This is a genomic window from Streptomyces xylophagus, assembly GCF_000716435.1.
Lineage (GTDB): Bacteria > Actinomycetota > Actinomycetes > Streptomycetales > Streptomycetaceae > Streptomyces > Streptomyces xylophagus.
Genome location: NZ_JNWO01000011.1, coordinates 226,793 through 277,476, shown reverse-complemented (window position 1 = coordinate 277,476; position 50,684 = coordinate 226,793). Strand labels below are relative to the sequence as shown.

At 69.9% G+C, this 50,684-nt stretch carries 43 protein-coding genes and 2 tRNA genes (1 of these 45 cut by a window edge); 22 read left to right on the top strand and 23 right to left on the bottom strand.

What is annotated here, in order from left to right:
- Positions 1-305 precede the first annotated feature (305 nt).
- The 7 genes from OO70_RS26060 to OO70_RS26030 form a co-directional block, all read right to left on the bottom strand.
- Positions 306-392 (bottom strand) — tRNA-Ser (locus tag OO70_RS26060).
- 109 nt (positions 393-501) lie between these two features.
- Positions 502-1,974, bottom strand: coding sequence for a DUF2971 domain-containing protein (locus OO70_RS26055; RefSeq protein ID WP_043676255.1), 1,473 nt, complete (start codon positions 1,972-1,974; stop codon positions 502-504).
- 1,511 nt (positions 1,975-3,485) lie between these two features.
- Complete coding sequence (locus tag OO70_RS26050; RefSeq protein ID WP_158711515.1) at positions 3,486-4,166, bottom strand: DUF6082 family protein; 681 nt, start codon at positions 4,164-4,166, stop codon at positions 3,486-3,488.
- A 967-nt stretch (positions 4,167-5,133) separates the two neighbouring features.
- Positions 5,134-6,018, bottom strand: a complete 885-nt coding sequence (locus OO70_RS26045) for a GNAT family N-acetyltransferase (RefSeq protein ID WP_043676251.1) — start codon at positions 6,016-6,018, stop codon at positions 5,134-5,136.
- A gap of 113 nt (positions 6,019-6,131) precedes the next feature.
- Entirely contained in the window at positions 6,132-7,079 is a 948-nt protein-coding gene (locus OO70_RS26040; RefSeq protein ID WP_043676248.1) for a CU044_5270 family protein, read from the bottom strand.
- On the bottom strand, positions 7,072-7,704 hold the full coding sequence (locus OO70_RS26035; RefSeq protein WP_043676244.1) for an RNA polymerase sigma factor: 633 nt from the start codon (positions 7,702-7,704) through the stop codon (positions 7,072-7,074). The genes OO70_RS26040 and OO70_RS26035 overlap by 8 nt, the downstream gene beginning before the upstream one ends.
- A gap of 180 nt (positions 7,705-7,884) precedes the next feature.
- Positions 7,885-9,417, bottom strand: a complete 1,533-nt coding sequence (locus tag OO70_RS26030; RefSeq protein WP_043676241.1) for a S1C family serine protease — start codon at positions 9,415-9,417, stop codon at positions 7,885-7,887.
- 258 nt (positions 9,418-9,675) lie between these two features.
- Here OO70_RS26030 and OO70_RS26025 point away from each other — a divergent pair, with 258 nt between their 5' ends.
- The 3 genes from OO70_RS26025 (at position 9,676) to OO70_RS26015 (ending at position 12,485) form a co-directional block, all read left to right on the top strand.
- A complete protein-coding gene (locus OO70_RS26025; RefSeq protein ID WP_043676238.1) occupies positions 9,676-10,521 on the top strand; it encodes a glycerophosphodiester phosphodiesterase in 846 nt (281 codons plus the stop codon).
- Positions 10,522-10,751: 230 nt separating this feature from the next.
- A complete protein-coding gene (locus OO70_RS26020) occupies positions 10,752-11,303 on the top strand; it encodes an ATP-binding protein (RefSeq protein WP_043676235.1) in 552 nt (183 codons plus the stop codon).
- A gap of 216 nt (positions 11,304-11,519) precedes the next feature.
- Positions 11,520-12,485, top strand: a complete 966-nt coding sequence (locus OO70_RS26015; protein WP_043676232.1) for a DUF5926 family protein — start codon at positions 11,520-11,522, stop codon at positions 12,483-12,485.
- A gap of 244 nt (positions 12,486-12,729) precedes the next feature.
- Here OO70_RS26015 and OO70_RS26010 read toward each other — a convergent pair whose 3' ends face one another.
- Both OO70_RS26010 and OO70_RS26005 read right to left on the bottom strand, forming a co-directional pair.
- The gene (locus OO70_RS26010) at positions 12,730-13,296 is read right to left on the bottom strand and encodes a hypothetical protein (RefSeq protein WP_043676229.1); all 567 of its coding nucleotides are present in this window, start codon (positions 13,294-13,296) and stop codon (positions 12,730-12,732) included.
- Between the two features lie 56 nt (positions 13,297-13,352).
- The gene (locus OO70_RS26005; protein WP_026150092.1) at positions 13,353-14,018 is read right to left on the bottom strand and encodes a bifunctional DNA primase/polymerase; all 666 of its coding nucleotides are present in this window, start codon (positions 14,016-14,018) and stop codon (positions 13,353-13,355) included.
- A gap of 460 nt (positions 14,019-14,478) precedes the next feature.
- Here OO70_RS26005 and OO70_RS26000 point away from each other — a divergent pair, with 460 nt between their 5' ends.
- The 4 genes from OO70_RS26000 (at position 14,479) to OO70_RS25985 (ending at position 20,445) form a co-directional block, all read left to right on the top strand.
- Positions 14,479-16,032, top strand: coding sequence for a PP2C family protein-serine/threonine phosphatase (locus OO70_RS26000; protein WP_078651552.1), 1,554 nt, complete (start codon positions 14,479-14,481; stop codon positions 16,030-16,032).
- Positions 16,033-16,125: 93 nt separating this feature from the next.
- The gene (locus OO70_RS25995; RefSeq protein WP_043676225.1) at positions 16,126-17,601 is read left to right on the top strand and encodes an aminopeptidase P family protein; all 1,476 of its coding nucleotides are present in this window, start codon (positions 16,126-16,128) and stop codon (positions 17,599-17,601) included.
- 129 nt (positions 17,602-17,730) lie between these two features.
- A complete protein-coding gene (pdxR, locus tag OO70_RS25990; RefSeq protein ID WP_043676222.1) occupies positions 17,731-19,104 on the top strand; it encodes a MocR-like pyridoxine biosynthesis transcription factor PdxR in 1,374 nt (457 codons plus the stop codon).
- A gap of 87 nt (positions 19,105-19,191) precedes the next feature.
- Positions 19,192-20,445: an MFS transporter gene (locus OO70_RS25985; protein ID WP_043676219.1), complete on the top strand. Its 1,254-nt coding sequence runs from the start codon at positions 19,192-19,194 to the stop codon at positions 20,443-20,445.
- Positions 20,446-20,460: 15 nt separating this feature from the next.
- On the opposite strand, the gene OO70_RS25980 is transcribed toward OO70_RS25985, so the two are convergent.
- The 3 genes from OO70_RS25980 to OO70_RS25970 form a co-directional block, all read right to left on the bottom strand.
- On the bottom strand, positions 20,461-21,294 hold the full coding sequence (locus OO70_RS25980) for a triphosphoribosyl-dephospho-CoA synthase (protein WP_043676215.1): 834 nt from the start codon (positions 21,292-21,294) through the stop codon (positions 20,461-20,463).
- A gap of 9 nt (positions 21,295-21,303) precedes the next feature.
- Positions 21,304-22,236, bottom strand: a complete 933-nt coding sequence (locus OO70_RS25975) for an intradiol ring-cleavage dioxygenase (RefSeq protein ID WP_199827400.1) — start codon at positions 22,234-22,236, stop codon at positions 21,304-21,306.
- A gap of 116 nt (positions 22,237-22,352) precedes the next feature.
- The gene (locus tag OO70_RS25970) at positions 22,353-22,799 is read right to left on the bottom strand and encodes an ATP-binding protein (RefSeq protein WP_043676213.1); all 447 of its coding nucleotides are present in this window, start codon (positions 22,797-22,799) and stop codon (positions 22,353-22,355) included.
- 236 nt (positions 22,800-23,035) lie between these two features.
- On the opposite strand from OO70_RS25970, the gene OO70_RS25965 reads away from it, so the two are divergent.
- The 9 genes from OO70_RS25965 to OO70_RS25925 all read left to right on the top strand — a co-directional run bounded on the left by OO70_RS25965 (position 23,036) and on the right by OO70_RS25925 (position 32,873).
- Positions 23,036-23,884, top strand: a complete 849-nt coding sequence (locus OO70_RS25965) for a hypothetical protein (RefSeq protein WP_043676209.1) — start codon at positions 23,036-23,038, stop codon at positions 23,882-23,884.
- Positions 23,885-24,026: 142 nt separating this feature from the next.
- Positions 24,027-24,743, top strand: coding sequence for a YcnI family copper-binding membrane protein (locus OO70_RS25960; protein WP_043676206.1), 717 nt, complete (start codon positions 24,027-24,029; stop codon positions 24,741-24,743).
- Between the two features lie 93 nt (positions 24,744-24,836).
- Positions 24,837-25,487, top strand: coding sequence for an SCO family protein (locus OO70_RS25955; RefSeq protein ID WP_043676204.1), 651 nt, complete (start codon positions 24,837-24,839; stop codon positions 25,485-25,487).
- Positions 25,484-25,930 (top strand): copper chaperone PCu(A)C, encoded by a 447-nt coding sequence (locus OO70_RS25950; protein WP_043676202.1) that lies wholly within the window; start codon positions 25,484-25,486, stop codon positions 25,928-25,930. Before OO70_RS25955 ends, OO70_RS25950 begins: the two co-directional genes overlap by 4 nt.
- Positions 25,931-25,946: 16 nt before the next feature.
- Positions 25,947-27,911 carry a copper resistance CopC/CopD family protein gene (locus OO70_RS25945; RefSeq protein ID WP_043676200.1) on the top strand — a complete coding sequence of 655 codons (1,965 nt, stop codon included), beginning with the start codon at positions 25,947-25,949 and terminating at the stop codon, positions 27,909-27,911.
- Between the two features lie 8 nt (positions 27,912-27,919).
- Positions 27,920-29,218 (top strand): iron uptake transporter deferrochelatase/peroxidase subunit, encoded by a 1,299-nt coding sequence (efeB, locus tag OO70_RS25940; RefSeq protein WP_043676198.1) that lies wholly within the window; start codon positions 27,920-27,922, stop codon positions 29,216-29,218.
- A 71-nt stretch (positions 29,219-29,289) separates the two neighbouring features.
- Complete coding sequence (gene pheA / locus OO70_RS25935; RefSeq protein WP_043676196.1) at positions 29,290-30,222, top strand: prephenate dehydratase; 933 nt, start codon at positions 29,290-29,292, stop codon at positions 30,220-30,222.
- A 573-nt stretch (positions 30,223-30,795) separates the two neighbouring features.
- Positions 30,796-32,073, top strand: a complete 1,278-nt coding sequence (gene serS, locus OO70_RS25930) for a serine--tRNA ligase (protein WP_043676311.1) — start codon at positions 30,796-30,798, stop codon at positions 32,071-32,073.
- The gene (locus tag OO70_RS25925) at positions 32,070-32,873 is read left to right on the top strand and encodes an HAD family hydrolase (RefSeq protein ID WP_043676194.1); all 804 of its coding nucleotides are present in this window, start codon (positions 32,070-32,072) and stop codon (positions 32,871-32,873) included. The genes serS and OO70_RS25925 overlap by 4 nt, the downstream gene beginning before the upstream one ends.
- 125 nt (positions 32,874-32,998) lie before the next feature.
- Here OO70_RS25925 and OO70_RS25920 read toward each other — a convergent pair.
- From OO70_RS25920 to OO70_RS25895, 6 genes are all read right to left on the bottom strand, one after another.
- Positions 32,999-33,086: transfer RNA gene (locus tag OO70_RS25920), tRNA-Ser, on the bottom strand.
- A 262-nt stretch (positions 33,087-33,348) separates the two neighbouring features.
- A complete protein-coding gene (locus OO70_RS25915; RefSeq protein ID WP_043676192.1) occupies positions 33,349-33,588 on the bottom strand; it encodes an SGM_3592 family protein in 240 nt (79 codons plus the stop codon).
- A gap of 100 nt (positions 33,589-33,688) precedes the next feature.
- Entirely contained in the window at positions 33,689-34,408 is a 720-nt protein-coding gene (locus OO70_RS25910; RefSeq protein WP_043676188.1) for an ABC transporter permease, read from the bottom strand.
- An 11-nt stretch (positions 34,409-34,419) separates the two neighbouring features.
- Positions 34,420-35,331 carry an ABC transporter ATP-binding protein gene (locus OO70_RS25905; RefSeq protein WP_043676185.1) on the bottom strand — a complete coding sequence of 304 codons (912 nt, stop codon included), beginning with the start codon at positions 35,329-35,331 and terminating at the stop codon, positions 34,420-34,422.
- A complete protein-coding gene (locus OO70_RS25900; protein WP_043676182.1) occupies positions 35,328-36,236 on the bottom strand; it encodes a membrane protein in 909 nt (302 codons plus the stop codon). Before OO70_RS25900 ends, OO70_RS25905 begins: the two co-directional genes overlap by 4 nt.
- Positions 36,226-37,212, bottom strand: coding sequence for an ABC transporter ATP-binding protein (locus OO70_RS25895; protein WP_043676308.1), 987 nt, complete (start codon positions 37,210-37,212; stop codon positions 36,226-36,228). The genes OO70_RS25900 and OO70_RS25895 overlap by 11 nt, the downstream gene beginning before the upstream one ends.
- Positions 37,213-37,458: 246 nt before the next feature.
- On the opposite strand from OO70_RS25895, the gene OO70_RS25890 reads away from it, so the two are divergent.
- The 5 genes from OO70_RS25890 to OO70_RS25870 all read left to right on the top strand — a co-directional run bounded on the left by OO70_RS25890 (position 37,459) and on the right by OO70_RS25870 (position 42,614).
- On the top strand, positions 37,459-38,301 hold the full coding sequence (locus OO70_RS25890; RefSeq protein ID WP_043676175.1) for a M24 family metallopeptidase: 843 nt from the start codon (positions 37,459-37,461) through the stop codon (positions 38,299-38,301).
- The gene (locus tag OO70_RS25885; protein ID WP_043676174.1) at positions 38,298-40,076 is read left to right on the top strand and encodes an SDR family oxidoreductase; all 1,779 of its coding nucleotides are present in this window, start codon (positions 38,298-38,300) and stop codon (positions 40,074-40,076) included. Before OO70_RS25890 ends, OO70_RS25885 begins: the two co-directional genes overlap by 4 nt.
- Positions 40,073-40,975 carry a metal-dependent hydrolase gene (locus OO70_RS25880; protein WP_043676173.1) on the top strand — a complete coding sequence of 301 codons (903 nt, stop codon included), beginning with the start codon at positions 40,073-40,075 and terminating at the stop codon, positions 40,973-40,975. The genes OO70_RS25885 and OO70_RS25880 overlap by 4 nt, the downstream gene beginning before the upstream one ends.
- Entirely contained in the window at positions 40,972-41,943 is a 972-nt protein-coding gene (locus tag OO70_RS25875; protein WP_051741601.1) for a MerR family transcriptional regulator, read from the top strand. The genes OO70_RS25880 and OO70_RS25875 overlap by 4 nt, the downstream gene beginning before the upstream one ends.
- Positions 41,944-42,065: 122 nt before the next feature.
- The gene (locus tag OO70_RS25870; protein WP_106971764.1) at positions 42,066-42,614 is read left to right on the top strand and encodes an RNA 2'-phosphotransferase; all 549 of its coding nucleotides are present in this window, start codon (positions 42,066-42,068) and stop codon (positions 42,612-42,614) included.
- A 91-nt stretch (positions 42,615-42,705) separates the two neighbouring features.
- Here OO70_RS25870 and OO70_RS25865 read toward each other — a convergent pair whose 3' ends face one another.
- Positions 42,706-43,608, bottom strand: a complete 903-nt coding sequence (locus OO70_RS25865) for an LLM class flavin-dependent oxidoreductase (RefSeq protein ID WP_043676169.1) — start codon at positions 43,606-43,608, stop codon at positions 42,706-42,708.
- 10 nt (positions 43,609-43,618) lie between these two features.
- Positions 43,619-43,942 carry a hypothetical protein gene (locus tag OO70_RS25860; RefSeq protein ID WP_043676167.1) on the bottom strand — a complete coding sequence of 108 codons (324 nt, stop codon included), beginning with the start codon at positions 43,940-43,942 and terminating at the stop codon, positions 43,619-43,621.
- A gap of 134 nt (positions 43,943-44,076) precedes the next feature.
- Here OO70_RS25860 and OO70_RS25855 point away from each other — a divergent pair, with 134 nt between their 5' ends.
- On the top strand, positions 44,077-44,967 hold the full coding sequence (locus tag OO70_RS25855) for a Cof-type HAD-IIB family hydrolase (protein ID WP_199827404.1): 891 nt from the start codon (positions 44,077-44,079) through the stop codon (positions 44,965-44,967).
- Between the two features lie 38 nt (positions 44,968-45,005).
- Here the strand turns inward: OO70_RS25855 and OO70_RS25850 are convergent, their stop codons facing one another.
- From OO70_RS25850 to cydD, 3 genes are all read right to left on the bottom strand, one after another.
- Positions 45,006-46,046 (bottom strand): M23 family metallopeptidase, encoded by a 1,041-nt coding sequence (locus OO70_RS25850; protein WP_043676163.1) that lies wholly within the window; start codon positions 46,044-46,046, stop codon positions 45,006-45,008.
- A gap of 127 nt (positions 46,047-46,173) precedes the next feature.
- Positions 46,174-47,862: a sensor histidine kinase gene (locus OO70_RS25845; protein WP_043676160.1), complete on the bottom strand. Its 1,689-nt coding sequence runs from the start codon at positions 47,860-47,862 to the stop codon at positions 46,174-46,176.
- A gap of 60 nt (positions 47,863-47,922) precedes the next feature.
- A protein-coding gene (cydD, locus tag OO70_RS25840; RefSeq protein ID WP_043676158.1) for a thiol reductant ABC exporter subunit CydD crosses the window boundary here: on the bottom strand, positions 47,923-50,684 show its 3' portion. Its footprint extends 742 nt past the window's final position; 2,762 of the gene's 3,504 nt are visible here — the last part of the coding sequence; the start codon falls outside the window, past its right edge — the gene reads right to left on this strand; its stop codon occupies positions 47,923-47,925.

Genomic DNA, 50,684 nt, shown 5'->3' with positions numbered 1-50,684 from the left:
CCACCGAGATCTACACGTAAGGAGTCGTCGGCAGCGTCAGATGTGTATAAGAGACAGCACGAACACCGCGACGGGGGATGATCCGCTCATGCGCATACGACGAGAGGCCCGCTGGGTCCTGTGGGGGCTGTGGCTCGCGTGTCTGGTGTTCTGCGTCTGGTTCTTCGCAGAGGTGATCAGGCTCTTCCTGGAGGCGGAGTCGTGGTGACGGGGCAACGTACCGTGCCCCTGCCGTGCCCGCTGGAAGAACAGCGCACATGTGAACGGCCCCCGACCGAGTTGCCTGGTCGGGGGCCGTTCACCTGCGGTGGGTGTGGGATTTGAACCCACGGTCACATCGCTGCGACGACGGTTTTCAAGACCGTTCCCTTAGGCCGCTCGGGCAACCCACCTGCGCACACGCCCACCAGGGACGGAGCGGGTACAGCGTACCGGGCTCGGGTGTCTGGCGGGGGCCATGGTCCATCCGGGGTCCACAGGCACTCATTGCGACTGAGCACGTCAGCCACCTTCTCCAGGCGTCCGGCCGCGCTGCTCGTCGAAAGCGGGGCGCGCGACGTCCACCGCAGCCCTCAACTCAGCCAGCAGGTCCGACAGCGCCGCGGCCGCCTCATCAGCGGGGACCGCACGCGCAGCACGCCAGTGCTCGGCGCGGCTGTTGCCCTCGGGGTCCCACCACTCGGTGGTGACCACCCCGTGCAGGCGCAGTCGACGGCCGTCAAGCACCTGCACGGCTGCAGCCGCCACGAGGGTGAGCGAGTACTTCGGGAGGTTTTCCACCACGCACATGAAACCGCCCTCATGGTGTACCCGTTCTCCTGGAGTACCTGGCCTGCGGGCTCTCTGTTCTACGGGCACAGCCGGGGAGTGCGGAAACGCCGTGGATTCCGCCTCGGGCCAGGACTCGAGCTCGGAGCACAGTGCTGCGATGGCCCCGCCGATGACCGTCAGATGGTCCGCCGCCAGCAGCTTGGCTGCTTCCCCGAGCCCGTTGGCTTCGGCCGTCACGTCCCGCAGAGCGCCAAGGCGCTCTTCCAGAGAGCCGCTGCGCCTCGGCTCGGCCCAAGGCACAGCCTCGGCGGCCGCCTCCGGCGCGAGAGGACCGAAGCCGTGGAGGTACCGGTTTTGGAAGCGCAATTGCTGGACCTCGACGTCGGGATATACCTTCAGGGTCTCCCAAAGCGCCGCACGTCGTCCTTCAGGGAAGGCGTCTCCGAGCACCACTCCGCTCAGCGCACCGCGGATGTCGATATACGCCGGAAGGAGCGACTGGTCGAGCAGGACAAGCCGGTACTCCGCCTCATTCTCCCAGTCCCAGTACTTCCTGAAGAACAGCGACTCGTGATTCGCCTCGGCGTACGCCAAGGCGGCGGCGTCGACACCAAATTCTCTGATCTGCCCGATGTCCAGTCCGTGCGGCCCGACTCCCTGGGTGCTCACGTAGCGGACAGGACCATGGAATCGCAGTGCGGCTGGATCAGTCTGCTCTTGGAAGGCCTTGATCAGCCGGGTGCGGTCGAAACGCAGGCAGACGCCCGTATGACCGGCGCCGTAGTGGGCCCACAGCGACAGGTGACCCCAACCCCGCGAGGCGTCGCGGTTCAAGACCCGGTCCGGCAGCGTGAAGTCTCGGGTCAAGCACGCGACTTTGGTGTGCAGGCGGATGTTCCGGTCGATGTCGGCCCACAAGTCCATGGGCCCTGCATCTCCGGGCCAGTCCTCGTCGTCGTGGTGGGAGCTGAGGTTGGGGTGCAGGGGGCGCGACTCCCACAGGTCATTCGTCGACTCGAACGGTGACAGCCGCAAAGTCCCGCTGGCCAAGATGTTGTACATGGCCACGTTGGCGTTCGTGTAGTGGTAAAGATCGTTTGTCTCGGACCTCGGTGCCGTGATCATCTCCAACTCCGACGCGTCCAAGGCGTTTTGGGGAAAGGTGAAGACCCGGTTTGAAGCCGAGGAATCTGAAGACGTCATGGCGCAAGCTCCTTCCTCTGGCAGCACCTCTCTGGGCAGGACTCTGAGGCTGCAGCAGCAGCCCACATCCCGATAGCGTCAGAGTGACGATAATCAACCCGTATACCCAGTCACACTCATACGCCGACCGTTTCGATCAGCAACCGCCATGGCCCTGCTCCTGCACGTGGCGGTTCGGAGTTGTACCGATGCCGTCGAGACGACGACCTCCTGAGCCCCGGTCCATGCTGACCATAGGGGCCCACACGCCTACGCCACTCCAACCTCCAGGATCAGGAACCTTGTTGTGATGCGGCTCGACCCTCTCGAAGCAAGGGGGGACCTGCCCCGTTGAAGACAGGCCGCACGTCACCATCCCGCAATCCTAAAGTCCGGCCCATATACCGCCGTAAGCCGGATTGAAGCAGCTAGTAAACCTCCTCCGCGCCTGGAGAGAGCGGACCGTTGGATAGTTGTTTAATTAATCCGAGACTTTGCGCAGATAGCATCACCCACACCACCGAGACCCTCAAGTTAATTTGTCGATAAAACATCATTAGACATGGGCGGTTTGGGCGATCCGATGTCTCGAGATTGAAGCTCTGACATGGTGGGCATAAGACACCACGGAAGACTTGGAAAGGATCCAGGGAAAGGGTTAGCTGATTAAATGCGGATCACCAGACGACTGGACGTACCCAGCCACCGGTGCATGGGCGACATCAACTGTCCGGGAGTATTCGAAACCTCAACGGGTGATGTGGCCATTATTGGGCGCGAAGCTCCTCACGAGCTCCACGCCTCTCTGCCGGACGACTCGAGTGTGGGCCAGGGAGAGAGGCTTGTAGTGATTCCGCGGGAGGTCTTCAGTAGAGCCGTATTAGCTTTCACCATGGCATAGTGGCATTGGTTTGTCGAGATAGTGCGGCCCGGATTGCCATCGGGCCGCGCTGCGGTTCCCGCAGTCATTATTCGGAAATGCATGCTTGACCGTGCGTGCAGGTGCCGTCGACAGTCCTCTGTATTTAGGTTTCCCTGCCTTGCGCCTATTCGTGAACACCTGACCGCTAATCGGTAAGTCGACTTAATCATTATAAACCAGCTTGATGGCTCGTCTTCACGCCTGCCTTGACAGCGCACCGCCGGTGCTTGTAGAGAAATACCTCCGAACGACTCAAAGCGAAGAGCGCACTCTAGCTGGGGGAGGCTAGGCACTCTTCCGGGAGGGTGCACCCTTCCGGATAGGTACATGCATGCGAATCATGAGGCGCCTCGATGTGCCGAGTCGGCGTTGCGTAGCCGACCACAACTGCCCGGCGGCCTTCTCGACTTCCACGGGTGATGTTGCGTTCATCGGGCGTGTGGCCACGCCCGAGTTGCGAGAAATGCTTCCCGCTGGTTCAGGCGTGGGGGGTGGGGAGGAGCTGGTGGTGGTGCCCCGTGAGGTGCTGATCAGCGCCGGCTGGACCCCCCCGAGAGGCTGAGAGGGAAGGTGCGGTCTAGGGAAGGTGCGGCCTAAGGAGGTGGCGCCCTCAGATCGCACCTTCCTCTCCCGAGACCCGGGCATAGGCGATCTCCGCTATGTCATAGAACTTGCGCATGCTTCCGCCGTAAGGCGCTGTGTGACCGCGGGAAACTCGACTGCTTTTCCAGAAGTCTCGCACGAAATCACTGTTGAATATGTGAACCAGGTTCTCTTCGGCCTCATTGTCCGTGATGTATCCCAGCTCGTAGCACATACAGTAGTGCGAAATGATCAGGTTGCAGTACATGTACTGCTTCCGGCGAGCAGCAGAGATCCCTGGACTGTAGTTCGGCCAGCATTCCATCAGCTCCGGGTCGTTCATGGCCATCTCAAGCAGCTTTATGTGGCGAGCTCGTACTGCCGCCTCCGCCGAGCGTCGCACCGTCTTGTGCTGGTCTTGAGTACTCTCGCGCTGCAGACAGAGTTCAGCTGTTTGGGCTTCCAATACTTCTCGGTGCATCCGGGCTTCGTCGTTTTGATGCCGGAAAGTCCGCGCTATGTATATGAGTACGACGACAGAAGTCGCAGCAGCCGCGCCACCATACGCCTGACCTGCGTTGCTGGTGGCCGTGGACTGGATGGCGGGGAGGCTCGTGAGCAGCACCGTGAGTCCGGCCGACCCGACGCACGCGGCAAGAGTAGTGATTCCGAGTATGCATGCTTCTCGCATGTGGCTCGTCATGGCCATGATGTCCTCCGCTGCACCAAAGCGTCCCTCACGCATTTCTCAACGGAGATTTTCCCTGGTGCATATGACAAAAACCGGCGAGCTGGAGCAAACAAAGGGCGCACAAGGGGGCATGTCATGTCGGGGCCGACAGAAGTTCAGTGATGACCTGTACGTAACTCCTCGGTAGACATCCCGAGTTCCACCAACACCACGCGCATGAGTCACTGCACGGCGGCAGGTCTCGCCAGAAGAATCCTTACCCGGAAATCCGGTTGAGACCCACTCCTCGTGATGCTCGAGCAGCGTGCCAGCCTGCATCGGCGCGCCTCCTGTGCGCCGTTGCATTTATCCCAAGAAAGCCGTAGACGCCTTGGAACCGGAGACTTCCCTTCCAGGTATTGGATACTGTGAGCTTTCCGATGTTCGTGACGTCAGCCTATCCACTCTGTTCCGCCGCACGCGCAGAAATATCCGCAGGTGTCAGGAGCATCTGCCGGGACGACGGTCGTGTCACGCCGAGTGGTGTAGTCGCTGCAGGACCGAGGCCGCCTTGACGTACGGGAATTACGTCCCAGCATGTCGGCGATCTATTTCAGGTGGGTGCACACTGCCTCGTCGGTGGTCTGCGCGAAGATGGTGCGAATGAGACGATGTCCTGGTAGCTCACGAGGTCGGCCTGCCCGCACTGGATCTGCGGCCCTGCCGGATCGATGACAGTGCTCGTGTTGGTGTCCGTGGGCTTGACCGTCTTGGAGACCGGGAATGCCGCTCCCGTCGACGTTGCCCGCCCCCCGGGGCCGCGGTCGACGTGGCTTCCTGAGGGCAGGCACCAAGCGCCGACGAGGCGGGCGAGGCGGATTCAAGGCCTACCACTAAGCGGAGAAACTTTCCCCACTTAGCGTCGGTCGGATCGAAGTGAGACAGCCTTCACGCAGAAGGGGATGCCCCTCAGCGAGAGACACCCCCTTTCTGACCAGCACGTCAGCTACTCCCGCGCCGCCCCCAAGAAGTCGTACCCCGTAAAGTCCCCCACCGGCACGAACCCAATCCGCTCGTACAAGGCGCAACTCGTGGCGTTCGCCGGGTCCGCGAACAGGACGACATCCGTCGCGCCGGCGGTCAATGCCGCTCTGCTCACCTCGACCGTCACGGCGCCGGCGTAGCCGCGGGCCCTGAGGTGGGCCGGGGTGTAGACGGGGTCGATGCGGACCATGCCGGCGGTCATCGTCGTCACGGCAGCCATGGACGTGGGGGTGCCGTCCGGGGTTTCCCAGAAGGTGAAGTGGCGGTCGCCGAAGCGTGAGGTGGTCCAGGAGCCGGCGTCGATGGCCTCTATGGAGACAGTCTCTCCGACGTCGACGCAGAACTCCCGGCACCAGCGCACGACTTGGTCACGGTTCTGCTCGCCCGCGACGCGGCCCCGGCCCGCCGGGGCCGGTTCCGGCGGGGTGAGCGTGCCGAGGCGGTGGAGGCGGGCGCCCCAGCTGCGTACCGATGTCGCGCCCGTGTGCCGTTGCCAGGCCTCGGCGAACGTGGTGGCGGTGTCGTGGTCCGAGAGGACGCCGGGGAGGGAGTGGCCGAGGCCGGCCAGGTGGGCGGCGAGGGTGTCGGCCTGCTCGGGGGAGAGGGCGGTGGGGTTCAGCCTGCTGTGGGAGTCGACTCGGTAGAAGGCCGCCTGGACCTCGCCCTCTCGCTCCAGGAGGCCGAACACCGGGGCCTCGGTGCCGTGTTCGGCCGGCCCCCGCTTTCGTAGCTTCTCGATGGTCGTCAGCGTCTGGGTGTGGGGAGTGGGGCGTGACTCCAGGAACTCTCCGGCTCGGGCCAGGAAGTCGTCTACGTCATCGGTGAGTTGCCAGTCGTCCGGTCGCATGGTTCATGATTTCCCGAGCCGTCGGCGGGTGCCCGTGATTTTCTCAACGAGCTTCCATGCATGGCCGGTTGACCCCCGCTGGCTAGCACCTCGCCCCACCCCACCTCACCTCGCTACGGCCGCTGCATCACCCCGTCCACCACGGCGCTCGCCGCGACGTACGACCACTGTTCGTACGTCGTCCCGGCCGCCTCGCGCCGATCGTGTGTGCCCAGGTAGCGGTACGTCTTCGCGTCGAAGATCAGGATCGGGCCGCCGTGTGCCCAAGGAGTTCCGGCGGGTCCGACGTACTGGATGCCGATGCCCACGCGGCCGTCGGCGTCCTTCTGGTGGGGCAGGACCCTGATGCCGGGGACGGTGGCGAGCGCCTCGTAGGCCGCGGAGCGGAGTCCCTTCGGCAGGACGGGGTTGCGGAGCAGGCCGGAGACGAAGTACTGGGTCATCGGCCAATCCGCGGCCCTCATCGGGCTGTTGTAGTCCGGTTTCGGGGAGCCGTCCCGGAGGGCGATCAGCAACTTGCCCGGATCGGTGGGGAGTTGCTTCAGCAGGGTCCACCTGCGCGGCGGCCAGTCGCCCTGGCCCGGCCGGTACACCGGGACCCACTGCTTGCGTCCCAGTTCACTGACGTACGACCGCTTCGAGCCGTCGACCGAGTTCCAGCTCTCGTCGACGTACGTCCTGGTCCGGCCGCCCGCTGTCGGGGTCTCCTTGATGATCTCCTTGGTGTAGATGAACTGGTCGTCGCGCGGGGCGATCGGCTTTTCGAGTCTGCGGTCCTCGGCCGCCGCCCCGTGCAGCACGGTGGTCGCGCTCACCGGCTGGGTGCGCGGGTTGGAGCCGTTGTTCTCGGCCACCAGCACGGTCGTGGTGACCGCCGCCGCGGCGACGCCGGCCACCGCGATCCGCAGGAGCGGGCGGCGCCCGACGGTCACAGGAGCGACGGGGGTGCGCATCGCCTCGTAGAGGCGGAAGCGGGCACGCGCGCGTGCGGGGGCCGTGAGCGGGGGCACGTCCGCGTCCCACTCCCTCAGGAGCTCGAGTTCGTTCCTCAGGTCATTCATCGTCGGATTCCTCTCGGAAGGCTGTCGGATCGGATCCGCCCAATGCGTCGCGAAGTTTTCTGCGGGCCCTGTGCAGCCGTGACCTGACCGTCCCCGCCGGTACCTCCAGGGCGCGGGCGACCTCCTCGTAGCCGAGGTCGGCCCAGGCGACCAGCAGCAGCACGTCCCGGTGCCTGGCGGGCAACCGGGCCAGGGCCAGGGCCAGTTGACCGCGTACGGCCTCTGCCGTGACCCGTGCGGCCACGCGGTCCGCGACCGCGTCCCCGGAACTGTCGGCGGGGGCGGCCGACGGCAGCCGGCCGATCGCCCTCAGCCGCCGCGCCTCGGCGCGCCGGTGCCGGCCCACGAGGTTGGTCGCGATGCCGAACAACCACGGGCGGGCGTCGGCCAGTTCGGTGTTGTACCGGAAGCGCTGTTGGAAGGCGATGGTGAACGTCTCTGCCATCAGGTCCTCGGCCACCTCCGTGCCGAGCCGGCGCGCCGCGTAACGGTGCACCGGGTCGGCATGGCGGTCGAAGAGCACGGCGAATGCCTCGGGCTCGTCCCAGGACCGTTCGATCACCGAGGCGTCGCTCATCGAGGCGTCACTGTCCTGCCCCACCCGGACGCCTGGTTCGACGGTCATCGGGGCTCCTCTCGTCCATGCGAACACGCTGCTGAAGATTGGGCTTTCACCCGTACTTCGCCGCTGGGAGGAATCGGGTTCCCGCGGTGCGCACGCACCCATGGAGGGAGAGGGCGGAAAACGAGCGGGCCGGGCAAGGAAACCCTTGCCCGGCCCGCCGGTTGATCGCTTGGCGCCGTGTCAGCTGTCGCCGACCCTCGATCCCAGGGTCAGGTCGGTCGTGTGCTCCGTGCCGCCGCGCTTGTAGGTGATCTTGACCTTGTCGCCCGGCTTGTGGGTCCAGATCTCGCCGATGAGGGTCGGGCCGCTGTCGATCACCGAGTCGTCGAGCTTGGTGATGACGTCGCCGGCCTTGAGGCCCGCCTTGGCCGCGGGGCCGCCGGTCTCGACCGCCGAGGAGCCGGTGGTGATCGTCGCGCCGGCGGTGCTGTCCTCCAGGGAGACGGAGGCGCCGATCTTGGCGTACACCGGCTTGCCGGTCTTGATCAGCTGCTGGGCGACGTACTTCGCCTGGTTGATCGGGATGGCGAAGCCCAGGCCGATCGAGCCGGACTGGCTGCTGCCGCCGAGGCCGCTGCTGCTGGTCGACTGGATCGCGGAGTTGATGCCGATGACCGAGCCCTGCGCGTCGAGCAGCGGGCCGCCCGAGTTGCCCGGGTTGATCGAGGCGTCGGTCTGCAGGGCGCTCATGTAGGACGCCTTGCTGGTGGAGCTGCCGTCGCTGGAGGCCACCGGGCGGTTCTTGGCGCTGATGATGCCCGTGGTCACCGTGTTGGACAGGCCGAAGGGGGCGCCGATGGCGATCGTCTCGTCGCCGACGGCCACCTTGTCCGAGTCGCCGAGGGCGAGCGGCTTGAGGTCGGTGGGGGCGTTCTTGAGCTTGATGACCGCGACGTCGTAGCCCTGGGCGTGGCCGACGATCTCGGCGTCGTACTTCTTGCCGTTCGGGAAGGTCGCCGTGAGCTTGCCGCCGTCGACCGCGTCGGCGACGACGTGGTTGTTGGTGACGATGTGGCCCTGGGTGTCGAACACGAAGCCCGTGCCGGTGCCGCCCTCGCCGCTGGTGCTCTCGGCCTCGATGGTGACCGTGCTGGGCAGGGACTTGGCGGCGACCGCCGCGATCGTGCCCGGGGAGCGCTTCACGGAGGCGCTGCCGGTGTCGGCGGAGACGGTGGTGGAGCTGGTGTTGTTGTCGTTGTCCTTGGCCAGGGTGTAGCCGATGCCACCGCCCAGGCCGCCGGCGACCAGCGCGGCGATCAGGACCGCGGCCATCAGTCCGCCGCGCCCGCCACCGGGCTTCTTGGGCGCGGGCTGCTGCTGGTAGGGAGTACCCCAGCCGCCGCCCGCACCGGCGGCGCCGTCACCTCCGTACGCGTCGCCCCCGTATCCGCCCACGCCCTCGCCGCCGTAGGCGCCTGTGCCGGCGTCGGCGCCGTACGCACCCGTGCCGCCGTCGGCGTAGGACGGGGTGGCGGGCGGCGGGGGCGGCCAGGCGGCGTCGGGAGCGGATCCCGTGCCCCCGGGCGCCGCGGCGTACGCGGGAGCGGGTCCGGCGTGCAGCGTGTCCTGCGGGGCGCTCGGGGGCACCGGCGGGAGCTGCGTCGTGGGTGCGCCCCCCTCGGGCGCGGCCGGGGAAGCTGCGGGAGATTCCACCGGCACAGGAGGTGCAGACGGGGCCGGGGGTACCTCAGTGCCCTCGTTCTCGGTGCTCACAGCTCTTCTCCTCGGTCCACGGCTGTTGTTCTCGGAAGCATGCGGTCACACTCGTTCACGCTTGTCGACGGTCCGGCGTGAAGCAGCTGTGCATGTGCTTTTGTATGCCGTCAGCTTTTCCCACCGGCCGTCAGGGCACCATAAGCGGTGCCTGTGGGTTCATGGCGATCCTTTATAAGGGGTCATTAACCCCGAAAAGCCGCATACCTATACGTTCTTGGTTCCACGTGTACCCCTTTGCGGTGGCACCATGACGCGGTGACCCACGCACGGCAGCACCGGATCCAAGTCGTCGCCCACCGCGGAGCCTCCGAAGAGGCGCCCGAACACACCCTGGCCGCCTACAAGAAGGCGATCGAGGACGGTGCGGACGCCCTCGAATGCGATGTACGGCTGACCGCCGACGGCCATCTCGTCTGTGTACACGACCGCCGCGTCAACCGTACGTCGAACGGGCGCGGCGCGGTCTCCGCTCTCGAACTCGCCGACCTGGCCGCTCTCGACTTCGGTTCCTGGAAGGGCCGCGACCTGTCCCGCGACTCCTGGAAGACGCGGGACGAGGAGCCGGACTGGGAGCACCTTCCGGAGGACCGGGAGGACACCTCCGTGCTCACCCTGGAGCGGCTGCTCGAGCTCGTCGCGGACGCGGGCCGGCGGGTGGAGCTGGCCATCGAGACGAAGCATCCGACGCGCTGGGCGGGACAGGTCGAGGAACGGCTGCTGGTGCTCCTGAAGCGGTTCGGCCTGGACGCCCCGGCCTCCGCCGCCGACTCCCCGGTACGGGTCATGAGTTTCTCGGCGCGATCGCTGCACCGGGTGCGGGCCGCCTCCCCGACACTGCCGACGGTCTATCTGTTGCAGTTCCTCTCGCCGCGCCTCAGGGACGGTCGACTTCCGGCCGGTGTCCGGATCGCAGGCCCCTCGATCCGGATCGTGCGCAATCACCCTGCGTACATCGAGCGGCTGAAAAGCGCCGGTCATCAGGTGCATGTGTGGACCGTCAACGAGCCCGAGGACGTCGATCTCTGCGTTGACCTGGGCATTGACGCCATCATCACCAACCGGCCGCGGGCCGTTCTGAGCCAGCTCGACCGCGGACAGTAAAGAACCTCATAAAGACCACCAAACACCCCTTGACCCGGGCACCTCACCTGCACCATCCTCCGAACTCGGCCACACCATCGAAAACAAGCCACTTCGTTACAGGGAGTGCTCCGGCGCGTTCGGTCCGTGTTCGATCGTTGCGAATGCGTCACTGAACGTGGATTGGCCGGTTTCCGGTACAGGCCCATGGGGCATCCACACCGTGGCGTGGGGCGAAGGAGGTCTCGGGGGTGGCGTTGGTGGTGGCACAGGAGGTGCCCGCGTCGTCGAGCATGGCCGTAACCCATGGCCCTGCGGGCGTGGGGGAAGCAAGACATCGCATGCGCGACCAGTTGCGCACGGGCGGTGTGTCGGAAGCGGTCATCGACGATGCCGTACTGATCCTTTCCGAACTTCTGAGCAACGCGTGCAAGCACGGCCGACCCCTGGGCGACGCCCTGGCCGGTGACGGTGACGTCCGGTGCGCCTGGCGCGTGGACACGGGCGGACGGCTCACGGTCGAGGTGACGGACGGCGGCGGCCCGACCCGCCCGGCTCCGGCCACCCCGTCGGTGACGGCGCACGGCGGACGCGGGCTGAACATCATCACGGCGCTGGCCGACGACTGGGGCGTCCGGGACGACGCCCGGGGCGAGGTCACGGTGTGGGTCGTCGTACAGGACGACGTCGATGATCCGGATGCCGGGCACCGACGCGACGACTTCGCTACGCGCGTCACCGCGCCCACGGTCTCCGCGGTTCCCCGACTGGAGTTCGCGGACGCGTTCGACGACCTGGACTGAACCGCCGGGCACGCACGGGCACGCACCGGTCAGATACGGCCCGTACCGGCGCGCACCTGTCCACACCGGCCGCGTCGCCCACAGGCCGGCACCGGCGGTGTCGTCCACAGGCCGCCGTCCACGTCGGCCGGGTTGTCCACAGGCTCCCGTCGGTCATGGCGTGAACGGCTAGGCTCCCGCCAGTACGAGACGAGCCGTAACCGGGAGACACCCACGATGGCCAAGAAGCGACCCCAGACCACGGCCAAGCGGCCGCAGCTCAGCGACACAGAGGTCCCGGTGGTCGGTGCCCGCGAGCCCTGCCCCTGCGGCAGCGGCCGCCGCTACAAGGCCTGCCACGGCCGGGCGGCGGCCCACGCGGCGACCGAGCTGGTGCAGCGCCCCTTCGAGGGGCTGGCCGGCGAGGGCGACTGGGTGGCGCTGCGCGAGCTGGTGCCCGCCGCCACGGTCCAACTGCCCCTGAAGGGCGGCCTCCCCGAAGGAGTTCCGTCGGTCACGCTCGCCACGGTGCTGCCGATGGCCTGGCCGGCCCTGCGCCGGGACGACGGCTCGGTGCTGCTCGGCCTGCAGAACGACACGGCCTCCGGCGACATCAGCCGCGACCTCGCCGACACCCTCCAGCGCGCGCTGGCCGCGGAGCCGGGCACTCCGGTGCAGGCCCGCCGTGCCCCCGCCGACGGTCCGCGACTGCAGGATCTGCTCGACCCGGAAGGCACGTTCGAGCCAGTTGTGCACGCGGGCTTCGAATTCTGGGTTCCGGAGGCGGAGCACGCGACGCCGGAGGTGACCGCTTCCCTGGAGCGCGCCAACGCCGCCGCCATCCCGACCGCGAAGCTCCAGGGCGTGGACGCCGCGTACTGGTGCGAGACCCCGGACAAGAACCATCTGCGCTGGGTCATGCCGTACGCGGAGGAGCAGCTTCTGGACGGACTCGCGCGGCTGCACGCCGCGGGTCGCTCCGGTCTCGGTGAGGGCACCCGTCTCGTGGGGTCCTTCCGTGCTCACGGTCTCACCGTCCCCGTCTGGGACCTCCCGAGCGGGCTCACCGCGGACGACATCGAGAAGCCGGCCGCCGAGTTCGCCGAGCGCCTCACCGCCGCGCTGGCCACGGACGCACCGCTGACCGCCGACGAGCGTCGCGCGCGAGGCGGTCTGACCAACCGGCAGGTCACGCTGAGCTGACACCCGGAATGGGGCAGGGGTTCGACTGACCGACCGTTCAGCCGCAACAGGCCTGTTCACTTGGGTGACTCCTGTCACAACTCCCCGTTGTGACAGGGAAGTCGGTGTCCGAATAGCCGAGATCGAATTTGCGAACCGCCGATCTCTTGTTACCGTTCGAGTAGCCCGGTTGCTGGTGCATCCCCCGTCGCCAGCAACCGGGTCTTTTCATGCCCGGCTCCCGTTTACGGAACGACGCCGTCCGTCAACTCGCCGTAGGCGCCGAGGAGTTGCTCCCCGAGCGCAGCAACAGCGGCCCGCTCCCGTCCCTCGCCGCGAACTCCGCGACGGCCGTGTAGGCGGCCAGATCGCCCCGTGTCCGCTCCCGGGGCGTCTCGCACAACGCGGGCTCGTCCTCGGCCTCCACGACGCAGTGCATCTGCACGGTGCGGTCGGCCGGACCCATGAGGCTCAGCACCGAATCCAGGTCGTCGCCGGTCGCGTTGCGGTAGTAGGTGCGCGCCCAGGTGTCCTCACCCTGTGTCATGACACAGGTCTGCGCCTCGATGCCGTCGGGGGAGGAGAGTTCGGGTCCGCAGCGCGCGGCGGTGGCAAGCCCCAGGCCGAGCGTCAGCGGGGAGCGGGCGGGCGAGGGAGCGGCCGACGGCTCCTTCGCGTCACCGTCGGAGGAGCCGGAGGCATCCGAGGAGTGCACCAGGGACCGTACGACTGCGTGGCCCTCGTCGCGTACGGGCCCCGCGGACGCCACGGCCAGCGGCAGCGCGACCGCGCACACCGCGACGCCCGCGAGGGCGAGCAGACGAAGGTTCATAGAGCGGAAGATAACGACCAACCACGGGCGCCACGTTCCGTGCGCGCCCGACACCCTTACAACTCGGGCGCGCTCACACCCGTACGAGTGAGGGCCTCGACCACGGCGTCCACCACGGCCTCGACATCGGGCACCCAGGGCGAGGACGAGCCGGGCAGTGGTGCGCGCTCCCAGCGGATCTGGCCCTGGCCGGTCTCGGAGGGGGGCAGGGCGAGGTAGCCGCCCTCGCCGTGGAAGCGGAGCGAGCCGGGGACGTGGTCCTTGGCGTAGAGCAGTTCGCCCAACTGCTCGAGGGAGTACGGCTTGACGAGCAGCGACCAGCGGGTCGGCGCGGCGACGACCGGGCCGAGGCGCATGCCCTGGCGGTCGAGCGCGGCGAGGGCCCGGGAGGCCGCGGGTGCGGGCAGGCTGACCGCGCAGGGAGCCTTGTCGCCGGTGGCGAGGACGATCGGCGCGGCGGGTCGGTTGCCCCACCACCAGCGCACCATGCGCGCGTCGGTGGTGGCCGCGAGGAGGCCGGGGTCGAAGGGATGTGCGCCGGGCACCGTGCACTCCGGGTCCGGACAGCCGCAGCGGGCCCGACCCTGGGGGTCCGGTGCCACGCCCGGGAGTACGGGCCATTGCCATTCTGTCGCGAAGGTCAGGGCCGCGCTGAGCATCTCAGACCTCCTGTTGTCTCGCCTGGACAGGAGCCTGCGTCGCTTTCCGAGGATCTCGCGCATGAGCGCTCGTTCCTTTCCGTTGCACCGCTGGCAACACCGAGGACCACATCACACCATGTGTCGATCACTTCACTGTGCGTACCTGTTGGCGCATCACACCCCTGCCTTCGGCAGGGGGAACCCGTGCGTGCATGAAAAGCATGGGCGTGGCGTGGGGGTGGCGAAGTCTGGCGTTTTGCTGTCCCGCGTAGTTCTCTCCGCCTCCGCCACGGGAGGATGGGTCACGATCGTCGGTGGTTAAGACGCCCGGGTCCCTCACCAGGTTCCGGGTGGCCCCCAGCCACCCCTGGCCTTCTCCGAGTACGTACCCATCACGACCGCTGTGACGCTCCGTCGAGCAAACCCAGTCGACCCCAATGGACCGTCCCCTGATGCAGTTTTAAGCCAACTTTGCCAATCCGCAAGAGGAGAGCGAAATACCCCCGCCAAACCCATGGACACCAGGAATCCCAGCAGGACAATGCTGGACATCCCCTCACGAGTGCGTGTACATGTGGAGACACTGCCAGCGGCGCAGAATGACATGGGGGTTTGCGATGCTTTTGAGCAATACGCACCGGTCGGAAAGCCGGACGCCATGACCGCCCCGCACCCTTCGAAAGTGGCTGGAATCGATTCAACGGTTCCCTCGCCCGCACACACTGTCGCGCCCGCGCCTGCCGCCACCGGTACCCCTCCGGCACCCTCTTCGAACATCCAGAACACGCCGGACACCGCTGCGAACGCGCCAAGTGCCCTGCTCCAGGACCGTCTTGCCGGCTGGGTGTCCGATCTCACGACCCTCCATGAACTCACGGAGCGGCTGGCACGCACGGACGCACTCGACGAAGCGCTCCGGGAGCTGCTGCGCGCCGGAGCCGCCCTGGTGGGCGCCCGCCGCGGACTCGTCGTCCTGGAACCCGGCGACGGCCTCGGCCCCCACACCACGATCGGCCTGGGCCTGGCCCGCTCCGACCTCGGCCACATCGAGACCGTCCCGCGCGGGGCGATGTCCTACGGCCAGCTCCTCGACAGTCCTGTCGGCGTGCCCGGCGGCGAGGGCGGCGAGATCGTCCACCCCGACCTGTTCGCCGAGGACGCCCTCGACCCGCGCCACCGCGAGGTAGCCGCAAGCCTGGGCTACGCGGCCAGCTACGCGCTGCCGCTGGCGACCGACGCGGCCGGGCGGATCGGCGCCGCCGTGTGGCTGTACGACGAGCCTGCCGAGCCGGTCGAGCGGCAGCGCCATCTCGTCGGCCTGTACGTCCGCTACGCCACCGAGCACCTGGCCCGGCTCCTCGAAGTCGAGCGCACGCGCGCGTGCATGACGACCATCGCCGAGGAGCTGCTGCCGTCCCGGCTCCCCCGCGTGGCCGGTGTGCAGCTCGCCGCCCTGCACCGCACGGGTCCGCGCGGCGGCGGCGACTGGTACGACGCGCTGCCGCTGCCCGATGCCGCGCTCGGCCTCGCCGTCGGCTCGGTGACCGGCTCCGGGCCGAGCGCGATCGCCGCGATGGGCCGGCTGCGCGCGTCCCTGCGGGCGTACGCGGTGATGGAGGGCGAGGACCCGGTCGCGGTCCTGTCCGACCTCGAACTGCTGCTCAGGCTCACCGAGCCCGCCCGCTCGGCCACCGCCCTGTTCGCCTACTGCGAGCCCGCGCTGCGCAAGATCACGCTGGCCGGCGCCGGACACAGCCCGCCGCTCCTGGTCGGCGAGCGGCGCACCGAGTTCGTGGAGACCTCCGTGTCCGCGCCGCTCGGCATGCTGGCCTGCTGGGAGGCGCCGAGCGTGGAGCTGGAGGCGGAGCCCGGCGAGACGGTGCTGCTCTACACGGACGGGTTGCTGCACCGCACCGGCGACCCCATGGACCGCGCCTTCGCCCGCCTCCACGCGGCGGCGGCGAGCGTCCCCAAGGCACTGCGCGCCGACCCGGCCGCGATCGCCGACCACGTCCTGCGGACCGTTCTGCCCGACGGCCTCGACACGGCCGACAGCGACGAGGACGTCGTCCTCCTGGCGGCCCGTTTCGAGTAGTCGCCCAGGAGCCATGTGTAACAGGCCTTCCGGCCCTGGGCCCCCTTCCGTACGACCGTACGATGGAGGGGGTCCAGTGCCGTATCTAGGAGGATGACCGTGGCCGACGAGCTCGATCCGGAGACCCCGGAAACTGAGTCTGAGGAGCCTGAAGAGCCGATCAAGAAGCGGAAGAACGGCCTGTACCCGGGCGTCTCCGACGAGTTGGCGGACAGCATGAAGTCCGGCTGGGCCGACACCGAGCTGCACGACCTGCGGCCCGTCGAGCAGGCCGAGCACACCGCGCGGCGCCGCGCCGCGCTCTCCGCGCGCTTCCCGGGCGAGCGCCTGGTGATCCCCGCGGGCAACCTGAAGACCCGCTCGAACGACACCGAGTACCCCTTCCGGGCGTCGGTCGAGTACGCGTACCTGACGGGCAACCTCACCGAGGACGGCGTCCTCGTCCTGGAGCCCACCACCGACGGCCACAAGGCGACGATCTACCTCCTGCCGCGCTCCGACCGCGAGAACGGCGAGTTCTGGCTCTCCGGCCAGGGCGAGCTGTGGGTCGGCCGCCGCCACTCCCTCACCGAGGCCGAGAAGCTCTACGGCATCCCCGCCTCCGACGTCCGCGAACTGGCCGAGGCGCTGCGCGAGGGCACCGGCCCGGTGCGGGTCGTACGCGGCTACGACGCGGGCATCCAGGCCGCGCTGACCGACAAGGTCACCGCCGAGCGCGACGAGGAACTGCGGGTCTTCCTCTCCGAAGCACGCCTGGTCAAGGACGAGTTCGAGGTCGGCGAGCTGCAGAAGGCCGTCGACTCGACGGTCCGCGGCTTCGAGGACGTGGTGAAGGTCCTCGACAGGGCCGAGGCCACGAGCGAGCGCTACATCGAGGGCACGTTCTTCCTCCGCGCCCGTGTGGAGGGCAACGACGTCGGCTACGGCTCGATCTGCGCCGCAGGACCGCACGCCTGCACCCTGCACTGGGTGCGCAACGACGGCCCGGTCCGCTCCGGCGACCTGCTCCTCCTGGACGCCGGCGTCGAGACGCACACCCTGTACACCGCCGACGTGACGCGCACGCTGCCGATCAACGGCCGCTTCAGCGACATCCAGAAGCAGGTCTACGACGCCGTCTACGAGGCCCAGGAGGCCGGTATCGCGGCGGTGCAGCCGGGCGGCAAGTACCGCGACTTCCACGACGCGGCACAGCGCGTGCTGGCCGAGAAGGTCGTCGAGTGGGGTCTCGTCGAGGGACCTGTGGAGCGCGTCCTGGAGCTGGGCCTCCAGCGCCGCTGGACGCTGCACGGCACGGGTCACATGCTCGGCATGGACGTCCACGACTGCGCCGCCGCGCGGACCGAGACGTACGTGGAGGGCACCCTGGAGCCCGGCATGGTCCTCACGGTGGAGCCCGGCCTGTACTTCCAGGCGGACGACCTGACCGTCCCCGAGGAGTACCGGGGCATCGGCGTCCGCATCGAGGACGACATCCTCGTCACCGAGGACGGCAACCGGAACCTGTCCGACGCGCTGCCCCGGACCTCGTCCGAGGTCGAGAGCTGGATGGCGTCCCTCAAGGGCTGACAGCGGATGACTGCCAACTGATACAAGACTGATGGCCGGGCACACGTGCGGTGCCCGGCCATTCGTGTGCCGATCGTGTGCCTAGGGGGAGGCGTTTTTCATGAACGTGCCCAGGGGGAGGGCTTTTTCGTGAACGACTTCTGGTCCGGAGTCGGGGTCGACCTGCATCTGGAGCCCGACACGGAGGGCGGCCGCCGCGTCGGTCTCGAACGCGCGCTCCGGGACGCCGTACGCGACGGCCGGCTCTCCCCCGGGACCCGTCTCCCGGCGACCCGCCGCCTCGCGACCGAACTCGGCGTCTCCCGGGGCACCGCGAAGGCGGCCTACGACCAGCTCGTCGCCGAGGGCTATCTGACCGCCCGCCAGGGCTCGGGCACCCAGGTCGCGCTGCTGCCCTCCGTCGACACGGAGGCACCGGGCGCGGCGGCACGCGCGCGTGTACCCCGTTTCGACCTGCGGCCCGGCAGCCCGGACGTCGGCGCGTTCCCGGCGGCGGCCTGGCTGCGCTCCCTGCGCCGCGCGATCGCGACGGCACCCTCCTTGGCGTACGACTACGGCGACCCGCGTGGCCGTATCGAACTGCGCACCGCGCTCTCGGGGTACCTGGGGCGTGCGCGCGGGGTGATCGCGCCCCCGGAACGGATCGTGATCACGTCCGGGTACGTCCAGGGACTCGCGCTCCTCACACGCGTGCTCGACGGTTCCCGGGTGGCCATGGAAGACCCCGGACTGCCGTTCCACCGGGAAGTGGTCCGGCACAACGGCGGGCACGTGGTGCCCGTACGGGTCGACGAACGGGGCGCCCGCGCCGAGGAGTTGGGGGACGCGGCGGCCGTGGTGGTCACCCCGGCCCACCAGTACCCGACCGGCGTCACCCTGCACCCGGAGCGCAGACGGGCGCTGACCGACTGGGCACGCGCGCGTGGCGGACTGATCGTCGAGGACGACTACGACGGGGAGTTCCGCTACGACCGCCAGCCCGTCGGCGCGCTCCAGGGGATGGCACCGGGCCAGGTCGTGTACCTGGGCACCGCCTCCAAGACCCTCGGGCCCGCGCTGCGGCTCGGCTGGATGGTGCTGCCGCCCCACCTCGTCGACCCGATCGCCGACGCCAAACTGCACAGCGACCACCACACCGAGACCATCGGCCAGCTGGCACTCGCCGAACTGATCGACAGCCACGCCTACGACCGCCACGTGCGCGCGTGCCGACTGCGGTACCGGCGCCGCCGCGACCAGCTCCTCGACCGGCTGGGGTCGCGCAGAAGCGTGCGCGGCATCGCGGCCGGACTGCACGCGCTGGTGGAGGTCGCCGACGAGGATGCCGTGCTGGCGCGGGCGGAGACGGAGGGGCTCGCGGTCGGACGGCTCGGCGAGCACTGGCACGCGGCGAGTGAGGGCGAGGGACGGCCGCAGGGGCTGGTGGTGGGGTACGGGACGCCCAGGGAGCGGGTTTATCCGGAGGCGTTGGAGGTGCTGGGGCGGGTGCTGGAGGGGGCCTGAATGGACCAGTGACGGGTCAATTGGACCAGTGACAGGGACGGGTATTGGTTCTGTCGGGCGGCCCATTGACCTTCTACCGTCGTAACCATGACGAACTCGCTGGTCCCACCCGCCGGCCCGCAACGCACCCTCGCGCTGGCCCAGTTGACCAACTCCGTCGGCGACGGCGCCTACTACGTGACCTCGGCGCTGTACTTCACCCACGTCGTCGGCCTCGCCCCCGCGCGCGTGGGCCTCGGGCTCACCCTCGCGTGGGCCGTCGGCTCGCTGGTCGGGGTGCCGCTGGGGCGGCTGGCCGACCGGCGGGGGCCGCGCGGTACGGCGGTGCTGCTGGCGCTGGCGACGGGGGCCGCGGTGGCGTCCTTCCTCGTCGTCCGGGGATTCGTGCCGTTCGTGATCGCCGCGTGTGCCTACGCGTCCGCGCAGTCGGGGCTCGCGGCGGCCCGGCAGGCGCTGCTGGCGGGGCTGGTGTCCGCCGGGGAGCGGACCGGGCTGCTGGCGCATCTCCAGTCGACGCTGAACGCCGGGCTCGCGGTGGGCGCGGGTCTCGGCGGGCTCGCGCTGCGGGCGGGGACGCGGTCGGCGTACCTCGGGGTGTTCGCACTGGACGCGGCGAGTTTCCTGGTGTGCGCGGGGCTGCTGCTGCGGCTGCCGTCGGTGCGGGGCGTCCAGGTGCGGAAGACGGGCGGTCTCGGCGTCCTGCGGGATCGCCCCTACGTCGTCGTCACGCTCCTCAACACCGTGCTGCTGCTCCGGATGCCGTTGCTCAGCCTCGGGCTGCCGCTGTGGATCGCCGAGCGGACGGACGCGCCGACCTGGCTGGTCTCCGCGCTGTTCGTGCTCAACACCGGTGCGGTGATGGTCTTCCAGGTGCGGACGGCCCGCGGGATCACGGGTCTCGCGTCGGCCACGCGCGCGATACGGCGATCGGGCTGGGTCATGCTCGCGGCCTGCGCGGCGTTCGCACTCTCGGCGGGCGCGTCGCCGTGGGTGGCCGTGGGGGCGCTGGTGGTCGGAGCGGTGCTCCAAGTCGCCGCCGAAATGGGGCAGTCGGCGGGTTCCTGGCAACTCTCCTTCGATCTGGCGCCCGTTGACCGGGTGGGCGAGTACCAGGGCTTCTTCGGTACGGGCGTCACGGTGGCCAGGACGATGGGCCCCCTGGTGCTGACGTCCCTGTTGTTGGAGTGGGGGACGCCTGGCTGGCTGCTGCTGGGCGGGGCGACGGTGGTGGCGTCGTACGCGATGGGGCCGGCTGTGCGAAGGGCGGCCGGTACGGGTCGTAAGGCCGATGAGGAGGGGGAGGCGGGCGAGGCTGTCAGGCAGCCCGCGCTGGTGAGTTGACCGGCACCGGCGCCATCAGGCGGCCCGCGCCAGTGAGTTGACCGGTAAAGAGTCCAGGAACAACGCGCCCGCCAGGAGCCCCGCACTTCCGCGAGGGCTCCACGCGCGTGCGTGGAGGTCGGCGTCGAAGACGGCCAGTGCTTCCGCGCCCGCGTCCGTCGCCGTGCCGCCCGCTTCCAGGATGCCGCGGGCGCCCGCCTGGACGTGGCGCAGTCCCAACGGGCCCGCGGTGTGCAGGAGTTCGGTGTCCTGGAGGGTGGACATCACGGTGAGGAGGGCGTCCAGGCGGGCCTGGGTCTCGGTGGCGCCGGTCGAGCGGACCGCCGTGAGGGTGTCCAACGCCCGCCGTACGTGCGGGAATCCGGCCTTGGCCTCGCCCCGGGCTCCGGCCGCGCCGTACTTCGCCGAGATCGACGAGCCGCGGGACGGGCGGCGCGGGGCGCGTCGGTCGGGGTGACCGGCGATGCGTTTGGCGGTCGCGGCGACGTCCTTCGCCCCGGCACGGGGGTCCAGGGCGGCCGCCGCGACCAGGAGACCCAGCGCCCACAGGGCACCCCGGTGGCCGCCGCCCGCGAGCGTCACCGAGTGTTCGGTACAGCGGCCGATCGCCCCGAGTTCCGTGCGGAGCACGGGAGTTGGCTCTCCTGTGCGGCGGGCGGCCGCCGCCATCGCCGCGAGGCCGGGTGCCAGCGCCTTCGCCGACCAGCGCAGGGCGCAGTGGTCCACGCGGGTCGTCCGGGCGGCCAGGTCGCGCGGGTCGGGCAGGCCCGGCTTGGGAGCCAGGGCCAGTTGCACGGTCAGTGCGTCCACAGCGGCCTGCGCCAGCGCCTCGTCCTCGCGGCTCGTCATCGTCGTACCTTAAGAGGAGGCGGAGGCCGAAGGGGAGGGGCTGTCGCTGGGCGGTGTGCCCGTCGGGGCGTCGCTCGGGGGCGTACCGCCGCCACCGCTGCCCGCGCCCGTGCTCTCGGCGTCCGGGTCGACGCCGAGGGTCAGCGAGCCCTTGTAGCCCTTGGACGGGTCCTTCTTGTGCACGGCCTTGAGGGTGAGCAGACCGCTGGAGGCGCCGCCGCCGTCATAGACCATGTCGTCGGCGAGGACCGTGTACGAGCCCGTGTGCTTGGCGTAGGGGTCGAGGGTGAAGATCTCCTCGGCGACGTCGTCGGCGAAGAACAGCTGGCCGGTGTAGTTGACCTTGCCGCCCTCGTAGGTGCCGTCCTCCTTCTCGCCGCCGGTGTGCACCTTCACGTGGATGTGGCAGGTGCGGGGCGTGTACCAGCCCGGGAAGATCGTCTCGAACTTGACGACCCCGTTGGCGTTGGCGATCTGGTAACCCCGCAGATACGTCTGGTCGTTGGCGGAGTCGCCCTCCTCGCTCTCCGCGGGGGCCGAGCCGCCGGGGTTGGCCGTGGTGTAGCCGGAGTAGTAGCCCCAGGCGTCGCAGTGCCAGATCTCCACGGCCGCGCCCTTCACCGGGGTGCAGCCGTCCGTCGCGTCGACCACGGTCAGGCGCAGGGTGAGCGGGACGCCCGCCTTGCCCTCGGTGATGTCCTTGCGCACCAAGGCACCGTCGAGGTAGTAGGGGCCCTCCGTGACGCTCGTCATCAGCGTCATGCACTCGCTGCTGGTCGAACTCGCCGACGCCGTGGCGTCCGCGTCGGCCGTCGTGTCCGCGGTGTCGGCGAACGCCGACTGGAAGCCGGCCGCCACCAGCCCACCGGCCGCGACCGTCCCGCCGGTCACCGCGAGGGCGCGGCGCCGGCTGATCGTTTTGTCTTTGTGGTTTCCCGTCATGATCACGAAGCTAGGGACGGGCACCGTCAAGGGCATGAGCGTGCGCTGTGCGCAAGATAAGAATGCTCAGAAAGCTGAAGTCGAGTCTTCCGGGCACATGCTCCCCGGACGCGTCCTCACACCGCCATCAACGGCGCGTCCTTCCGCCACTTCAGGATCTTGTCGAAGCTCACCACCGCGCCGCCCACCCCCGGCTTGTTGCCGATGTGGACGTGGTCGGCGAGTTCCTGGATGAGGCACAGACCGCGGCCGTTCTCGGCCTCGCTCGGCGCCGGCCGGACGGACTGCGCGCGGGCGAACCCGGGGCCCGAATCCGCCACTTCGATACGGCACTTCTCGCCGTCGAGGTAGGCGGTGACCCGGTACGCCTCCGAGGACGTGCCGTGCGCGGTGTCGCCGCCGTGCTCGACGGCGTTGGCGCAGGCCTCGCTGAGGGCGACGGAGAGGTCGTAGGAGATGTCCGGGTCGACGCCCGCGGTCTCCATCGTGCCGAGGAACAGTCGCCGGGCGAGTGGCACGCTCGCGGCCTCGCGCCTCAGATGGAGTGACCACCAGATGCTCATGCTCCAGCCTCCCGGCCGCGGCTCGACATACCGATACCTATTGCCGCCAGTGCCCCTGTGTAAGCACGGAGTTGACGTGATGCCGCCCATATGGGGGATGTGTCCCAAACGTAATTGGTGTATCCGGAGGTAGCTCACGTCAGAGAGTCACCTTTGTGACGTACAACACATTATGGTCCCGGTGTTGCGGACCTGCCGTATGGCACCGATAAGGCCGGTGCGATGATGAGCCCGCCATGACTGCCCCCCACCCACGCACGGTGCGCTCCGGAGGTGAACTCCGGACCCTGCGGGCCGCGGTGTTCGCCGCGGTCTGTGTCGTGCTGGCCGCGGCCGGTCACGCGATCGCCTCCTGCGCCACCGTTCCGCTGTGGACACTGGGCGCGGGCTTCCTCGGCACGTTCCTCGTCGTTGCGCCGCTCGCCGGACGCGCGCGCTCGATGCCGGGGATCGCGGCACTGCTCGCGGTCGGACAGGCCGTGCTGCACACCCTGTTCGGGCTCGGCCAGACGACCTCCGGCACGTCGGTCACCGGCGGCCTGTCCTCGTCCGACGCCACGCTCGTCGCGCGCGCCGCGCATCTGCTGTGCGGGACCACCGCGGCGGCGATCAGCCCCGCGCAGGCCCACCAGATCCTCACCGACGCGCGCATCCTGCCGACTTCGGGCTCAACGAGTTCGATGAGCGTGATGAGCACCATGGGCTCGATGCATCACCCGGCGGACGCCATGTCCACCTCCGCCGGCTCCTCGATGTCGCTGTTCCCGTCCCTGTCCATGCTGCTCGGCCACGTCCTCGCGGCGCTCGCCGCGGGCTGGCTGCTCCGGCGCGGGGACCTGGCGCTGCTGCGCCTGATGGAACTGTCGGCGCACGGAGTCACGGAAGGGGCGCTCGTACGGTCCCTGCGCGGGGCCCTCGCCCTGGTGCGCGCCCTGCGGGCCGGACTGCCGGGGGCGCCCGAGACGGGCCCGCGCCCGCCCCGTACCGCCCTCTTCGCCCCGCCCGCGCCGCACACCACCGCACTCCAGCACTCGGTGATCCGCCGCGGCCCGCCGGCCGTCGCCGCACACGCCCTCGCCGCCTGACGCGACGCGACCACCATCACCATTTCCGTCGAGCACAGCTCTCCGGGAGGGGACGGCCGCCGTCGTGCGGCACACGCGCGTGCCACGCGCCCCCTCTTCACCACCGGAACTCACTCGAACTCGAAGTGGAGTGCTCCTTTCCATGAAGGCATCTCGTATCGCCGCCGCCGCTGCCGTCGCCGGCTCGGCCGTTGTCGTCCTGTCCTCCCCCGCCTTCGCGCACGTCTCCGTGCAGCCGGAGGGCACGGCCGTCAAGGGCGGCTACGCGGTCGTCGACTTCAAGGTCCCGAACGAGCGCGACGACGCCTCGACCACCAAGCTGGAAGTCACCTTCCCGACCGACCACCCGCTGGCATCCGTGATGCCGGAGCCGATCAGCGGCTGGACCGTGAAGGTCACCAAGTCGAAGCTGGCCAAGCCCGCCGAGATGCACGGCGAGACGATCACCGAGGCCGTCACCAAGGTCACCTGGACCGCGACCGGCAAGGGCGTCGAGCCGGGCTACTTCCAGAAGTTCCCGGTCTCCGTCGGCATGCTGCCCATGGACGCCGACCAACTCGTCTTCAAGGCGCTGCAGACGTACTCCGACAAGCAGGTCGTGCGCTGGATCGAGGTGCAGAAGGACGGCGAGGAGGAGCCCGAGAACCCGGCTCCGACGCTTGAGCTGACCTCCGCATCGGCTTCCGGCGCGACCGCCGAGGACGCCGCCGCGAAGACCGAGAACACCGCCGCCGACACCACCTCCGCCGCCGACTCCTCCGACACCACCGCCCGCGTCCTCGGCGTGGTCGGCATCGTCGTGGGTGCGGCGGGCGTGGCGTACGGCGTTCTCGCCGGCCGGCGGCGTACGACCGTCTGAGGCCCGTCCGCTCATGGTGCGCACAGGGGTCCGTGCGACTCTTGCGTACGACCCCGGTGCGCGCCGGAGCTCTCACAACTGGGACATTTCTCTATGCGCAAGAAGACGTTCGCGGCGGCCGCGCTGCTCGCCGCCGCCACCCTGACGCTCTCCGCCTGCGGCAGCGGCGACGACGGCAAGAGCCCCGTCGCCATAGTCTCCGAGGACACCGCGACGCAGGCCGCCACCGTGCTCGACACCCCGTTCACGAAGCCGGACCTGGTCCTCACGGACACGCACGGCAAGAAGTACGACTTCCGGGCGGAGACCAAGAACCGGCCGACGCTGATCTACTTCGGCTACACCCACTGCCCCGACATCTGCCCGCTGACGATGAACAACATCGCGGTCGCCAAGAAGTCGCTGCCCAAGGCCGAGCAGGACAAGCTGCTCGTCGTGTTCGTCACCACCGACCCGGCCCGGGACACCGCGCCGGAGCTCGGCAAGTGGCTCAAGGGCATCGACACCCAGTTCGTGGGCCTGACCGGCGACTTCGCCACCATCCAGGCCGGCGCCCGCACCCTGGGCATCTCCATCGAGCCGACCTCGAAGGACAAGAACGGCAAGCTCGTCTCCGTCCACGGCACCCAGGTCGTCGCGTTCTCCCCGAAGACCAACGGCGGTTACCTGCTCTACGGCCAGGACACCACCGTCGACGACTACACCAAGGACCTCCCCAAGATCATCAAGGGGGCGACTCCGTGAGGCGGTTCGCCGGGCCCGTCGCGGTGCTGACCGGAACGCTGGTCCTCACCGGCTGCGGCGGCTCGGACGACGCGAAGGCCGAACTCTCCGCGAGCTCCGCCTACATTCCCCAGCCGGTCTCGGACATGGCGGCGGGCTTCCTGGACATCGCCAACAAGGGCGGCGCGAAGGACGAGCTGACCTCCGTCACCAGCGACCTCGGCCCCGTCTCCGTGCACGAGACGGTCGGCCAGGCGATGGAGGAGGTGAAGTCCCTCGATGTGCCCGCACACGGTCAACTCGTGTTCAAGAGCGGGGGCAACCACCTGATGTTCGACAAGCTGAAGCACACGCTGAAGCAGGGCGACCGCGTGACCGTGAAGCTGCACTTTGCCAAGTCCGGCCCCCTCACGGTTGAGATGCCCGTGAAGTCGGCGACGTACAACCCCACGACCGGGCACTGAGGGAGGGACCCCCACCTTGAAGACGACCATCACCCCCCGAGTCCGCACGCTGGTGCTGCTGCTCCTGGCCGTCGTCGGCATGCTGTTCGCGGGTGCCGGGACGGCCTCCGCGCACGCCGCCCTGACCGGCAGCGACCCCTCTTCGGGGGTGGTGGTCAACAAGGCTCCGACGCAGGTCTCGCTCACCTTCTCCGAGAAGGTCGCGACGAACGACGACTCGCTGCGCGTCCTCAACCCGAAGGGCAAGCGCGTCGACGTCGGCAAACCGTCCAACATCAGCGGCACGACGTACGCCGTGCAGATCCGCAGCGGGCTGCCCGACGGCACGTACACCGTGGCCTGGCAGGTCGTGTCGGCGGACAGCCACCCCGTCGGCGGCGCCTTCACCTTCTCGATCGGCTCCCCCTCGAAGACCACCGTCTCCGCTTCGGCCGAACAGGACGTCGGCGGCGGGCTCGTGGGCGGGCTGTACGGCTTCGGGCGCTACATGTCGTACGCCGGCTTCATCGTCATGGTCGGCGGCGCCGCCTTCGTCCTGGCCTGCTGGCAGCGCGGCGCCGGAGTGCGCGCCCTGCAGCGGCTGGTCGTCTCCGGGTGGGTCTCGCTCACCGCGGCGACTCTCTGGCTGCTGCTCCTGCGCGGCTCGTACACGACCTCCGGGAAGGTCGGCGACATCTTCGACCTGAACCTCCTCGGGCAGGTCCTCCAGACCAAGACGGGCGCCTCGCTCGTCTCCCGGCTGCTGCTGCTCGCCGCCGCCGCGCTGTTCATCGCCGTCCTCTTCGGGGCGTACGACAAGCGGGAGGACGAGGAGAAGCGGGACCTGACCTTCGGTCTCGCGATCGGCGGCAGTGTGGTGGCCGCCGGGCTCGCCGCGAGCTGGGCACTGTCCGAGCACGCCTCGACCGGGCTGCAGCCCGGCATCGCGATGCCCGTCGACGTCGTCCACCTGCTGGCCGTCGCGGCCTGGCTCGGCGGACTCGCCGCCCTTCTCGTCGCGCTCTACCGGGCGCCGTCCGACAACCCGGTCGAGCGGGCGGCCGTACAGCGCTTCTCGCGCCTCGCGTTCGGCAGTGTCCTCGCGCTGGTCGCGACCGGGATCTACCAGTCCTGGCGCCAGCTCGGCTCCTGGTCCGCGTTCACCGACACCGGGTACGGGCAGCTGCTGCTCGTGAAGATCGGGCTGGTGGCGCTGCTCGTCGGCATCGCGTCGATCTCCCGGCGCTGGACAAGCCGACTGGCGGACACCGCCACGGACGCGGTCGAGACGGTCGCCGAGGAAACAGCGGCGACCGAGGAACGCGAGCCGGAGAAGGAGCACGTGACGGCGTCCGCCAAGACCGGCGGCTCGTCCGCCAAGGCCGATGCGAATGCGACCCCGTCCGCCACATCCGGTGACTCCAAGCGCGCGGCCCAACTCGCCCGCCAGCAGGCCGCCGTGGACACCACCCGGCAGAAGCGGCTCCGCGACGCCGACCCGAACCGCTTCGGTCTGCGCCGCTCGGTTCTCGCCGAGGCCGCCGTCGCCATCGTCGTCCTCGCGGTCACCACGGCCCTGACGACCACCGAACCGGGCCGCACCGAGGAGGACGCCAAGGCGGCCAAGGCATCGTCCTCGTCCTCCTCTTCATCGTCCGCCGGCGCCCTGACCCTGGACATGTCGTTCGACACCGGCGGCAAGGACGGCAAGGGCGTCATCCGGCTCGACCTCGACCCCGCGCGGGTCGGCGGCAACGAGATGCACGTCTATGTGCAGCGGCCCAACGGCCGGGCCTTCGACGTCCCCGAGGTGAAGGTCGCCTTCACCCTCGCCGCCAAGAAGATCGGCCCGCTGCCCGTGACGCCCGACCGCATCGCCACCGGGCACTGGGCCGCGAACGGAATCCAGATCCCCATGGCGGGCGACTGGAAGATCTCGGTGACCGTGCGAACCTCCGACATCGACCAGACGACCGTCGACAAGAACGCGCAGATCGGCTGAACCACGCCATGCCTGACCAGTCCCTTCCCGAGGCCCGCAGCGCAGAGGCACCTCCTGGGGAGACCGTTTCCGAAAACGCCTCCCCAGGGGAGGGCATTTCCCGCCGACGACTCCTCGGTACGGCCGGTGCCACCGGGCTTGTGCTCGGTGCGGCGGGCGGGGCCGTGGGGTACGCGGCCGCGCCGGCCGGGGCCACACCGCTCACCTCGCTGGGCGAGGACATGGCAATGTTTCACGGGAAACATCAGCCCGGCATCACCGAGGGCCTCCAGGCACGCGGTCACCTCGTCGCCTTCGACCTCGCGGCGGGCGCGAGCCGCAAGGAGGCGGCGGCCCTGCTGCGCCGCTGGTCGACGACCGCGCAGCGGCTGATGGCGGGCGAGGCGGCGGCGCAGGAGGACACGGATGTCGCCCGGGACGCGGGGCCCTCGTCGCTGACGATCACCTTCGGCTTCGGCAACTCCTTCTTCTCCCGTACGGGACTGGAGAAGCAGCGGCCCGTCTCCCTCGACCCGCTGCCCGACTTCTCCTCCGACCAACTCGACAAGTCCCGCAGCAACGGCGACCTGTGGGTGCAGATCGGTGCCAACGACGCGCTGGTCGCCTTCCACGCCCTGCGCACGATCCAGAAGGACGCGGGCAGCGCGGCCAAGGTCCGCTGGCAGATGAACGGCTTCAACCGGACGCCGGGCGCCACGGCCCACACCATGACGGCCCGCAACCTCATGGGCCAGCTCGACGGCACCCGCAACCCCAAGCCGACCGAGTCCACCTTCGACAAGCGGATCTTCGTGCCGGCGTCCGGTTCGACCGACCCGGCCTGGATGGCGAACGGCTCCTACGCCGTCGTACGCCGTATCCGCATGCTCCTCGACGACTGGGAGAAGCTCTCGGTCGGCGCCCAGGAGAACGTCATCGGGCGCCGCAAGTCCAACGGGGCGGCGCTCTCCGGGGGCGCCGAGACGACCGCGATGGACCTGGAGAAGACCGACGCGAAGGGCGCCCTGGTCGTCCCCATCAACGCGCACGCCCGGATCGCCCGCCCCGACCAGAACGGCGGCGCGGCGATGCTCCGCCGCCCCTTCTCGTACCACGACGGCATCGCCGCCGACGGCACCCCGGACGCCGGGCTCCTGTTCGTCTGCTGGCAGGCGGACCCGCTGCGCGGCTTCGTCACCGTGCAGCGGAAACTCGACCGCGGCGACGCCCTGTCGACATACATCCGGCACGAGGCGAGCGGCCTGTTCGCGGTGCCGGGCGGGGCGGCGGAGGGCGAGTACGTGGGGCAGCGGCTGCTGGAGGGGTGAGTCGTCGCCCGTTGGGGTGGCCGGGTCGAGAAGGGTGCACCGGGTTTCGCAAGGCCCATTAGGGTGAAGTCATGCCAGCCAGCTATGCGTATCTCGGCCCTGAGGGCACCTTCACCGAAGTCGCCCTGCGCACGCTTCCCGAGGCGGCCACCCGGGAGCTGATCCCGTACGTGTCGGTGCAGTCCGCGCTGGACGCGGTGCGCACCGGTGAGGCCGAGGCCGCGTTCGTGCCGATCGAGAACTCCGTCGAGGGCGGCATCACCACCACCCTGGACGAGCTGGTCGCGGGTGCGCCGCTGATGATCTACCGCGAGGTGCTGCTGTCGATCACCTTCGCGCTGCTGGTCAGGCCCGGCACGAAGATCTCCGACATCAAGACGGTCTCCGCGCACCCCGCCGCCCAGCCGCAGGTCCGCAACTGGATGAAGGCGAACATCCCGGACGCCCTGTGGGAGTCGGCGGCCTCGAACGCGGACGCCGCCCGCCTGGTCCAGGAGGGCCGCTACGACGCCGCCTTCGCCGGTGAGTTCGCCGCCGCCCGGTACGGTCTCGAGGCCCTGGAGACCGAGATCCACGACGCGGAGAACGCGCAGACCCGGTTCGTGCTGGTGGGCAGGCCCGCCCGTCCCGCGGCCCCGACCGGCGCGGACAAGACGTCGGTCGTGATCTGGCAGCGGGACGACCACCCCGGCGGTCTGCGCGACCTGCTGGGCGAGTTCGCCACCCGGGGCATCAACCTCATGCTGCTGCAGTCCCGCCCGACCGGCGCCGGCATCGGCAACTACTGCTTCTGCATCGACGCCGAGGGGCACATCTCCGACCGCCGGGTGGCCGAGGCCCTGACCGGGCTCAAGCGGATCTGTCTCCAGGTGCGCTTCCTCGGTTCGTACCCGCGCGCGGACGTCGGCGTGGACGGGGTGCGGCCGCTGTTCCCGGGGACCTCGGACGAGGAGTTCCTCGCGGCGGCCGACTGGGTCGCGCACTGCCAGGACGGCCGTTTCTGACCCGCAGTGGGCCGGTGGTGCACGGGCAGTGCGCCGGTAGTACCTGCGTATCTTCGTTATCCACAGAAGTTATCCACAGGCGCACTTCTCGACCTGGGGACAAGTCGACAGTGGAGCACGACTCTGTCGACAAATCGCCCTACAGCCCACAGGGGTGGGCACCGGCGCGTAGGTCACTCTTCGTCCACCCGTTTCCTTCGGGCAATCCTATGGAGCGACGCAATTCCACCCGAAAGTGGGTGTGAGGGACGTTTGGGTCGGGAATTCCTCGACTCAAGGACCCCTTTCGGAATGATCACTTCCGGCATCCACAGATCTTCCACACACCCTGTGGATAACTTTTCCGGGAGGTGGATTCCTGTGGACAACCGCGACCTCAAGTCCCGTTTCCCACAAGGGATTCGGGTCAACCGGCCGCCCCGCGCCTGCCCCGTTCCAGGGAATGGGACGCGTTTTTATTGACCCGCGTCGACATGTGCCGACACTCTGCGCAATTGCCGCATAACTGGATGTAAGACGCAGTTCGGAATGCTGAGTCGTGAGCCGGAACTCGGCACCGGTAGCCTGGTCCGCGTGATTGACCTTCGCCTGCTCCGTGAGGACCCCGACCGTGTGCGCGCGTCCCAGCGCGCCCGTGGAGAGGACGTCGCGCTCGTCGACGCTCTCCTGTCCGCCGACGAGCGGCGCAGGTCGTCCGGCGTCCGCTTCGACGAGCTGCGCTCCGAGCAGAAGGCGCTCGGCAAGCTCATCCCCAAGGCCTCCGGCGACGAGAAGGCCGAGCTGCTCAAGAAGACGGGCCAGCTCGCCGCCGACGTCAAGGCGGCCGACGCCGAGCAGCACGAGGCGGACGAGGAGACCAAGCGCCTCGCGCTCCAGCTCGGCAACCTCGTGCACCCCGATGTGCCCGTGGGCGGCGAGGAGGACTTCGTCGTCCTCGAGACGCACGGCACGATCCGCGACTTCGGCGCCGAGGGCTTCGAGCCCAAGGACCACCTGGAACTCGGCGAGGCGCTCGGCGCCATCGACGTCGAGCGCGGCGCCAAGGTGTCCGGCTCGCGCTTCTACTACCTCACCGGCGTCGGCGCCCTGCTGGAGCTGGCGCTCGTCAACGCGGCGATCGCGCAGGCCACGGAGGCCGGCTTCATCCCGATGCTGACCCCGGCGCTGGTCCGCCCGCGCGCCATGGAGGGCACCGGCTTCCTCGGCCAGGCCGCGGAGAACGTGTACCACCTGGAGAAGGACGACTTCTACCTCGTCGGCACCTCCGAGGTCCCCCTCGCCGCGTACCACATGGACGAGATCCTCGACGCCGACAAGCTCCCGCTGCGCTACGCGGGCTTCTCCCCGTGCTTCCGCCGCGAGGCGGGCACCTACGGCAAGGACACGCGCGGCATCTTCCGCGTGCACCAGTTCGACAAGGTCGAGATGTTCTCGTACGTCCTCCCCGAGGACGCGGAGAACGAGCACCAGCGGCTCCTGGACTGGGAGAAGCAGTGGCTCACCGCCCTCGAACTCCCCTTCCAGGTCATCGACGTGGCCTCCGGCGACCTCGGCGCGTCGGCGTCCCGCAAGTTCGACTGCGAGGCGTGGATCCCGACCCAGGGCAAGTACCGCGAGCTGACCTCGGCCTCCAACTGCGACAGCTTCCAGGCCCGCCGGCTCTCCGTCCGCCTGCGCGACGACAAGAAGGTCCAGCCGCTGGCGACGCTGAACGGCACGCTGTGCGCCGTACCCCGCACGATCGTGGCGATCCTGGAGAACCACCAGCTGGCGGACGGTTCCGTGCGTGTGCCTGAGGTACTGCGCCCGTACCTCGGCGGCCGTGAGGTCCTGACGCCGGTCGCCAAGTGAGCACCGGCTTCCCGTACAAGCTGATCGCGACCGACCTCGACGGAACGCTTCTGCGCTCCGACGAGTCGGTCTCGCCGCGCACCCGTGCCGCCCTCGCGGCGGCCACGGAGGCCGGTGCCGCGCACATCGTGGTGACCGGCCGCGCGGTCCCCTGGACCCGCCACATCCTCGACGACCTCGGCTACGCGGGCCTCGCGGTCTGCGGCCAGGGTGCTCAGGTCTACGACGCCGGGGCGCACCGCTTGCTGACCTCGGTCACCCTGGACCGTCAACTGGCCGGGGTGGCACTCGCCAAGATCGAGGCGGAGGTCGGCCCGCTGTTCCTGGCGGCGAGCCGGGACGGCCTGGACGGCGATGTGCTGGTCGGCGACGGGTACGCGGTGACGGGCTCGCTGCCGTCGACCCCGCTCACGGACGTGTCCGAGCTGTGGGCGGCGCCGCTGAACAAGATCTACATCCAGCACCCGACTCTCACGGACGATCAGCTCGCCGAGGCGGCGCGGGTGGCCGCGGGCGGTTTCGTCTCGGTCGCGCTGGCCGGCGAGGGCATCGTCGAACTGCTTCCGCTCGGCCTCACGAAGGCGACCGGTCTGTCGTTGGCCGCCCGCCGTCTGGGCCTGAAGGCCGCCGACACGGTTGCCTTCGGCGATATGCCCAATGACATCGCGATGTTCGGGTGGGCGTCTCACGGCGTGGCTATGGCCAACGCGCATGAGGAGCTCAAGGCTGTGGCGGATGAGGTGACGTCTTCGAATGAGGAGGACGGGATCGCGGTGGTGTTGGAGCGACTGTTGGGCTGAGGTCGTCGTATGGCTGCGGGTCCGGTGGGGGCTGGTCGCGCCCACGCGGCGGAGCCGCACAGTGTCACAGCCCCGCGCCCCTTTAGGTGGGACCAGGTGCCCTGGGTCAGATTGCTGGTGTCTTGCGGAGGATGCACGAATCGAACGTGCGCGGGCTTTCCAGGCCCGACCTGGGCTTAGCAAGCCCGTGCCTTACCACTCGGCCAATCCTCCGGGAGGGCGGCCCACGCGAGAATGAGTCGCGTGCTCGAAGCGGCCGCCCCGGGCAGCTCCCCGTGGTGGGCGGCTCGACGGAGGGGTAACTACTCCGGAGACCGCCGCGGGCTGCCCTGAAGGGAGTCGGACGTACTGTCGTGCATCGACATCGTCCAGCTCCTCTCCCAGTCGGTGGCGCCGGCTGATCCGGCGTCGACACAACAACTGTGCCTGTACGCCGAGTTGGACGCCACCGAATAAAAGGGCAGCCGCGTGACGGCTAACGCAGACGCCACCTGCGCCGACGTGCCTTGCTGAAGAACCAACCCGCGGGCGGTTCGTCCGAGCGCCAGGGCTGCGGCTCGGGCGACTCGTTGCGCCAGCGGGCCGCGAGCATCCGGGCGCGGGCGGACGGCTCGGCCGTCTCGGCGGACCGTATGAAGTCGTCGTCCAGGACCAACTTGTCCCAGCCGTCCCCCGGCTCGGCCTGACCGCCGCCGTACGTTGCCTCTCCAGCCATCCCCGTTCCTCCTAGCCGTGCGTCCCGTTTGCCCAGTGTGCCCGGACAGAGATGAAGCCCCCGTCAAGATCAGGACCTGTCATTTCCGCAGCAGGCCCGGTCATTCCTCGCCGACGAGCTTCAGCGAGCGCAGCTTCTGTCCGGCGTACCAGGTCGCTCCCACCGTGACCGCGACCAGGAACACCGTCGCCGTGGTCAGTCCGACGTCCGAGGTCACCAAGTCGCCGCCGGCCACCTTGTGGGCGACGGCCAGGGACCACTGCTGGACGCTCAGCGTGCGGGCGCCGGCGACCAGGGAGCCGAACAGTGCCTCCCAGACGAGGGCGTAGACGAGTCCGAAGACCACCGCGTGCCGGGACACCGTGCCGAGCAGCAGGAAGAGTGCCGCGTAGGCGATGGAGGCGACCAGGGCGGCCACCGTGTAGGCGACGGCGATCTGTTGGCCGTTGCCGTTGAGGATGAGTCCGGAGATCAGCATGGGGACCGCCGAGAACACCATGGTGACCGCGACCGCCACGATCAGCTTGGTGAAGATGATCGTGGGCCGCTTCAGCGGCTTGGACAGCAGGTACACCACCGAGCCGTCGTCGATCTCCGGTCCGATCGCGCCGGTGCCCGCGATGACGCCGATGATCGGCACCATCGTGGCGAGACCGAGCCCGCCCAGGACGTCCACCGCGGTCTGGTCGTCGGCGCCGGCGAGGCCCCGTACCACCACGGAGATCGCGATCAGCAGGAAGGGCAGGGCGCCCAGGATGAGGGCCCGGCGCCGGCCGAGCAGGGCCCGGTAGGTGAGTCGGGCGACTGTGGGGTCGTACATCTCTTGGCCTCCTACGCCGCGACGAGATACGAGAAGACGGACTCGAGGGACTCGTCGGACGGCGAGACCGTGAGCAGCCGGATGCCGTGGTCCTTGGCCACCCGGGGCAGCAGGGCCGTGAACCGGCCGAAGTCGACGGCCTGGATGCGCAGCGCGCCCTCGGCCAGGTCGACCTCGATGCCGGACGTCGACGGGTCGGCGATCAGCGCGGCCGCGAGGGCGCGGTCGTCGCTGGAGCGGACCAGATAGCGGTGCGGGCGGTCGGTCATCAGGCGGCGGATCTTGCGGAAGTCGCCGCTGGCCGCGTGCCGTCCGGCGACGACGACCTCGATGTGCCAGGCGAGCTGCTCGACCTCTTCGAGGATGTGGGACGAGAACAGCACCGTGCGGCCCTCGTCGCCCATCCGCCGCAGCAGGTCCATGAGTTGCATGCGCTGGCGCGGGTCCATGCCGTTGAAGGGCTCGTCGAGGAGCAGGAGCGAGGGGTCGTGGACCAGGGCCGACGCCATCTTCACGCGCTGGCGCATGCCCTTGGAGTACGTGGAGATCTTGCGGTCCTGCGCGTACTCCATCTCGACCGTGGCCAGGGCCTTCTGGGCGGCCTTGGCGCCGAGGCCGTGCAACTCGGCGTTGGCGACGACGAATTCGCGTCCCGTGAGGAAGTCGTACATCGCCTCGCGCTCGGGGACGATCCCGATGTGCTTGTAGATCTGCTCGTTGCGCCACACCTGCTGGCCGTCGAGGGTGACGGTGCCGGTGGAGGGGGCGAGGAAGCCGCCCATCATGTTGATGAGGGTGGACTTTCCGGCGCCGTTCGGGCCGAGGAGTCCGGTGACGCCGGGGCCGACGTTCATCGTGATGTCGTTGACAGCGACCACGTTGCCGAACCAGCGGGAGACGTGGTCGATGGAGAGCGTGGTCACAGGCCCACCTTCCGGTAGCGGCGGATCAGGAGGCCGTAGGTCGCGGCGATGAGGCCCAGGACGGCGAGGACGTAGACGACGCCTTCCGCGTGGCTGGGGCCGACGCCTCCGGGGAACGCCGACGTCGCGCCCAGGAAGGCCGACTGCAGCCCGTCGATGAGCGTGACGGGCGAGAAGAGGCCGATCCAGGGGATGGCGTTCGTGGCGTTCTGCGCGTCGGCGATCGCCTGGAGGGTGGAGACGGCGCCGTAGGAGATGGTCAGTACGGCGATGACGGCGGCGATGCCGAAGCCGCGGCGCGGGGTGACCGCCGCGATGACCAGGCCGATGCCGGCGAAGAGCAGGGAGAGGAGGGTCACGGAGACGAGTCCCTGGGCGAAGCCCTTGGTCTGGTCGGCGAAGTCGAGCTTCGCGAGCAACGCTCCTACGTAGAGCACGATCAGCGGGGCGGCGGTCAGGATGAACATGGCCGAGGCGAGGGCCGCGAACTTGGCCCTTACGTAGTCGGCGGTCTCGATCGGCCGCGAGAAGTACAGCGGTACGGTCTTGAAGCGCAGGTCGCGCGAGACGGACTGGGGTGCCTGCGAGGCGACGTAGAGGCTGATGACGGCCTGCATGATGATCGCGTAGCGCGTGTAGTCGACGGGCAGGTCCTTGGCCTTCGTGGCGACCGCGACGGCCACCATGATGGCCGCGGGCACGCACATGACCACGAACAGCAGCATCGGCAGCACCTTGGACTTCACCGAGCGGCCGAGGCCGTAGGCGCCGCGCAGGGACTGCGAGTAGAGGGAGCGGCGGGCGTAGGCGCGGCCCAGGCGGGGGCCGTTGTAGTTGCGGTAGCCGATGTTGTGGATGCGGGTCTGGTCGCCCGGCTGGGGGACCAGGGGCTGGTCAATTGCCATGGCCTACGGCCTCCTTCCGCTCTGCGTCGTTGTCAGTGCCCGTGTCGGCGCCGGTGTCGGTGAAGACCTCGGAGATGTGGTGCCTGCGCTGCTCCATGCGCACCAGTCCGAGGCCGAGGTCCGCGATCACGTCGCGGATCAGGTCGTACGTCTCATCTCCCGTGGCGGTCAGGAGCAGGACGTGGCCCGCGCCGGGCAGGCCGCTGCTGTCGTGGGTGTCCACCCCGCGCGCGTGGAGCGCCTCGCGCACCGCGCGGGTGCCGTCCGGGTGCTCGTCGGTGTCGGTGACCTCGATGGCGAGGGTCGTCGTGGTCTGGGTGAAGTCCGTGGTGGAGCTGGAGCGCAGGAGCTTGCCGCCGTCGACCACGATCACGTGGTCGCAGGTGCGCTCCAGCTCGCCCAGCAGGTGCGAGGTCACCAGCACCGAGATGCCGAAGTCCGTGTAGATACGGCGGATCAGGCCGAGCATCTCGTCGCGGCCGACCGGGTCGAGGCCGTTGGTCGGCTCGTCCAGGAAGACCAGCTGCGGGTCGTGGACGAGGGCCTGCGCGAGCTTGACGCGCTGCTTCATGCCCGTCGAGTAGCCGCCGATGGGGCGGTAGCGCTCCTCGTACAGACCGACATGGCGCAGCGTGTCCGCGGTGCGCTCGCGTGCCGCGGTGGGCGGCAGGCCGGACATGCGCGCCATGTGGACGACGAACTCGGTGGCCGAGACGTCGGGCGGCAGACAGTCGTGCTCCGGCATGTACCCGACGCGCTCGCGGATGTCGGCACCCTTGGTGGCGACATCGAGTCCGAGCACTTCGGCTCGGCCCTCGGAGGCGGGGGACAGACCCAGCAGGATCTTGATCAAGGTCGACTTGCCGGCTCCGTTGGCACCGACGAGCCCCGTCACACCGGGGCCGACGTCCACGGAGAGCCGGTCAAGCGCGGTCACCCTGGGGAACCGCTTGCTCAGGCTTTCGGTCGCGATCACAGTCACGTCTACGAAGGTAGTGACGCGGACCACTGCGGTCGTCACCCCGCAGAGCTGTCCTCGCGTCAGACTCCAGACGTACGGGCCCGTAGGGGATGCCCCTACTTGAGGGCTACGCGACCGGCCCACGCACTTATCCACAGGTAGAGATCAAGGCTATTGACGCAGCCTCTAACAACTGTCACATTCACCAGTGTCAAGTTACGAGCACGTACCGCAGTCAATGTGGACAGGTGGGGCGGTGGCATGACTACGGCGGTGACACGCGAACTCTCCGCGGAACTGCGGGGGTTCAGAGAGGTCCAGCGGCTGGCGTACGAGTGCGCCGAGGCCGTCGCGGCCCGGCTGGAGCCCGGGGTGACCGAGCGCGACGCGGCGCGGATGCAGCGGTCGTGGCTGCGCGCGCGGGGAGTGCGGGACTGGTTCCATCTGCCCTTCGCCTGGTTCGGCGACCGCACGGCGTTCACGAACTTCCGGGTGCCGCTGCAGTTCTTCCCCACGGGCCGCCGGCTGGAGCCCGGGATGCCGTTCATCCTGGACATGGCCCCGGTGTACAAGGGCTTCACGGCCGACATCGGGTATTCGGGCTCCCTGGGGGCGAACCCGGTGCAGGACAGGCTGATGGCCGACCTGGAGGCGCATCGCGAGCTGCTCCTGCGCGAGGTGCGCGAGCGGCGCCCGCTGCGCGAGATCTACGAGGACGTGGACCGCCTCATGGTCCGCCAGGGCTACGCCAACCGGCACCGCGCGTACCCCTTCGGCGTGATCGCGCACAAGGTCGACCGGGTCGCCGAACGCCCTTGGTCCCCGCGGCTGTTCGGGTTCGGCACCCAGGCCCTGAAGGGCCTCGCGAGCGACGCGCTGCACGGCCACCGGGACGGCTGGTCCCCGCTGTGGTCGCCGTACCGCTTCTCCGACCATCCGCCGCACCCGGGCCTGTGGGCGGTCGAACCGCATCTCGGATTCCGGGGCACGGGCGCCAAGTTCGAGGAGATCCTGGTCGTCACCGACTCCAAGGACCCCGAACAGAGCGCCTTCTGGCTGGACGACGATCTGCCGCACGTGCGGCGCTGGGCGGAGGACAAGTGACGCTTGAGGGTGCGCGGGAGCGCCGGGTGCGGACCGGCGGAGTCGAGCTGTGCGTGGCCGAGTTGGGGGACACGTCGAACCCCACGGTCGTCCTGGTGCACGGCTACCCGGACAGCAAGGAGGTGTGGTCCGAGGTGGCCGGCCGCCTCGCCGATCGCTTCCATGTGGTGCTCTACGACGTCCGGGGCCACGGCAGGTCCACGGCCCCGCAGCCGTTGCGGGGCGGGTTCACCCTGGAGAAGCTGACGGACGACTTCCTGGCGGTCGCGGACGCGGTCAGCCCGGACCGGCCGGTGCACCTGGTGGGGCACGACTGGGGCTCGGTGCAGTCCTGGGAGTTCGTCACCGTCGGGCGCACGGAGGGCCGTATCGCCTCCTTCACGTCGATGTCCGGGCCGTCCCTCGACCACTTCGGGCACTGGATCAACAAGCGCCTGACCCGGCCCACCCCGCGCCGCGTCGGCCAACTCCTCGGCCAGGGCGCCAAGTCCTGGTACGTGTACCTGCTGCACACGCCCGTGCTGCCCGAACTCGCCTGGCGCGGCCCCCTGGGCAAACGCTGGCCGAAGATCCTGGAACGCGCCGAGAAGGTCCCCCGGGGTGACTACCCGACCTCCTCCCTGCCCACGGACGCGGCCCACGGCGCCTGGCTGTACCGGGACAACGTCCGGGCGAGGCTGCGCAGGCCGCGCCCGGACGCCTACGCGCACGCGCCCGTGCAGCTCGTCACGCCCCTGGGGGACGCGTTTCTCTCCGAGCGGCTCTACGACGACCTGGAGCTGTGGGCGCCGGGGCTGGTGCGCCGCACGCTGCCCGCCAAGCACTGGATCCCACGCACGCGGCCCGATCAACTGGCTTCCTGGATCACGGAGTTCGTGGCCGCCAACGAAGGAGGTGCGGTGCCCGCCGGCGAAGGAGGTCCGGTGACGGCCACGGGGACGGGCAAGTACGCCGAGCGGTTCGGCGGCCAACTGGTGCTGGTCACCGGCGCGGGCAGCGGCATCGGGCGGGCCACGGCGTTCGCGTTCGCCGAGGCGGGCGCGCGCGTGGTGGCCGTCGACCGGGACGCGGAAAGTGCCGCCCGCACGGCCGAGTTGGCGCGGCTGATCGGTGCCCCCGAGGCCTGGGCGGAGACCGTCGACGTCTCCGACGAGCAGGCCATGGAGAAGCTCGCCGAGAAGGTCGCCGGGGAGTACGGGGTGGTGGACGTCCTGGTGAACAACGCCGGAATCGGACTCTCCGGTTCCTTCTTCGACACCACCCCGGAGGACTGGAAGAAGGTCCTGGACGTCAACCTGTGGGGCGTGATCCACGGGTGCCGGCTCTTCGGGAAGCAGATGGCCGAGCGCGGCCAGGGCGGCCACATCGTCAACACGGCGTCGGCGGCGGCGTTCCAGCCCTCCAAGGTGCTGCCCGCCTACAGCACCTCCAAGGCGGCCGTGCTGATGCTCAGCGAGTGCCTGCGCGCGGAGTTGTCCGGGCAGGGGATCGGCGTCTCGGCGATATGCCCGGGCCTCGTCAACACCAACATCACCTCGACCGCGCACTTCGCCGGGGTCGACGCCGACGAGGAGAAGCGGCGCCAGAAGAGGTCGGCGCGGCTGTACGGGCTGCGGAACTACCCGCCGGAGAAGGTCGCCGACGCCATCCTGCGGGCGGTCGTCCGCAACGAGGCAGTCGTGCCCGTCACCCCGGAGGCGCGCGGCGCCCATCTGCTGTCCCGGTTCGCCCCGCGCGCGTTGCGGGCGATGGCCCGTGTGGAGCCGCCGCTGTGACCGCCGCGCACGAGCACGACGTGAGCGAGCACCACGCGATCGCGCCCCGCCGGGTCTCCTTCGACTGGTCGCGCACCCCTCTGCACTGGATTCCGGGCGAGCCGACCGCCACCCATGTCATCAACGTGCTGCATCTGCTGCTGCCGGCGGGGGAGCGGTGGTTCGTGAAGGTCCTCAAGGAGGGCCTGCCACTGGTCAGGGACCCCCAACTCCTCGCGGACGTCAAGGGGTTCATGGGCCAGGAGGCCACGCACAGCGTGCAGCACGCGCACGTGCTGGACCATCTGGCGGCCCAGCGGCTCGACACCGCCGACTTCACGAAGTACGTCGACTTCCTCTTCGAACGGCTGCTCGGCGAACGCCCGCCGCTCGGCGCGCCGGTGCCGGAGCGCGAGTGGCTGCGCTTCCGGCTGGCGGTCGTCGCGGCGATCGAGCAGTTCACGGCGGTGCTGGGCGACTGGATCCTGGCCGCCGAGGGCCTCGACCGGGCCGGCGCCGACGAGATCATGCTCGACCTGCTGCGCTGGCACGGCGCCGAGGAGGTCGAACACCGCGCGGTGGCCTTCGACATGTTCCAGCACTGCGGAGGCCGCGGACTCCCCCGGTACACCCGCCGTATCGCCGGCATGGCGGTCACCGCGCCCATGATGCTCTACCTGTGGGCCTGGGGCACGGCCCACCTGATCCGCCACGACCCGCAACTCGCCGGACGCGTCCGCTACTCGCTCTCCGAGCACAACAAGGCCGTACGGAAAGGTCTGTTGCCCACCTGGCGGTCGCTCGGCGCGGCCGTCCCGCGCTATCTGCGGCGCTCCTACCATCCGTCGCGGGAGGGATCGTTGAGCAGGGCGGTGGAGTACCTGAGGAGGTCACCGGCGGCGCGGGCGGGGGCGGCATGAGTTCCGGGTCCGGGGTGGGCACCACCTCCCGTCCCGGCGAGGCCGCCTACCGGATCGAGGACCTCGCGCAGCTCAGCGGGGCCACCGTCCGGACGATCCGCGCCTACCAGGACCGCGGCCTGCTCCCCCGCCCCGAGCGGCGCGGGCGGGCCAACGTGTACGCCGACGTCCATCTCGCCCGGCTCCGCCAGATCGCCGACCTCCTCGACCGCGGCTACAGCCTGGCCTCCATCAAGGAGTTGCTGGAGGCCTGGGACGCGGGCCGGGGGCTGGGCGGGGTGCTCGGGCTGGCCGCCGAGGTCGACGGGCCGTGGACCGACGAGGAGGCGGTCCGGATCTCCCGCGCCGAGTTGGAGCAGCGCTTCGGCGGCGGCTCGGACGACGCGGCCGTCGCCGAAGCCGTAGAACTCGGCGTCCTGGAGCCGGTCCCCGGAGACACCGACTCCTTCCTGGTACCGAGCCCCCAAGAGCTGGCGGTGGCCGTCGAGTTGCACGCGTCCGGCGTCCCGCTGTCCGCGATCTCGGCCCACCTACGGGAGTTGAGGGTCCAGGTCGAGCACATCGCCTCCCGTTTCCTGGAGTTCACCACCGAACACGTCTTCGCCCGCTACCTCGACGGACCGCACCGTCCGACGGACGCGGACGCGACCGAGGCGGCCTCACTCGTACGACGACTGCGTCCCCTCGCGCAGCAGACCGTGGACGCCGAACTCGCCCGCGCGATGCGTCTGTTCGCCAACCGGTCGCTGCGCCGGCACCTCGGGGCGGCGGAGCCCTCGCGGTCCGTGTCCTCGTCACGTTCCGTGGCCGTGCCCGAGACGACAATGCGGGCCGTGGAGGGGTTGGTTGGTCCTGCGAGGGCGGCCGAGTTCATCGCGCTGGCGGCCGAACGGGAGCTGCGGGCAAGGGCGTTGGATGCGCTCATGCCAAGGAGTGGGCCCCCAGCTGATCTTGAAGAACAGGTGTGACATGACAGGGAGTTATCCACAGAAACGCCAATTCCCCTGTGGATAACTACAGTTGGTTGTGGATCAAACATCGGCGATAAAAGAAAATGCGTGATCCACGTCTCTCCCGTCATGCTGAGCGGATGGATGAAAGACGCACCGTGAAGGTGTCGAAGTACCTCTCGAAGCACCTGCGCCACCAACCCGAGCGGATCGGGCTCACCCTCGACGAGGCCGGCTGGGTCGAGATCGACACGCTGATCGCCGCCTGTGCCGCACACGGGTTCCGGTTCAGCCGTCAGGAACTCGACCATGTGGTGGCCACGAACGACAAGCAGCGCTTCGCGATCGAGGGCACCCGTATCCGCGCCAGCCAGGGCCACAGCATCGAGGTCGACCTCGGGCTGCCCCCGGCCACCCCACCGCCGTACCTCTTCCACGGGACGGTCGCGCGCAACCTGGACGCGATCCGGGCCGAGGGGCTCAGGCCCATGAACCGCCACGCCGTACACCTGTCCGCCGACCGCGAGACCGCGACCCGTGTCGGAGCCCGGCGTGGCCGGCCTGTCGTGCTCTCCGTGGACGCGGGCGCGATGCATGGCGACGGGCATGTGTTCCGGGTCAGCGAGAACGGGGTGTGGCTCACGGAGGCGGTACCCGTGGGCTACCTGCGGTTTCCCGAGTCGCACTGACCGCTGAGCAGTCGCGTGGGGTGGCGGTTTCACGTGAAACATGCCCGGCCGCCCAGCCGGTCCCGGCGGAGCGGCCCCAGGGATCGCCGACTCAGCGGAGCTGCGTCAGAGCCTCCATCGCGATCTGCTCGAAGACCTTCTCGTCGGCCGCGAAGTCGGAGTCCGGGATGGGCCAGTGGATCACGATGTCGGTGAAGCCCAGTTCCTGGTGCCGGCCCGCGAAGTCGACGAAAGCGCCGAGGGACTCCAGCGGACGACCGCGATCAGGAGTGAACCCGGTGAGCAGGATCTTGTCGAGCCCCGCCACGTCGCGACCGATCGCCGCGCAGGCATCGGCCAGCTTCTCGACCTGCCCCCGAAGGGCGTGCACCGACTGCTCCGGAGTGCCGCTCTCGAACAGCCGGGGATCACCGGTGGTCACCCACGCCTGTCCGTACCGGGCGGCGAGCTTCAGACCACGAGGACCGGTGGCCGCCACCGCGAACGGCAGCCGGGGCCGCTGCACACACCCCGGGATGTTCCGAGCCTCGTGCGCCGAGTAGAAGTCACCCTCGTACGACACCGAGTCCTCGGTGAGCAGCCGGTCGAGCAGCGGAACGAACTCCCCGAACCGGTCGGCGCGCTCCCGCGGGGTCCACGGCTCCTGCCCGAGCGCCGTGGCGTCGAACCCGGTACCACCCGCCCCGATGCCCAGCGTGACGCGCCCGCCGGAGACGTCGTCGAGGGAGATGAGCTCCTTGGCGAGGGTCACCGGGTGGCGGAAATTGGGCGACGTGACGAGCGTGCCCAACCGCATCCGCTCGGTGACTCCCGCAGCGGCCGTCAGCGTCGGCACGGCCCCGAACCACGGACCGTCCCGGAACGTGCGCCAGGACAGGTGGTCGTACGTGAAACCGGTGTGGAACCCGAGCTGCTCCGCCCGCTGCCATGCCTCGCGGCTCCCCTCGTTCCAGCGGCGGTACGGGAGGATCACGGTGCTCAGACGCAGACTCATGGTTCAGAGCCTACGGCGCGGTCGTCCTGCTCCGCCGCCTGACGGCCGCCCTCAGAACGGCCCAGACGAGTATCACCTCGACGATTCCCGCGACGGCGTGCACGGACGGTGCGTACGTATCCGGTCCGGGGCTGTACCCGTCGAATCCGAAGACGACCGCGAGCAACAGGAACACGACAGTGGTCAGTGTGCCCGCCGGAAATGTGATGACGGACACCACTACAGACGCGGCGTCCATGCCGTGCTCGGCGCTGAGGAAGTCGAGCCCGAACACCACCACCAGGTACACCGCGGCGAGAATGAGACCGGTCCTGCGGGACAGGGGGAATTGCATGGTTCCTTCTTCTGGGCCGGTCAATGGTCGCCCATGGTGTTGATGTGGTGGGTCAGGTCCTTGAGGTTACTGATCAGGGATGGCAGGGCGTCAACCACTCACATGTGCGCACCGCCGCACGGGCGTGCGGGCATATGCGGGAGAATGGCACGGTGACCTCAGCGACTCGACAGCCCGAGACCCCGGCCTCCGCCGTCCCGCCACGGCTGATCGCCACCGACCTGGACGGCACTCTGCTGCGCGACGACAAGTCGGTGTCCCCCCGTACGGTGGCCGCTCTGGCGGCTGCCGAGGAGGCGGGCATCGAGGTCTTCTTCGTCACCGGCCGCCCGGCCCGTTGGATGGACGTGGTCAGTGACCATGTCCACGGCCACGGCCTGGCGATCTGCGGCAACGGCGCCGCCGTGGTCGACCTGCACGGCGGCCCCGGCGCCCACCGCTTCGTGAAGGTCCGCGAACTGGCCCGGGAGAACGCCGTCGACGCCGTACGCCTGGTGCGCGAGGCGGCGCCCGGCACGGTGTACGCGATCGAGCAGACGTACGGCTTCTACCAGGAGCCGGCGTATCCGAAGCTGCACATGGAGATACCGGACACCCTCGCGCCCGCCGAGAAGCTCCTGGCGTCGGACGCCCCGGGGGCCGACGAGCCGGTGCTGAAGATCCTCGCGTTCCACCCCGAGCTCGATCCGGACGCCTTCCTGGCCACCGCCCGCCTCGCCCTGGGCGACCGCGCGAACGTCACCCGCTCCAGCCCCAGCGCCCTGCTGGAGATCAGCGGGCCCGGTGTCTCCAAGGCGAGCACGCTCGCCCTGTGCTGCGCGGAGCGCGGGATCGCGCCCGAGGAGGTCGTCGCCTTCGGGGACATGCCGAACGACGTCGAGATGCTCACCTGGGCCGGACGGTCGTACGCGATGGGCAACGCGCACCCTGCCGTGCTCGCCGCGGCCTCGGGGCGGACCGTGGACAACAACGAGGACGGTGTGGCGGTCGTCATCGAGCGGATGCTGGCGGAGCGGCGGCCGTAAGGGACGTCCATCCGGAGCACGCCCCTTACCTGGACGCCCTAGCCGACCGGCACCCCTCGCTGTGCCAGCCACGGCAGCGGATCGACCGCCGATCCCAGCTCCGGGGTGACCCGTACCTCGAAGTGCAGATGCGGGCCGGTGGAGTTGCCGGTCGTGCCGGACTGGCCGATCCACTGGCCGGTGGTCACACGGTCCCCCTGGTCGACGGCGACGGCCGCGAGGTGGGCGTACTGCGTGTAGTAGCCGCCCGGGTGCTCGATCACGATCGCGATGCCGAAGGCACCTCCGCACGACACGCGTACCACCCGGCCCGCTCCGGCCGCCCGCACCGGCGTGCCGATGGGCACCGCGAAGTCCTGGCCGGTGTGACGGTTCGCCCAGCGGGAGCCGCCGCTGCCGAATCCCGCGGACAGTTCTACGGTCTCCACCGGTGTGACCCAGGGGGTGGTGACGCGCGTCGGCGGCTGGTCGAGGCGGACGGCGCCCCGGCAGGAGCCCGACGCGACCGAGGCGTCCGCCTGACCCTGCAACTGCCCGCGCGCTTCGTCGAGTTTCCGCTGGATGCCCTGCTTCAGGTCGGCGAGTTCGGCGTTCCTCTTCTCCAGTGCCCGCCACTGCGACGCGGCACTCGCCTCGTCTGCGGCGAGCCGTACCTCGGCCCGGTGACTCCTGCCGATCGCGTTCTCCACGGCCAGGTCCGCCTGGGAGAAGACATGCTGATCGCGCATCAGATCCTCAGGACTGTCCGCCAGGATGATCCGGGCCGCCATCGGGACACCGCCGCCGCTGCGGTACTGGGCACGGGCGATCCGGCCCAGGTCCTCGTGCAGCCGCGAGATCTCCTGCCGTTCGCCGTCCAGTTGAGCCTCGACCCGCTGGGCGCGGGCTCGCTGCGCGTCCGCCTCCCGCCGCCCGGCCTCGTACCGCTGGGTCGCCAGGGCCGCGTCCTGGTACAGCCGCGCCACCTGCGCGCTGATGCCCACGGCGGGCTGATCGTCATCACCTGGCCGGGCCGCCAGCACGGCGATCGCGCACAGCAACACCGGAACGAGCAGCGGATGACGGCGAGATGAGCCCATGTCAGCGATCGTGACCCGCGCGCCGGACCGAGGCCCTGTTCACGTCGTACGCATGGGGGGACGCGTTGCTGCGAACGGCTCAGCGGATGCCCATGGTGACGGGCTCAGAAAGCCCATGAGGACGGGCTCAGTGGGGCGCCTGCCACACCACCGTCGTACCGCCGCCTCCCTCGCCGACGCCCGGCCCGTACCAGCTGTCGCCACCCAGGGATTCGGCCCGCCGCTTGAGGTTCTTCAGGCCGCTGCGCCGGCCGCCGGCCGGGATGCCCACCCCGTCGTCCGCGACGGTGAGCCGTACACCCGGGCGCCCGTCCGGCAGGGTCGCGGTCGCGTCGACGACGACCTCGATCCGGGTGGCCGCCGCGTGCCGGAACGCGTTGGAGAGGGCCTCGCGCAGGGCCGCGATGAGGTTCTTGCCGGTGAGGTCGCCGACTGTCGTGTCGACCTCGCCGACGAAACGGTGCGCGGGAGTGAAACCGAGCGGCACGGCGGCCATGTTGATCTCCCGCAGCACCCGCGTGCGCAGTCCGGAGGGCGCCTCGGCGGGTCCCTGCTGGAGCGCGAAGATCGCGGTGCGGATCTCCTGGATGGTGACGTCGAGTTCGTCGACGGCGCTGCCCACCCCCCGCCGCACCTCGGGCACGAGCGGGCCGCGCTGGGCGCTCTCCAGCATCATCCCGGTGGCGAACAGCCGTTGGATGACCAGGTCGTGCAGGTCGCGGGCGATCCGGTCGCGGTCCTCGTACACCGCGAGCCGCTCCCGGTCGCGCTGTGCCTCGGCCATCATCAGCGCGAGCGCGGCCTGCGAGGCGAACTGGACCGCGAGGGTGCGTTCCGCCTCCGTGAACGGCCGCTCGCCGCGCGCGCGAGGTGTGACCAGGGCCCCCAGGACGCGCCCTCCGCTCTGCAGGGGCAGCGCCATGATCGGCCCGTACGCGCGCGCGAGGGCGCTGAGCATACGGGGATCGGTGGCCGCGTCCGCCACGAACACCGGCTGTCCGTCGAGGAGTCGCGCGACGATCTCGCTGTCCGGCGGGACGACCCTGCCGAGTTGGTCCGACAGCTGTTCCGAGGCCACGGCGACGATCTCCATGCCGCCCTCGGCGGCGGGCAGCAGCACGATCCCGGCCGCCGACCCGGACAGCCGGCGGGCCCGTTCCGCGACGACCTGCAGCGCCTCCTCGGCATCCCCGCCGGACAACAGGGCGGTCGTGACGGCCACCGACCCGTCGATCCACCGCTCGCGCTGCTGGGCGGCCTCGTACAGACGGGCGTTGCCGATGGCGATACCGGCCTCGGTCGCCAGCACCCGGACCATGTTGACGTCGTAGTCGTTGAAGGGGTTCCCGCCGCGCTTCTCGCCCAGATAGAGGTTGCCGAAGACCTCTCCCTGGACGCGGATGGGAACGCCGAGGAAGGCGCGCATCCGGGGGTGGTGTCGGGGGAAGCCCCAGGAACGCGGATCCTCGGTCACATCTGCGAGCCGGACCGGCTCCTGCTCCCGGATGAGCGCGCCGAGCAGCCCTTTGTGCCCGTCGGGAAACCGCCCGATGCGCCGCGCGGTCCCCGCGTCGACCCCGTGGAAGACGAAGTCGGCAAGCGCGTCGCCGTCCTCGTCGACGACGCCGATCCCCGCGTAACGGGCGTCCGTCAGCGTGGCCGCGGCCTCGCAGATCCGCTCCAGCGTGGAGTGCAGTTCGAGCCCGCTCCCCACGGACCGCATCGCCGCCAGCAACTGCGGCACGCGGGCGGCCGGTTCGGCCGACAGTCCCGGGGAGGGTGGCGGCGGGGGACCGGGACGCGCGGCGGCTGACATGCCACGAGCCTAATTAGTCCCCTTTATCACGGAAAGTCGAGCGCACCGACGGCAAGCCCGCTATCCGGCCGCCACCAGCAGCTCCGACTCCGCCTCCCGCTCCGCCATCCCCCGCAACGGCCCCTCCACCGAGGCCAGTCCGGAGTACGGCCCCCGCTGCACCACGCGCCCTTCGTCCAGCACGATCACCTCGTCCACGCCCTCAAGGCCCGCGAGCCGGTGCGTGATGAGCAGTGTCGTACGGCCCTCCGTGGCGGCCAGCAGATCGGCGGTGAGCGCGTCGGCAGTCGCCAGGTCCAGGTGTTCGGCGGGCTCGTCGAGCACGAGGACCGGGAAGTCGGCGAGCAGTGCGCGGGCGAGAGCGAGCCGCTGCCGCTGCCCGCCGGACAGCCGCGCCCCGTGCTCACCGACCAGCGTGTCCAGTCCGTCGGGCAGCCCGTCGGCCCAGTCGAGCAGCCGGGCCCGCTCCAGCGCGGCCCTCAGTTCGTCCTCGGTCGCGTCCTTCCTCGCGAGGAGCAGGTTCTCGCGCACCGAGCTGTCGAAGAGGTGCGCGTCCTGGGCACACAGCCCGACGAGGCGCCGTACGTCGTCGCCGTCCAGGGCGTACGCGTCTACGCCGGCCAGCGTGTACGAGCCGGCGTTCGCGTCGAGGAAGCGCAGCAGCACCTGCGCCAGCGTTGTCTTGCCGGACCCGGAGGACCCGACCACGGCGACCCTGCGGCCCTTCTCCAACGTCAGGTCGAGCCCGGCGAGCGCGTCCCGGTCCTGCCCGGTGTGCCGGGCGGCCAGCCCCTGCACGACGAGCGGGAACGGCGTCGCGGGCGCCTGGCGGGGCCGCTCCGGTTCCCGTACGGGCTCGGGGGCGTCCAGCACCTCGTACACGCGCTCCGCGCTCTTGCGGACGCGCTGCCGGTACTGCACGGCGAGGGGCAGTCCGAGGACGGCCTCGAAAGCGGCGAGCGGGGTGAGGACGACGACCGCCGTCAACACGCCGCTGAGCCGTCCCGCGGCGACGGCCTGGGCGGCCACGAGTGCGGTGGCGGCGACGGTCAGACCGGAGACAAGTGCGGTGAGGCCGTCGCCGAGCGCGGTGGCGGTGGCCGTGCGGGAGGCGATCCCGGTGAGTACGCCGTCTGCCCGTCGGGCCTCGGCGGTACGGGCGGGCAGGGCGCCGGCGACCGTCAACTCGGCGGTTCCGGTGAGCAGTTCGGTCACGCGGGTGGCGAGCACCCCGCGGGCGGGAGCCAGTCGCCGTTCGGCGCGGCGGGCCACGGCACCGGTCACCAGGGGGACGCCGACACCGGCCGCGAGGAGACCGGCCGCGAGCACGGCCCCGGCCTCGGGCAGCAGCCAGGCGGTGAAGCCGACCGTCGCGGCGGAGACGGTGACCGCGACCCCGGCGGGCAGCAGCCAGCGCAGCCAGTAGTCCTGCAGCGCGTCCACATCAGCGACGAGCCGGGACAGCAGATCGCCACGACGGGTGTCGCGCAGCCCGGCGGGAGCCAGTCGCTCGAGGCGCCGGTAGACGGCGACGCGGGTGTCGGCCAGCATCCGCAGCACCGCGTCGTGCGACACGAGCCGCTCCGCGTACCGGAACACGGCCCGCCCGATCCCGAAGGCTCGCGTGGCTGTCACAGCCACCATCAGATACAGCACGGGCGGCTGCTGAGAGGCCCGCGAGATGAGCCAGCCCGAGGTCGCCATGAGCCCAACGGCACTGCCCAGCGCGAGACTTCCGAGCAGCAGCGCCAGGGCGAGCCGCCCACGCCGGGCACCGGACATGGCACGGACCCGGGAGAGGACTCCACCCGCGTGCGCCACGAGCCGCGTCTCGGGCTCGTCGGCGGCGCTGGAATTCACCGACATTTCCTGGGTAGTCCGAGCCTCGGCGGTCGCCGACCTGGTCTCCGCGCGCTCCGCGGCCACACCCTCCGTCACCCGCACCACCCGGTCCGCCACCGCCAGCAGGGCCGGCCGGTGCACCACGAGCAGTACCGTCCGCCCGACCGCCAACCGCCGTACCGCATCGACCACTTCGGCCTCGGTCGCGCCGTCCAGCGCGGCCGTCGGCTCGTCGAGGAGCAGCACCGGCCGGTCGGCGAGGAAGGCCCGGGCGAGCGCGAGCCGCTGCCGCTGCCCGGCGGACAGCCCGGCCCCGTCCTCACCGAGCACGCTCCCGATCCCCTCGGGCAGCGCGTCCACGAACTCCAGGGCCCCGGCATCGGCCAACGCCCGCCGTACGTCGGTGTCGTCGGCGTCGGGCCGGGCGAGCCGTACGTTCTCGGCGATCGTCCCGGCGTACAGCTGCGGCCGTTGCGGCACCCAGGCGATCCTCGACCGCCACCGCTCCAGGTCGACGTCGGTGAGATCGACTCCCCCGACGCGCACCAGGCCCTCGGCGGGCCGTACGAACCCCAACAGGGCGTTCAGCAGAGTGGACTTGCCGGAGCCGCTCGGTCCGACGAGGGCGACCGTCTCTCCGGGTTCCACAGCGAAGGAGACGTCCGACACGGCGTCCACGGACCGCCCGGGGTACCGGACCGTCACGCCCTCGAATGACAGGGCGTCCGACAGCACCTCGGTGGTACCCGAGGCCGGCACCGGTGTCTCCAGTACCGCGAAGATCTCCTCGGCCGCCGCGAGTCCCTCGGCAGCCGCGTGGTACTGCGCGCCCACCTGACGCAGCGGCAGATACGCCTCGGGTGCCAGGACGAGCACGACGAGACCGATGTAGAGGTCCATGTCGCCATGGACGAGTCGCATACCGATCGTCACCGCGACCAGGGCCACGGAGAGCGTGGCGAGCAGTTCCAGGGCGAACG

What these genes read in the sequence shown, in the direction of transcription:
- OO70_RS26015 (WP_043676232.1), top strand. Translation starts at nt 11,520, where the DNA reads ATGGCCAAGAAGCGACCCCAGACCACGGCCAAGCGGCCGCAGCTCAGC.
- OO70_RS25900 (WP_043676182.1), bottom strand. Translation starts at nt 36,236, where the DNA reads ATGGCAATTGACCAGCCCCTGGTCCCCCAGCCGGGCGACCAGACCCGC.
- OO70_RS25870 (WP_106971764.1), top strand. Translation starts at nt 42,066, where the DNA reads ATGGATGAAAGACGCACCGTGAAGGTGTCGAAGTACCTCTCGAAGCAC.
- OO70_RS26005 (WP_026150092.1), bottom strand. Translation starts at nt 14,018, where the DNA reads ATGCGCGAGATCCTCGGAAAGCGACGCAGGCTCCTGTCCAGGCGAGAC.
- OO70_RS26040 (WP_043676248.1), bottom strand. Translation starts at nt 7,079, where the DNA reads ATGAATGACCTGAGGAACGAACTCGAGCTCCTGAGGGAGTGGGACGCG.
- OO70_RS25855 (WP_199827404.1), top strand. Translation starts at nt 44,077, where the DNA reads ATGCGGGAGAATGGCACGGTGACCTCAGCGACTCGACAGCCCGAGACC.
- pheA (WP_043676196.1), top strand. Translation starts at nt 29,290, where the DNA reads ATGCCAGCCAGCTATGCGTATCTCGGCCCTGAGGGCACCTTCACCGAA.
- OO70_RS25915 (WP_043676192.1), bottom strand. Translation starts at nt 33,588, where the DNA reads ATGGCTGGAGAGGCAACGTACGGCGGCGGTCAGGCCGAGCCGGGGGAC.
- OO70_RS25965 (WP_043676209.1), top strand. Translation starts at nt 23,036, where the DNA reads ATGACTGCCCCCCACCCACGCACGGTGCGCTCCGGAGGTGAACTCCGG.
- OO70_RS25865 (WP_043676169.1), bottom strand. Translation starts at nt 43,608, where the DNA reads ATGAGTCTGCGTCTGAGCACCGTGATCCTCCCGTACCGCCGCTGGAAC.
- OO70_RS25890 (WP_043676175.1), top strand. Translation starts at nt 37,459, where the DNA reads ATGACTACGGCGGTGACACGCGAACTCTCCGCGGAACTGCGGGGGTTC.
- OO70_RS25955 (WP_043676204.1), top strand. Translation starts at nt 24,837, where the DNA reads ATGCGCAAGAAGACGTTCGCGGCGGCCGCGCTGCTCGCCGCCGCCACC.
- OO70_RS25875 (WP_051741601.1), top strand. Translation starts at nt 40,972, where the DNA reads ATGAGTTCCGGGTCCGGGGTGGGCACCACCTCCCGTCCCGGCGAGGCC.
- OO70_RS25960 (WP_043676206.1), top strand. Translation starts at nt 24,027, where the DNA reads ATGAAGGCATCTCGTATCGCCGCCGCCGCTGCCGTCGCCGGCTCGGCC.
- OO70_RS25975 (WP_199827400.1), bottom strand. Translation starts at nt 22,236, where the DNA reads ATGACGGGAAACCACAAAGACAAAACGATCAGCCGGCGCCGCGCCCTC.
- OO70_RS26035 (WP_043676244.1), bottom strand. Translation starts at nt 7,704, where the DNA reads ATGACCGTCGAACCAGGCGTCCGGGTGGGGCAGGACAGTGACGCCTCG.
- OO70_RS25845 (WP_043676160.1), bottom strand. Translation starts at nt 47,862, where the DNA reads ATGTCAGCCGCCGCGCGTCCCGGTCCCCCGCCGCCACCCTCCCCGGGA.
- OO70_RS25985 (WP_043676219.1), top strand. Translation starts at nt 19,192, where the DNA reads ATGACGAACTCGCTGGTCCCACCCGCCGGCCCGCAACGCACCCTCGCG.
- OO70_RS25860 (WP_043676167.1), bottom strand. Translation starts at nt 43,942, where the DNA reads ATGCAATTCCCCCTGTCCCGCAGGACCGGTCTCATTCTCGCCGCGGTG.
- OO70_RS26050 (WP_158711515.1), bottom strand. Translation starts at nt 4,166, where the DNA reads ATGGCCATGACGAGCCACATGCGAGAAGCATGCATACTCGGAATCACT.
- OO70_RS25970 (WP_043676213.1), bottom strand. Translation starts at nt 22,799, where the DNA reads ATGAGCATCTGGTGGTCACTCCATCTGAGGCGCGAGGCCGCGAGCGTG.
- OO70_RS25995 (WP_043676225.1), top strand. Translation starts at nt 16,126, where the DNA reads ATGACCGTGGCCGACGAGCTCGATCCGGAGACCCCGGAAACTGAGTCT.
- efeB (WP_043676198.1), top strand. Translation starts at nt 27,920, where the DNA reads ATGCCTGACCAGTCCCTTCCCGAGGCCCGCAGCGCAGAGGCACCTCCT.
- OO70_RS25850 (WP_043676163.1), bottom strand. Translation starts at nt 46,046, where the DNA reads ATGGGCTCATCTCGCCGTCATCCGCTGCTCGTTCCGGTGTTGCTGTGC.
- OO70_RS25980 (WP_043676215.1), bottom strand. Translation starts at nt 21,294, where the DNA reads ATGACGAGCCGCGAGGACGAGGCGCTGGCGCAGGCCGCTGTGGACGCA.
- OO70_RS26010 (WP_043676229.1), bottom strand. Translation starts at nt 13,296, where the DNA reads ATGAACCTTCGTCTGCTCGCCCTCGCGGGCGTCGCGGTGTGCGCGGTC.
- OO70_RS26055 (WP_043676255.1), bottom strand. Translation starts at nt 1,974, where the DNA reads ATGACGTCTTCAGATTCCTCGGCTTCAAACCGGGTCTTCACCTTTCCC.
- OO70_RS26000 (WP_078651552.1), top strand. Translation starts at nt 14,479, where the DNA reads ATGCTGGACATCCCCTCACGAGTGCGTGTACATGTGGAGACACTGCCA.
- OO70_RS26045 (WP_043676251.1), bottom strand. Translation starts at nt 6,018, where the DNA reads ATGCGACCGGACGACTGGCAACTCACCGATGACGTAGACGACTTCCTG.
- OO70_RS25910 (WP_043676188.1), bottom strand. Translation starts at nt 34,408, where the DNA reads ATGTACGACCCCACAGTCGCCCGACTCACCTACCGGGCCCTGCTCGGC.